Here is a 57671-nt window from a genome sequence, read left to right as displayed (position 1 = left end):
CTGATAGACGAGGGACCCGCGGCTGACGATCACGAGATTGTCGACGGTCTGCTCCACTTCGCGGAGGATGTGGCTCGAGATCAGCACGGTCCGGCCGGATGCGGCGAAGCCCTTGAGGAACTCGCGGAGCCAGGCGATGCCCTCGGGGTCGAGTCCGTTGGCCGGTTCGTCGAGGATCAGGATGCGCGGATCGCCCAGCAGCGCCGTCGCCAGCGACAGCCGCTGACGCATGCCGAGTGAGAAGCCGCCCGCCTTGCGCCCGGCAACGTCCTCGAGCCCGACGAGCGCGAGCACCTGTTGTGCGCGTGCGTCCGGTACACGGATCGCGGACGCGTACACCTTCAGGTGGTCGAGTGCCGTCCGGTTGGGGTGCAGGCTCTGCGAGTCCAGGACGGCACCGATCGTGCGCGCGGGGTCGACGAGGAGGCGGATCGGGACACCGGCGACCGTGGAGGTGCCGGCCGTCGGCTTCACGAGACCGAGGATCATCCGCAATGTCGTGGTTTTACCCGACCCGTTGGGCCCGAGGAATCCGGTGATCGATCCCTGCGGCACGGTGAAGCTGAGGTCCGTGACCGCGTCCACGTTCTTGAAACGCTTCGACAGCCCCCGCACCTCGATCGGCGCCGTGAAACTTCCCGGGATTGGTGTGGTCAACCCGTCCTCCCCTGCCACAATCGAATGGAACTGTTTCGACCCTACTGGGCTGCCGTGCCGAGATTCACCAACTGACGTACAGGGCGTCTGCGACGGCGCATGCTGAAACCACTTGATTGGGGACGCACATGAGCAAGCACCACCACCATCACCATCGCGACGTCATTTCCCCCGCGTACACGGGGCGCCTCTCGATCGATCCGTTTCCGGCGCTGCGGCTGCCGGACGAGGAAACCGATCCCGAGGCCGCCTATCGGTTCATCCACGACGAGTTGATGCTCGACGGCAGTTCGCGGCTGAATCTGGCCACGTTCGTCACCACGTGGATGGATCCCGAGGCCGACAAACTGATGGCCGAGACGTTCGACAAGAACATGATCGACAAGGACGAGTATCCCGCGACCGCGGCGATCGAGTCCCGCTGCGTGTCGATGGTGGCCGATCTGTTCCACGCTCCCGACCTGTCGACCACCGACCCGTCCAGCGCCACCGGCGTCTCGACGATCGGTTCGAGCGAGGCGGTCATGCTCGGTGGTCTCGCGCTCAAGTGGCTGTGGCGGGCGAAGCGGGAGGCGGCCGGGAAGGACACTGCGCGACCGAATCTGGTACTCGGCAGCAACGTCCAGGTGGTGTGGGAGAAGTTCTGCCGCTACTTCGACGTGGAGCCGAAGTACCTGCCGATGGAGAAGGGCCGCTACGTCATCACGCCGGAGCAGGTGCGGGAGGCGGTCGACGAGAACACGATCGGAGCGGTCGTGATCGTGGGCACCACCTATACGGGGGAGCTCGAGCCGGTGGCCGCGATCGCGGACGCTCTCGACGAACTCGCCGCGTCCGGCGGCCCGGACGTCCCGATCCACGTGGACGCGGCGAGCGGTGGCTTCGTCGTTCCCTTCCTGCAACCGGAGTTGTTGTGGGACTTCCGGGTTCCGCGCGTGGCCTCGATCAACGTGAGTGGTCACAAGTACGGGTTGACGTATCCGGGGATCGGGTTCGTGGTGTGGCGTGACCGTGAGCATCTTCCCGAGGGGCTGGTGTTCCGGGTCAACTACCTGGGCGGCGACATGCCGACGTTCACCCTGAACTTCTCGCGGCCCGGCAATCAGGTGGTGGGTCAGTACTACAACTTCCTGCGACTCGGGCGGGCCGGCTACCGGTCGATCATGGAGACGCTGCGCGACACCGCAGTTCGCGTGGGCAGACGCATCGCCGAGATCGACGGCTTCACCCTGATCACGGACGGCACCGACATTCCGGTGGTGGCGTTCGAACTCGCCGGCGACCCCGGGTTCACGGTCTTCGACGTGTCACACGAATTGCGGGCGCGGGGGTGGCAGGTGCCCGCCTACACGATGCCCGCCGATGCGGAGGACGTGGCGGTCCTGCGCATCGTCGTACGCGAGGGCTTCAGCGCCGATCTCGGATCCCTCGTCGCCGAGGCGATTGAGGAAGTGTGCGCCGAACTCCGCGAGAAGGGTGGCGGGCGTTCGACGGAACAGCACTTCGCCCACTAGGTCACGCTTCGATCGCGCGGAGTTCGTCCGGCCAGTGGGCCGGGGCGGGCCCGAACGCTTCGCGCGCGTTCTTGACGACGCCCTTGCCGATGGCCCGGTTGCCTGCGCCGCCGATGGCCGCGCCGATGCCTGCGGGCACGAGTTTGCCGAGGATCAGCGCGCTGCGGCGGGCGGCGTACTTGGTGATGAACTTGCGGACCAGGGTGCTGTTCATGCCCTTCATGGTGGGGCCGGGGATGCGGCTCGTGATGGCGCTCGCCCAGTTCTTCGCCGTCACGCCCGTCGCCTTCTGGACGATCTCCATGCCCGATTCGCCGAGCGCCACCGACAGGACCAGCGCACGCCGCTGCTGGTGGTCGGCGGCGGAGATGCCGTGCACCGACGCGACCGCGAGAGTGAGCAGCGCCGCCGCTTCCAGGAAGAACGCCGATTCGGCGCCCACCGCGGCGATGGACGCGACGGTCCCGACCCCTGGAATGGCGGCGGTGGCCCCGACTGCGCTGCCGCTGCCCGTCACGGCCAGAAGGAACATCTTCTCCATCCGCTCGACGATCTGTGCGGGCGACTCACCGGGGTGCGAGCGCCGGACCCATTCGACGTACTTGGCCACCGCGGGAGCCTGGAGACGGCTTCCGTTGTCGAGGACCGAGACCAGTACCTTCTCCACCGGTCCACCATTGCCAGCCATCGGGGCTCCCGTCTCGCCGTGTGCTTCGAGTGTGCTGGCACCGACTGTATGTGAGTGAACGCTGTGGCCGGTGTCGGCGCCGTTGCCTAGGCTGGTTTCGTGAGCGTCGCAGACAGCGATACCGCGGTGTCGTCCGGGGCCTCCCGGCGCCCGGCGGAACCGTTGCGCGCGCTGGTCACGGGATACGACGGCTACCGGCTGGCCGGATTCGAGCCCGGGATCCACCTCGGTCTGCCGTCGCCGTGCCTCACGGTGATCGTGACGATCGACGAGCCGCTCGACATCGCCGCCCAGGCGACGCCCGAGCAGGCGCCCGGTCGTTTCGACACTCTGGCCAGCGGCATCGCGACGGCGCCGGTAACGATCCGGCACGACGGCAACCAGCACGGCGTCCAGCTGGCGCTCAGTCCCCTCGGCGCCCGGTCGCTGCTGGGGGTGCCCACCGCCGCCCTCGGCGCCTGGGTCGTCGGACTCGAGGAACTGCTCGGTCCCGACGCGGGGGAACTGACCGAACGGCTGTCGCGCGAACCCGGCTGGGACGAGCGGTTCGCGATCCTCAACGAGGTCCTGACGCGCCGCGCGGAGCCGGCGGAGATCGACCCGCACCTCACCCGCGCCTGGCATCTGCTCGTCGCCGACGGCGGTATCCGGGTCGGCGAGGTCGCGCGCGAGGTCGGCTGGAGCCGAAGGCATCTGGTGAACAAGTTCGTCGCGGAGTACGGCGTGACGCCCAAGGACGTGGTGCGGTTGTCCCGGTTTCATCGTTCGCACCGGATGCTCAAGGGTGCCGCCGGGGCGACGCTCGCCGACGTGTCCGTGGTGTGCGGGTACTACGACCAGGCCCACATGGCGCGGGACTGGCGCGACCTCGCGGGCGTCGCACCGTCGCGGTGGCGCGAGATCGACCCGTTCTCATTCGTCCAAGACCCCTACCACGACGACGGCGCAGAGTGAGGACATGACTACTTCGACGCACACCACATGTGTATGGCCCACGCTCGTCTACCGCGACGCGCGCGCCGCGATTCGCTTCCTCGTCGACGCCTTCGGGTTCGCCGAGAACGCGGTGTACGGCGAGGGCGACCGGGTCGATCACGCAGAACTCGGCTGGCCGAAGGGCGGCGGGATCATGCTCGGTTCGCCCAGCGAGGACTCGGTCATCAGCGACCTGCCGCCGGGGACGGGCTCGGTGTACCTCGTCGTCGACGACCCCGACGCGCTCCACGAGCGCGCCGTGGCCGCCGGTGCCACGATCGTCCGCGGACTGCGGAACGAGGACTACGGATCGCGCGGCTTCACCTGCCGCGACCCCGAGGGTGTGTTCTGGAGTTTCGGCACCTACACCGGCGCGTAGACCGCCCGATCACGCCCCGTGCCCGGCCGAACCTCCTCGCCGGGCCTCGGCGGAGGTGGCGGCGTGCCGTCCCCGAACGGCCTGCCGCCGAGTTGTTCACGCCCGTGCGGCTCGAGCCAGCCGGACAGGTCGGGACCCTTCGGCACGATCCGGGTGGGATTGATGTCGGTGTGCACGATGTAGTAGTGCTGCTTGATCTGGGTGAAGTCGATGGTGTCGCCGAACCCGGGTGTCTGGAAGAGATCGCGGGCGTAGCTCCACAGCACGGGCATCTCGTCGAGTTTGTTCCGATTGCACTTGAAGTGTCCGTGATAGACCGCGTCGAACCGGGCCAGGGTGGTGAACAGTCGCACGTCGGCCTCGGTGATCGTGTCGCCGACGAGGAACCTGCGGTCGGCCAGACGGTCCTCGAGCCAGTCGAGGCGGGCGAACAGGCGGTCGTACGCGGATTCGTACGCCTCCTGGGACCCGGCGAAGCCGCACCGGTACACCCCGTTGTTGACGTCGCGGAACACGAGATCGGCGACCTCGTCGATCTCGTCGCGCAGCGGCTCGGGGTAGAGGTCGGGCGCGCCCTCGCGGTGGTATCGCGTCCATTCCGAGGACAGATCGAGGGTGATCTGCGGGTAGTCGTTGGTGACCACCTGCCCGGTCGGGACGTCGACGATCGCGGGCACGGTGATGCCGCGGGGGTAGTCCGGGAAACGTGCGAAGTACGCGTCCTGCAGGCGCGGGATCTTCAGCACGGGGTCGAGCCCGTCCGGATCGAGATCGAAAGTCCAGCTGCGCTTGTCGTGGGTGGGGCCGCACAGCCCCATCGACAACACGTCCTCGAGTCCGAGCAGTCGCCGGACGATGATCGCGCGGTTGGCCCACGGGCACGCCCGGGCGGCGACGAGGCGGTAGCGGCCCGGTTCGACCGGATAGCCGTCACGGCCGTCGGCCGTGATGCGGGTGGGGATGTAGTGGGTGTCGCGCGTGAACTCGGCGCCGGATTCGACGTAGGCGCCTTCCGTGCTGTGCGGTTCTGCCGTTCGGTCTGTCATGGTCGACTCGTCCCCGTCTTTCGATGTCTCTCAGAGCGTACTTCGGGAGATCGTGACCGCGGCATACGTTCCCAGTTCCCGGTACCCGGCTCGGGCAGCGAGCGCGCGCGAGGCCAGATTGTCGCGGGGTGAACGGCATTGGGCGATCAGGCCGCTGTCGAGTGCGTCGTCGGTGGCGATCCCGGCGACCGCGGCGCCCAGCCCCCGGCGCCGGAACGCCGGAGCGGTCAGGACACCGACATCGGCGAGGAAACCCTGGAACTCGGCGTACCCGGCGGAGCTGACCGGTTGCTCCGCGTCGTCGAGAATCGTGAACCATCGGTCGCGGTCACCCAGATGGGCCTCGGTGACGTCGTCCGGGGGACACGCCTCCTCGACCTGCCGGACGTGGTCGTGTTCGTGGGAGACGAGCGGTGGCTGCCCGGTCGCGGGTTCCTGGTAGTCGGTGCCGAACGCGAGCACCACGGGACCGGCGCACCGTCCGGACCGATCCTGGGTGAGGGCGAGCAGGGTCGCGGATTCGGTCAGTTCCCCCGATGTGTGCCCGTCGGCACGCTCGATCGCCCACCGCGGGCCGACGAGCGCGGACGTCTCGCCCAGGCGCAGGAATCGGATCGTGTCCGTGTCGTCGTCCACCCGGACCGCGCGGTCGTCGGCGTCCGGCCGGGTGGACAGTGCGTCGTCGGGCAATCCCAGTTCGCGTGACCAGGCGAGTCGAATGATGTCGAGGTGATGGGAGTCCACGGGACCCACGGTAACCGCTTGTTCCCCGTCAACCCGGACGGTATATTCCACGTGGAGTATTCGACTTGGAGTAGTGGAGGTGGTGACCGTGGCACTCACGCCGCTCGGTGTCACCATCCTCGGTCTGCTGTGTGAGCGGACGATGCATCCGTACGAGATGTACCAACTCGCCGCCGTCCGGCGTGGACGCGTCGTGAAGATCCGGCCGGGGTCGCTGTACCACACCGTGAGCAGGCTCGAAGGTGAAGGACTGGTGCGCACCACCGGTACCGACCGGGCGGGAAACCGGCCCGAACGCACCATGTACGAGGTCACGGATGCGGGTCGGGAAGCGCTCGTCCAACGGGTGAGCGACATGCTCGCCACCCCGGTGCACGAGTACCCGCAGTTTCCCCTCGCGCTGGCGGAGGCGCACAACGTCGACGCGCCCACCGTCGTGGAACTGCTCCGGGAACGGCTCGATCACCTCACCCGCGAGATCGACGAACTCGAGGCCGCCGCCGCCCTCGCCTGTTCCACCGAGACCCCCAGGATCTTCCTCCTCGGCAACGAATTTCTCGTCACCGTCGCCCGCGCGGAGCACGAATGGCTCAGCGCCCTGGTGGCCGACATCGACTCCGGAGCCCTCCCGTGGCTTTCGCCGGAACTTCTCGAACGACTCACACACTCACGCCGGATCCCATCCGGTTCAGCAAAGGATTGATGATGGACACCGAGCGCACCGCACCACCCACGTCGCCACCCGAGCACCGAAATCCCTGGCCGGCGCTGTGGGCCCTCGTCATCGGCTTCTTCATGATCCTCGTCGACAGCACCATCGTCGCGGTGGCCAACCCGGCGATCATGAACGACCTGCACACCGACATCAACAAGGTCGTCTGGGTCACCAGCGCGTACCTGCTGGCGTACGCGGTGCCGCTGCTGGTCACCGGTCGCCTCGGTGATCGGTTCGGGCCCAAGAACATCTACCTGATCGGGCTCGTCCTGTTCACCGGGGCGTCGCTGTGGTGCGGACTGTCCGGCACCATCACCATGCTCATCGTCGCCCGGGTCTTCCAAGGACTGGGCGCCGCACTGATGACGCCGCAGACGATGGCCGTCATCACCCGCACGTTCCCGCCGGACCGCCGCGGCACCGCGATGGGTCTGTGGGGCGCCGTCGCCGGGGTCGCCACCCTGGTGGGACCGCTCGCGGGCGGTGTGCTCGTGGACAATCTCGGCTGGGAGTGGATCTTCATCGTCAACGTCCCCGTCGGCGTGATCGCGTTCGTGCTGGCCTGGCGACTGGTGCCGTCGCTCGAGACCCACGAGCACAAGTTCGACATCCCCGGGGTGGTCCTCAGCGCGCTCGGCATGTTCTTCCTCGTGTTCGGAATCCAGGAAGGCAGCTCCTACGACTGGTCGGAGACCGTGCTGGCATCGATCGGCGCCGGCCTCGTCCTGCTCGGTGTCTTCGTCTGGTACCAGTCCTGGAACAAGAACGAGCCGCTCCTGCCGCTGGGCCTGTTCAAGGACCGCAACTTCTCGCTCGCCAACGTGGCGATCACCTCGATGGGATTCGCGATCACCGCGATGGTCCTGCCGCTGATGTTCTACACTCAGGCGGTGCGGGGTCTGTCGCCCACACGGTCGGCCCTGCTGCTCGTGCCCATGGCCGTCCTCACCGGCGTGTTCGCTCCGTTCATCGGCAAGCTCGTGGACCGCACCCACCCGCGGTACATCGCGGGCGCCGGATTCCTGCTGTTCTCGGTCGCACTCGGCTGGCTGTCCATGGTCATGTCACCGGACGTGGCGATCTGGAAGCTGCTGCTGCCCATCGGACTGATCGGCCTCGCCAACGCGTGTATCTGGTCGCCGCTCGCCGCCACGGCCACGCACAACCTTCCACCCCATCAGGCGGGCGCCGGAGCAGGCGTCTACAACACCACCCGCCAGGTCGGCGCCGTGCTCGGCAGCGCCGCGATCGGCGCACTCATCACGGCCCGCCTGTCCGCGCAGGGACTGAACGCCGACAGCCAGGAGGCCGGTGTGGGGGAGATGCCCGAGTTCGTGAAGGAACCGTTCGCGACGGCGATGTCGCAGTCGATCTGGCTGCCCGCCGCCGTCCTGCTTGTCGGGTTCGTCGCCTCGGTGTGCTTCGCGCGACCGTTGCGCGAGAAGAAGCCCGGAGTCAGTGCGGGCGACGCAGCCAGTCGGGAAACATCACTGCAGGGTTGAGGTAGTCCGCGGGATCCAACGCCTGCTTGATCGTCCACATCGCGGTGATGTCCTCGCGGCTGAGGGCGAGGTCCAGATAGTTGCGCTTGTGTGCGCCGACGCCGTGCTCGGAGGCGATGTTGCCGCCGTGATCGCGGATCAGTTCCGTGACCGGCCGGTACAGCACGGACTCGTCGGGGCAGCGCAGGACGTTGAGGTGGACGTTGCCGTCGGCGACGTGCCCGAAGAACACCGGGATCGCGTCGGGTTCCCGGCTCGTCACCATTGCGACCGCGTCGGCGACGAATGCGGCGAGGGTGTCCAGCGGGAGGGCGGCGTCGAACTTCAGCGGGGGTCCGAACAGTCCGACCACGTCCGCGAACGCGTCCCGCGCCGACCACACCCGGGCGCGGCCTGCGGGATCGATCCCGACGGCGGGTTCGTCGTCGGGAGCGCACTGCTCCAGCGCCTCCGCCAGCTCGTCGGTGAGGTCGCGGTGGCCGGCCAGCTCGACGAGGAGATACCACGGTAGGCCCGTGGGAACTGCGAAACCCAGCCGCGAGGAGGCCAATTCGAGCCCGCGGCCGTCGAGCATCTCCACGGCGTCCACCCCCTCGAGCCGCCGGACGACGCGAGCCGCGTCGATCAACCCGGGCAGTTGTGTGAAGCCGGCGAGGGCCGTCACGCGGAACTCCGATACGGGGCGGAGCGCGAGATCGACGGTCGTGACCACGCCGAGAGTGCCCTCGCTGCCGACCCACAGCGCGGGCAGATCGTATCCGCAGTTCTCGGCGCCCACCCGCATGCTGCGCCGCACGATCGCCCCGTCGGGGAGCACCACCTCCAGGCCCAGCACCTGCGCGGACATGTGGCCGTACCGCACGGTGTGCAGCCCACCGGCATTGGTCGACACCATGCCGCCGATCGTCGCGGTATCGCGGGAGGCGATGTCGACGCCGAACAGCAGTCCCGCGTCGGACGCGGCGTGCCGGAGCGTCGCGAGGGTGACCCCGGCGCCGACGGTGACACGCAGGTTCTCGCGGTCGACGGCGCCGACCGCGGTCAGCCGTTCCGTCGACAGCAGCACGTCGTCGTACTCGGGAACCGTGCCCGCTTCGAGTCCGGTCCGGCCACCCTGCACGGTGACCTTCACACCCGCTCGGCGGCAGATGCCCAGCACGGCCGAGACTTCCGCGGCATCCGCGGGCCGGGCGAGTGCGCTCGCCCGCCCGCTGTAGCGTCCCGTGTGGTCGGTGGCGCGGGCTGCGAGCACGTCCGCGTCCACGGTCACGAACCGTTCTCCGACGGCGTCGGCCAGCGCCGCGCGCAGCGAGTCCACACCCCGATCGTAGGCGGAACGCGTGTGGCAGTCTGGCGGCATGACTGAGCCTGCCGCTGCGGCGCATCCCACCCGACTCGAGCGTGTCCGTACCGACGCCGGCGCCGAGATCGCGATCCTGACGTTCGCCCACGGCGCGCTGAACCTCTTCGATCAGGCGATGTTCGACGCCGTGCAGGCCGACGTCGCGGCGCTCGCCGAGAATCCGCCGCGCGCGGTGCTGCTGCGCGCCGAGGGCAAGGTGGTCTCCGCGGGGGTGGACGTCCACGTGTTCGACGGGCTCACCGCGGAACAGGGCGCGGATCTGTGGCAGGAGCTGTTCGCCGAGATCTGCCATCCGCTCGAGGCGCTGCCGTGCCCTGTCGTGTACTCGGCGCACGGACTGACGCTGACCGCGGCCTTCGAGATCGCGCTCGCCTGCGACATCATCCTCGCCGCACCGAAGGCGAAGTTCGGACTGGTCGAGACCGTGGTGGGGCTGACCCCGTCGATGGGCGGTCCGCAGCGGCTGGCCGAGCGGGCGGGGTCCGGCCGCGCCCGGGAGCTGGTAATGACCGGCGACCTGTACGACGCCGCGACGCTGCGCGACTGGGGTGTGGTCAACGCCGTCCACGAGGATGTCGACGCGGAGGCACGCGCCCTCGTCGCACGCCTGGCGGACGGGCCGACGCGCGCACACGACGCCACGAAGCAGATCATCTCCGCGTGGCGGTCGGGTGGAATCGCGCACGCCGACTCGATCACGCCCGACGTGTCGGGTGCGCTGTTCGAGACCGAAGACCTCCGGGGTGCGGTCCGCAGCTTCCTCGACGTCGGACCGGGCAAGGCGACGTACCGCGGACAGTAGGCGTCGGCGATCCGCTCCCCGCAACTGTGACGGGCGTCATATAGTCGTGGCAACGTCCCGGTCGCGCAGCAGTGTCGTCAGCGGAGGTGCAGATGCCGTCGTCCCTCGTCGAGTACCCGAGTAGTGGTCCCTTCTTCCACGACGACCGGGTGGTCCGTGGTCGCGACGGCCTGCTCCGGTACGGCGGGCTCAACCCGTCGCTCACCGAGCTGCTCGACATCTCGGTACACCGCTACGCGGGCCGGGTCGCCGTCGAGGAGGACGGTGGCCGGTCGCTCACGTTCTCGCAACTGTGGACGTCCGCGGCGCGGGTGGCCGGCGGGCTGAAGTCGAAGGGCGTCGAGATCGGCGACCGGGTCGCCGTCCGGCAGCCCATGGGGGTCCGCTGGGTCGAGGCCTTCCTCGGGGTGTTGCTGGCCGGCGGCGTTCCGGTCGGGGTGAGCCCGGCACTCGACGACGCGCGGACCGGCGAGGTGCTCGCCGACAGCGAGTCGGTGCTGATCCTCGACGGCGAACTGCCGGAAGGAATCTCGTTCATCGACGACGGCGCGAGCCCCGACGAGCTGGTGCTGCTGTCGTACACGCCCGGACCGTCGGAGTCCCCGAAGGGCGTGGAGCTGAGCAACGAGAACGTCCTCTCGACCATCGAATCCGTGCTCCACGCGCGCGGGTTCAGCTCCGAGGGACTGCGGAATCTGCTCGTCGAACCCGAACTGCATACCGTGGGTTCGCTCGTCGAATTGCTCTCGACGCTGGTGGTGGGCGGAACGGTCCTGTTGACCGGGAGCACCGACGCGGCGTCGTGGCGCGGCACCGGCGCCGACGTGCTCACCGCGGCGCCCGCCGTCCTCCTGCGGGCCGTGGAGAACTCGCGGGTGACGAGTTTCGGCCGGCGGGCGGTGCGCTGGATCGACTACAGCGGCTCCGGCCTGTCCCTGGAGCAGTCACAACTCCTCCGGCGGACGTTTCCTGCGGCCAGGCACTTCCTCGGGTGGGGGATGACCGAGACGTGCGGGGCGGGCCTGGCGCTACCCGACGAGTGCGCTTTGACACACGCGGGCAGCGTGGGCGTCGCGTTCGGCGGGATGGAGGTGGCCCTCCTCGGTCCCGACGCCGGCCGCGGTGTCGGCGAATTGCTGTGTCGCGGTCCGGGAGTCAGTCGCGGCTACTGGAATCGGCCCGAGGTCACCGCGAAGACCTTCACGGGTGGCTGGTTTCACACCGGCGACACCGCGAATATCGACGGCGACGGCTTCGTCCGTATCGTCGACCGCGACACCGCTGCCTAGGTGGTGCGAAAGGCAGGTATCCACCCGTGAGCTCTCCCGTCGCCGAGCTGCACATGCACATCGAGGGTTCCCTCGAACCCGAGCTGATCTTCGCGCTGGCCGAACGGAATTCCGTGCAGCTGCCGTACGCGGACCTCGACGATCTCCGATCGCGGTACGAGTTCACCGATCTGCAATCGTTTCTCGACCTGTACTTCGCCAACATGCAGGTGCTGCGGACGGCGCAGGATTTCGCGGACCTCACCCGTGCCTATTTCGCGCGGGCGTCGGCGGGCGGTGTCGCGCACGTGGAGTTCTTCTTCAACCCGCAGGCCCACATCAATCGTGGTGTCCCGCTGCACGAGGTGCTCGACGGGATCATGGACGCGGTGGCAACCAGTGAGCGGGAGTTCGGCCTCAGCAGTGCCGCGATCGCCGCGATCCTGCGAGACCGTCCCGTGCACGAGGCGGAGGAGGTGTTCTCGGAGATCATCCGATTGCAGACGCCGATCGTCGGGCTCGGGTTGGACTCGGCCGAGGTGGGAAACCCGCCGTCGCTGTTCGAGGACGTGTTCGCCCGCGCCCGGTCGGAGGGACTGCACGTGGTCGCCCACGCAGGGGAGGAAGGCCCGCCGGAGTACGTCTGGCAGGCGCTCGACCTCCTCGGCGCCGAGCGCATCGACCACGGGGTGCGGGCGCTCGAGGACCCGGCACTCGTGGCGCGTCTGGTGGACGAGGAAGTGCCGCTGACCGTGTGCCCGCTGTCGAACGTGCGACTGTGCGTCGTCGACTCGCTGTCCGAGCACCCGCTGCGGACCATGCTGGAGGCGGGTCTGCTCGTCACCGTGAACTCCGACGACCCCGCGTACTTCGGCGGGTACGTCGACGACAACTTCGCCCAGCTGCGGGATCAGCTCGGCCTCACGGATGCCGAGCGCGAAACCCTCGCGCGCAACTCGATCAAGGCGTCGTTCGCGAGCGACGCGCGCAAGGCACAACTGCTCCGGGGCTGACGGTTTCGCGGCCGGCCTTTCCGGCGGTCAGTCGATCAGCCCCGTGTCGCCGAGGCTCGCGACGACGGCCAGGACGTCGCGGTCGCGGCCGTACGGGCCGACCAGGCAGAGGCCGACGGGAACTCCGTCGTCGGTGCGCAACGGCACGGTCGCGTTGGGCAGGCCGGAGATGGTTGCGAGGCACGTGAGCATGCCGGTGGCGCGCATCGTGTTCCGGAACCGGTCACCGCTCGGGTAGCTCGTCCGCTCGGGGGCCGTGGACGAGGTCGCCGGGAGCAGGAGCAGGCTGTCGCCCACGTACGCGGTGATCGTCTGCGACGCCTCGCCGAGCTTGATCAGCTTCCGGCCGTACGTGGATTCCCAGATGCGGCTCGCGTCGGCGAAATTGCGGCCGGGTTCGTCGCCGAGCGACGTCATCGCCCCGCTCACCCAATCGCCGTGCAGCCGCCACGCCTCGTAGCCCTGCACGGCGACGACGGCGTCGTACCAGTCGGGAAGCCGGCCGATGTCCGTGTCGGTCCACGTCAGCCGGGGGAGGGAACTCTTCTCCCACGCGGTGAGGGCGCGCCGCACCGCGCCGAGCGCTCCCGCCTCGGCGACGGCGTTGATGCCGTCCGAGGTGAGCGCGCTACGGAACGGGGTCTCCGCCGTGAGCGGGAGAAGCGCGCCGGAGACCGCGACGAGGGTGTCGAGGTCGCCGCAGACCCACGCCGGGGTGTCGAATGTGGGCGACAGCGGGAACAGCCCGTCGGTGGAGACGGCGCCCCGGGACGGCGCGAAGCCGTACAGGCCCTGATACGAGGCGGGGATGCGGACGGAACCGGTGGTGTCGATACCCAATCCGATGTCGGCGGAACCCTGCGCGACCGCGCTCGCGGCGCCCGACGTCGCGCCGCCGGGCAGGCAATCCTCGGCGCGGGGGTTGGGCGGTGTGCCGAATTGCTGGTTGATGCCGGAATGCCCGTACCCGAGGTCGTCGGTCTGCGCCAGGCCCACGACGCGGGCGCCCTGACCGAGGAGGCGCGCCACCACTGCGGCGGTCCCCGTCTCGACGGGTGCCTCGGCGAGCCGCCGTCCGCTGCCCGCACCGATCTGCTGTCCCGCAACGGCATACAGGTCGGTGACCGCGAGTCGCATGCCGGCGAGTGGCCCGTCACCGGTCGGCGCGACCAGCGGATCCCCCTGCACGCGCCACGTCGCCTTGTCGACCGGCACGGTTTCGGACACCGCTCCGCCACCCGGAACGGACAGGCCGTCGGGAAGCGGCGGAACCTCCGGATCGTGCAGGCGTTCCCCGCACGCGCCGAGCATCACGGCACCGAGCGCCGCCGCCCCGGACGCACCCGCGGCGCGAAGGAAGTCGCGACGGTCGAAAGATCGACTGGGGGCCACCTAGCCCACGTTAGCGACCGAGGACCTGCTGGAGGTACGCGTTGCCGAACATTCGCTCGGGGTCGTACTTGTCGCGCACGGCGACGAACTCGTCGAAGTTCGGATACGCGGGCCGCAAGTCGTCGGCGGTGCGGCCGTGCAGCTTGCCCCAGTGCGGTCGCCCGTTCACTTCCCGGGCGATGGCCTCGACCGCGGAGAAGTACGGCTCGTGATCGCGGCGATGGTACTGGTGCACCGCGATGTACGCCGTGTCCCGGCCGTTCGCGGTCGACAGCCACACGTCGTCGCCCGCGGCGAAGCGGACCTCGACGGGGAACGCGACCGTGAAACCGGATTTCTCCACCCACGAATCGATCGCCGCGAGAGTGTCGGGGAGGGCCTCGGTGGGAACCGCGTATTCCATCTCCCGGAACTTGACCCGGCGCTCCGACGCGAAGACGCGGTAGCTGCGGTCGGTGAACTCGCGTGCGCTCAGCATGCGCGACGACAGCCGGTTGATCTTCGGGATCGCTTTCGGCGCGAGGCCTGCGACCCTGTTGATGCCCTCGAACAGGACGTTGGCGAGCAGTTCGTCGTCGACGTAGGCGCGCACCGGGTGGAGCGGAGAGGCCGGAGTGTCACCGGGTAGCCGGGTGTTGCGTTTCGTCAGGACGCGGCGGGTGTGTGGAAACCAGTAGAACTCGAAGTGGTCGATCGTGGTGCGGTCGTGGTCGAGCCGGTCGAGGGTGGCGTCCAGTGACTCGGGCTTCTCGACGGCGTGCATCACATAGTTCGGCACGCACTGGATCGTGACCTTCGAGATGATGCCCACGGCGCCGAGCCCCAGGCGTGCCGCCTCGAACAGTTCGGGGTTCTCGGTGGGGGAGCAGTCGGCCACCGAGCCGTCCGCCAGCACCACCTGCAGGGCGCGGACCTGAGTGGCGAGACCTCCGAAACGCGCTCCGGTGCCGTGTGTTCCGGTGGACAGCGCACCCGCGATGGACTGCACGTCGATGTCGCCGAGGTTGATCATCGCCAGGCCACGGTGCCAGAGTTGCTCGCTCAGGTCGTGCAGCCGCGTGCCGGCGAGGACGGTGACGAGGGCGCCCGCCGGTTCGTCGAGCGTGACGGATTCGATCCCGGTGAGGGCGTCGAGGCTGACGAGGATCCCGTCGGTGACGGCGACCCCGGTGAAGGAGTGGCCCGACCCCACGGCCTTGACCCGCTGCCCGTGCTCCGCGGCACCGCAGACGAGCGCGCTGAGCTCCTCTACCGAGCGCGGAGTCGCGAAGCGCAGCGGGTTCGCCGTCTCGGTGCCCGCCCAGTTGCGCCATGTGTCCTGTGCCATTCGCCCATCATGAACCTGGACGCTCGTCCAGGCAAATGGCGGGTTGGTCGGGCGTCCGTGTTGGTCACGGGCGAGGCCCTCGCAGGTTCTACGATCAGAGGATGCTGAACAGGCTTCCTGCGGATGAACGTCGTGCCCAACTCGTCGAGTCGGCGCTGGCCATCGCGGAGCAGCGCGGCGTCGCGTCGGTCACGGTGCGTGCCGTGGCGGAGGAGGCGGGCGTCTCGCTCGGTGTGGTGCACTACTGCTTCGAGAGCAAGGAGGAGCTCCTCGCGGCGATGGGTGAGAGTCTTGTTCTGCAGCTCAGCGCGTCGATGCGGCTGGCGTTCGGTCAGGTGCGGCACGCGCCGGACCTCCGTGGGATCGACGGTCTGCGCGAGCTCCTCCACATCGGGATCAGCGGAATGTGGCCGATCATCGAGGCCACCCCGGACCGCCAGTTGCTGACGTACGAGATCACCGCGCAGGCGTTGCGTCACCGGGCCTCCGGGAGCGAGCGGGCCGGCGACATCGCCGGTCAGCAATACCGGACCATGGACGAGGAGGCGATCGAGTTCCTCGCCGAGTGCGCCCGCATCGCCGAAGTCGGCTGGGCCACCCCGGTCGAGGCGATCGCGCGATTCGGGCTGGCCATCCTGGATGGGCTCGTGCTGCGGTGGCTGGTGGACCGCGACAGCGAGGCGATGATCGCGGCGCTGGACGACATGGTGCACGTGATCGCGTCGAAGGCGGTCGAGCGGGTCTGAGCGGGTCCGATTTGATCTGGACAATCGTCCAACTCGGTGGTTGACTGGCGTCGCAGACCGATGGACAAGATTGGACGAACTGTGACGCCCACGCTCGACCGTCTCATCGCCTCGACAACCGAGGTCGACCCGCCGTTGGCCGCGCTCGACCTGACCACGCTGCGCGCCAACGCCGCCGACCTGGTGCTGCGCGCGGGCGGCATCCCCGTCCGCGTCGCCAGCAAATCCGTTCGCTGCCGCGCGGTACTCCAGGTCGCCCTCGGGGAGAATCTCACCGGGGCCGGCGGGTTCCGCGGGATCATGGCGTATTCGCTGCGCGAGGCGATCTGGCTCGCCCGCCGCGGCGCGGACGACATCCTCATGGGCTACCCGACGGCCGACCGCGGCGCCCTCGCCGAACTCGCGGCCGATCCCGAACTGCTGAACCGGATCACGTTGATGGTCGACAGCGACGACCACCTCGACTTCGTTCTCGCCGCGGCAGGCACCACGTCGCTCCGGGCCCGGCTGTGCATCGACGTGGACGCCTCGCTGCGGCTCGGGCCCGTCCACATCGGGGTCCGCCGTTCCCCGCTGCGCGAACCGTCCGCCGTCGCCGCGTTCGCGAAGCGTGCCGCGGGGCGGGGGTTCGCCGTCGTCGGCGTCATGTTCTACGAAGCGCAGATCGCGGGTCTGCCCGACTCCAGTCCGCCGATCGGCTGGATGAAGCGGGCATCCGCGAAAGAACTCGCGACCCGTCGCGGTGCCGTGGTGAACGCCGTGCAGTCGGAGGTCGGGGTGCTCGAGATCGTCAACAGCGGGGGCACCGGCTCGCTCGAGGTGAGCTCCGCGGACCCGGTCGTGACGGAGGTGACGGCCGGTTCCGGTCTGTACGTCCCGACGCTGTTCGACGGATACCGCGCGTTCCGCCCGCACCCGTCGCTGTACTTCGCCCTGTCGACGGTCCGGCGGCCGAGTCCCGGCATCGCGACGCTGTTCGGCGGCGGCTACATCGCCTCCGGTCCCGCCGGGGCCGCTCGCGTGCCCAAGCCGGTGTGGCCGCCGCGGCTGAAGCTACTGCGCAACGAGGGCGCCGGGGAGGTCCAGACCCCGGTGACCGGAAAGGCGGCAACGGATCTCGGCATCGGGGACCGGGTGTGGTTCCGGCACGCGAAGGCCGGCGAGTTGTGCGAGCGGTTCACCGACGTGCACCTCGTCGAGTCGGACGGCTCCCGCACCGTGGTGCCCACTTACCGCGGCGAAGGTCAGTGCTTCGGCTGACCGGTGAGCCGCATGAAGGCACCCAGCTCGGTCAGACCCTCCGGGGTGCTCGGCATGTACTGCGTCAACGATTCCGACCGGATGATGATCGCAGCCCACTTGCCGCGGGATACCGCGACGTTCATCCGGTTCCGCGACAGCAGGAACGACATGCCGCGCGGCACGTCCTCGATCGCGGACGCGGTCATCGACACGATGGCGACGGCCGCCTCCCGCCCCTGGAACTTGTCGACCGTGCCCACCTCGACCTTGTCGAGGCCGACCGCGGCCAGATCGCGTTCGATCAACCCGACCTGCGCGTTGTACGGCGCCACCACCAGGATGTCGGACTCGTCGAGTGGGCGGGTGCCCTCGAACTCGCTGGGGTCGGTCCAGCCGGAACCGAGCAGCTTCGTGATCCGGTTGACCACCTCCCGCGATTCCTCGGGGGATTGGGTGGCGTTGCCCTGGTGGTCGACGAAGACGGTGTGCACACCCGGTTCCATGCCGTCGAGTCGGCGTGCGGCACTCGCCGATTCCTGCGAACGCAGCTTGCCGTCGTAGGACAGTGTCGACACGGGTGCGCACAGTTCCGGGTGCATCCGCCACGTGCGTTCGAGGAAATAACCCCGGCTCGCGGGCAGCGCCCCGTGCCCCTCGGCGAGCCACCCGAGTGCCGACGCGTCCACCGGTTCCGGATGGGTGCCCTGGCTGACCTGCGGAAGCTGCTGGGGGTCGCCGAGCAGCAGGAGATTGCGTGCCGCACCGCCCACCGCGATGGTATTGGCGAGAGCGAACTGCCCGGCCTCGTCGATGACCAGCAGATCGAGGCTGCCGGGCGGCACGCGGTCGGTGTTTGCGAAATCCCAGGCGGTCCCACCGATCACGCAGCCCGTTTCCTCGGCCTGGTCGATGAAGCCGGGGTAGTCGTTGGAGCTGATGTCGGTCCATGTCGCGGCGCGATGCCGCCCGTCCTTCTTTGCGACGAGCTCGGCGGGGAGCCCGGCCTTCACGACGCCGCCGAGCATGTTCTCGATCACCGAATGCGACTGTGCGACCACGCCGATCCGCCAGTGGTGCTGCTCGACGAGCGCCTTGATCACCCGGGCCCCGGTGTACGTCTTGCCGGTGCCGGGAGGTCCCTGCACCGCGACGTACGAGTCTTCGAGGTCGAGTAGTGCCGCGGTGATCGCGCCCGCGTAGTCCGTGCCGTCGACGGGTGGGAGCGGATGTCCGCTCCGGGTGCGAGGGTCGGACCGACGGAGAATGTCCACCGACGCGCACAGCGGGAGTTCCGGCAGCGGTGAGCACATGGCGTCCGCCGCCACCGCGATGGACGATTCGATTCGGTCGGTCGTGATCGGGGGCCCGGGGGTGATCGCCGTCGGAAGTTGCACGTACTCCTCGCCGTTGAGAAGTTCCTCGACGATCACCACGTCGCGGCGCCGGCCGTCCTTCCCGACGTCGAGAACGTTGACCGTGCACGTTCCCCGCTGCTGCGGATTGTCGCCCGCGACCGCCTCGGGTGCGGGAGTGTCGTAGAGCGCATACATCGTAGTCTTGGGCCCCACCGTGCTCCCTGTCCCGAAACGGCCGGTGAGCTGCAGGCGCCGGCGCAGCTTGCGCTGCCGCGGGCTGCTCTTGTGCCAGTTCTCCTCGACGACCGCGGACGACACCACCAGAACGTCCCGGATGTCCGACAATTCGTCGTGCGGCACGACCAGCCGATCGAAATGCGCCCACCAGAACGGTTTCCGCTCGCGGCGGTGATAGCCGACCGCCGCCGCCATGAGCGCGGCGGCCTGCTGGTCGTGTCCCCGGTGCTCGCTCGGCCCGTGCCCGGCGAACTCGCGCAACGCCGCCTCCGCGGGGGTGCACTCCTCGGTGACTGCGGTGGGCCCGTCGCCGGGCGGCCGGAGGGCGACACCGTGCGTCTCCGCCTGCCCGATCAGCCAGTCGCGCAGCCGCAGCGTGGAATCGCAGTCGTACTCGTTGTAGTCGGCGATTCCCTGCAGCAGCGCGCGCGCCTCGTCCTCGCGGCCGTTGTCGCGGTGATCGCAGTAGTCGGCGTACGCGACCACCGACGCCGCGGCGTTGGTGACGTCGCCGTCGCGCGGTTGCTCCGGCATGTACAGCGGTTCGAGTTTCTTGATGCTGTAGGACCGTTCGCCGATGCGCAGGCACCCGCGCACCACCGGATACAGATCGACGAGGACGTTGTCGCGCAACAGGGTGTCGACGGTCTCCTCGCCGACGCCGTGCCGTCCCGCCAGCCGCAGCAGTGCCGACTTCTCGTACGCGGCGTAGTGGTAGATGTGCATGTTCGGGTACTGCTGACGACGCGCGCTCACGTAGTCGAGGAAGTCGACGAGCGCCTGCCGCTCCTCGGTGCGGTCGTGTGCCCAGAACGGCCGGAACACGGCGGCGTCGGCGGGACCCTCGACCACGCCGAAGAGGTATTCGAGACCCCAGTCCGTGGAACCGTTCTCGGCCCAGAGCGGGTCGCCCTCGAAGTCGAAGAAGATGTCGCCGTCGTCCGGTTCGGGCAGACCGCCCAGAGCCTGCGGGGCGTACACCTGGAACTCGGGGGTCCCCGAGGACTCCTGCCGCAACTGCAGGGCGGCCTGCGCGCGAAGCGATTCCAGGGTGCGCTCGGGCAGTCCCTCGACACTGCCCGCGTGCGCGGCGAGGGCGTCGAGGGTGCCGATCCCGGCCGCGATCAGCCGGCTGCGCTGCGTCGAGCGCATTCCGGCGACGAGCAGGAGGTCGCGGTGCTGCTCCACCTCCGGGGTGCACGTGTCGCACCGGCCGCACGCCGTGTACCGGGGGTCGCCCCACTCCGCGAGGGACTGCTCGTCGCGGTGCTCGTCGAGAATTCGTTCGAGCGAGGACCGTCGCGCAGAGTACACGGGAACGATGTCGCCGAGCGAGTGCGCCGAGTCGCTGTCGTCGCCGAGCAGCAGGTGGACGTCCGGGGACGTCGGGATCCCGTTGTCGGCCAGCGCTTCCGCGTACGCGGCGAGCTGGAGCAGGGCCGACACCTTCGCGTGCCGTGACAGTTTGGTGTCGTAGACGGCGTACGTGTCGCCGTCGCGGACGAGGAAATCGCAGAAACCCAGGAATCGGCCGTCGAAGAACGTGCCCTGGTACACCACGTCGGCGCCGCCGCGGATCGCCTCCACGGTGGCCAGGTTCGCGTCGAAGAGACCCACCGCGGTGTACTCGGGACGGTCCATCGTGACCACCCCGTCGCCGTACTCGGCACGGAACTGCTCGAGCCGGCGGTGTTCGTGAGCATCGCCCAGGCTCGAGGTCCGTCGCAGCATCGGGTCGTCGTCGACGGACGTGGCGGCGGACCCGGCGCCGGCGAGTCCGAGCGTGGCGTCCAACCGGCGTAGCAACGCGAACTCGCAGGTGGCGGCCGCGGAGAGGTCGCTGGCGCTGTAGACGATGGTGTCGTCGAGGAGGAACACAGCTACGTCCCCAGTTCTGCCGGTGAGTTCACCCGGCCGATTGTGCCATCGGGGTGCGACAGGCCCAGAATGGCAGCCATGCCTTTCTTCGACGGCCACTCCGGACGAGTCCACTACCGGCACTGGAGCGCGGTGGGAGGTCCCGTCGCCCAGGTGGTGTTTCTCCACGGTATGGGGCAGCACACGGGTCACTACCACCGGTTCGCGCGCGGACTGACGCCTGCCGGAATAGGGGTGTGGGGAATCGACCAGGCCGGTCACGGATTGTCCGAAGGCGACAATCCGGGATCCGTGGCGGACCTGGCGGAGGACGCCGCGCTTCTCACCGGTCTCGCAGGCAGACACGCGCCGGATGTTCCGCTCGTGCTCATGGGGCATTCGCTCGGTGCCGCGGTCTCGATGGAACTTCTCGTGTCCGGTGACCCCGGCTTCCGGTGCGCGATTCTGTGCGGGACACCGAAGACCGCCGCCGTGCAGCAGACGGCGGACGCGCTGGGGTCACTCGGGATACCGCTGCTCGCGGTTCACGGTGTCGACGACCGCATCGCACCGATCGACCCCGTGCGGGACTGGGCGGCAGGGATCGCAGGACTCGAATTCCGGGAGTTCGACGACGCCGGACACGACCTGCTTCACGAGAAGGTCCACGCCACCGTGACCGCGGTGGTCCGCGACTTCATCCTGGGCGCTGCGCACCCGTGAGTGTTCGAGGAGTCTCTGCACTCCCCGAACACTCACGGGCGGCGGAGCCGCTTACGCGTAGATGGCCTCGATGGCCGCGCCGTGCTCCTTGTGGATGACGTTCCGCTTGAGCTTCAGCGTGGGGGTGAGCTCACCGGTCTCCTGCGTGAAGTCGACTTCGAGGATGCGGTACTTCTTGATCCGCTCCGGGTTGGACACCTTCTTGTTGCCCTCGGCCACCGCCTCGTCGATCTCGGCGACCAGGTCGGGGTTCTTCACCAGTTCGGACACCGGGGTGTCGGCGGCCAGCCCGTGACGTTCCTTCCAGCCCGGGAGGGTTTCGGAGTCGAGGGTGATGAGCGCGCCGATGAACGGCTTGCCGTCGCCGACCACGAGGCACTGGCTGATCAGCGGGTGCGCGCGGAGTGCGTCCTCAAGGACCGCAGGCGCGACGTTCTTGCCGCCCGCGGTGACGATGATTTCCTTCTTGCGGCCGGTGATCGAGATGTAGCCCTCTTCGTCGATCGAGCCGAGGTCGCCGGTGTGGAACCAGCCGTCCCGGATCGAATCCGCGGTGGCCTGCTCGTTGTGCCAGTAACCGCCGAACACGACGGGACCCTTCAGGAGCAGTTCGCCGTCCTCGCCGATCTTGGCGGCGTGGCCGTCGATCGGCTTGCCGACGGTGCCGACCTTCTGTGCGCGGGTGGTGTTCACGGAGATGGCGGCGCTCGTCTCCGTGAGGCCGTAGCCCTCGTACACCGGAACGCCGATGCCGCGGAAGAAGTGACCGAGGCGTGCACCGAGCGCGGCGCCACCGGAGACGGCGCGGTCGCACTCGCCGCCGAGGGCGGTGCGCAGCTTCGAGTAGACGAGCTTGTCGAACAAGGCGTGCTTGAGCTTGAGACCGAGCCCGGCGCCGCCGTTGTCCTGTGCCTCGCTGTACGCAATGGCCGTGGCGGACGCCTTCTCGAAGATGCTGCCCTTGCCGCCGTCGTACGCCTTCTGCTTGGCGGAGTTGTAGACCTTCTCGAACACGCGCGGCACCGACAGGATGAAGTGCGGCTGGAACGCGGCGAACTGGTCGAGCAGCGTCGTGAGGTCGGCGGTGTGCGCGACGGTGACCTTGGCGTCGAACGCGCCGAAGGAGATGGCGCGGGCGAAGACGTGCGCGAGGGGTAGGAACATCAGGGTGCGCCTGCCCGCGTACATCGCGTCGCTGAGCGCGAGCTTCACGGCGGCGGACTCCGCGTAGAAGTTGGAGTGCGTCAGCTGCACGCCCTTGGGGCGGCCGGTGGTGCCCGACGTGTAGATGAGGGTGGCGGGGGAGGACGCGCGCACCTGGTGACGACGCTCGTGCAACTGCTCGTCGGTGACGCCTTCGCCGCGCTTCGACAGTTCGTCGATCGCGCCGCCCTCGATCTGCAGGACCTCACGCAGGTCCGGCGCGGCGTCGGTGACGACCTTCAGCGCGTCGGCCTGCTTGGCGTTCTCGACGACCAGCAGCGACGTGCCGGAGTCTTCGAGGATCCACTTCGCCTGATCGGGTGCGGACGTTTCGTAGATGGCGACGGTGCACCCGCCTGCCGTCCAGATCGCGTAGTCGATGACGACCCACTCGTACCTGGTCGCCGACAGGATCGCGACGCGGTCGCCGAGCTCGACGCCGGAAGCGATGAGCCCCTTCGCGACGGCGGACACCTGCTCCGCGAACTCGGCGGCGGTGACGTCTACCCACCCACCGTTGCCGGGGCGCTTGAACGGAACGAACTTCGGGTCTTCCTCGGCATGACGGAAGACCGTGTCCGCCATGGAGGCGTCCTCCGGAATTGAGAACGACTGCGGTACCGAGAATTCACGCACTATGACCCCTCCACTGAAACGACATGACGGATGTGCATTCGATCACATTTGTCCCAGTTTCGCACCAGGGTCGATGTCCGTTATGTGTATTTCCGTTCTGACCAGCGGAGATAAGTGTAACTCGGCGTAAACTGATAACTCAGGCGGCCTCTTCCAAACGGCGCGAGTTCGCCGACAGCCAGCGCCGGATCGCATAGTTCAACTGATCCGGATCGACACCGAGTTCGGTCGCCGTCGCCTCGAGGATCTCCTCGGCAAGGCCGTCGTCGGTGGCTTCCGAAATGCCGAGCGCGCCGCTGATGAACACGTCCGCCACCCGATTCGGCCGGACACCCGGGATCCCGGCGAGCATCAGGAAGTGCGCCCACGTGACGTCGCTGCTCTCCCCGCACACCTCGATCCACGCGTCGTGGATCTGCTCCAGGGCAGCTTCGTCCCGGGCGGCCTCGAGAAGGTCGTCGATGCTGTTGATCCGGAGCTGGTGTAGTCGCTCCGCCGCCAGCTGGATGTGACGCGCCTCGATCGGCACACCGGTCGCGGAGTACCGCCGTTTGTACGAACCGACCTTGCCCGCCCACTGATCCGAGCTGCCCGCCTCCTCGAACGTGCGGAGAAGGTCGCGGGCGCCGTCGGTGAGGGGCTGATCGGGGTGCGCCCGCCGGTACGCCAGGTAGCGGTCCACGACGGCGACCTCGCTGTGCCCGGCGCTCGACTGCACCGATTCGATGATGCAGAGGGCGAGACTGTGCCGGTAGGCATCGGAGGTGACCCAGCCGGACGGGTCGCCCAATCGGTCGCGGCAGGCGGTGACGACGGTTTCGACGGTATCGGCAGAGACGGTCACGAGATCCTCCAAAGGCAGTCTGTTCTGTGCTCTGTCCGGTGTATCGACAGGGCCTCCGGGAACGTTGCACTGGAGCTGAAGATTCCTCGAGAACTACCGTCAGTGGTGGGTCAGCAGGTCTGTGACCTCGGTGTCCGAGAGTTGATGGAAATCGTCGTACGCGTTGCCGACGCCACCGAGATCGGCCGGGGTGTACAGGCAGACCACCTCGTCGGCGGTCACGCGCAAGCGGCCGACGGCCTCGGGTGCCGCCACCGGAACCGCGACGATCACGCGTGCCGCGCCCAGTTTCTTCACCGATTGGCAGGCCACCGCCGCGGTCGCGCCCGTGGCCATACCGTCGTCGACGAGGACGGCGGTGCGCCCCTTCAGTGACGCTCGCGGCTTGCCGCCGCGCAGCACCCGCGCCCTCCGTTCGAGCTCGCGGCGCTCCTTCGCCTCGACCATGGCGAGCGCGGTCTTGCTGATCCGGGCGATGCGCAGAACGTCGTCGTTGATCACCCGGGATTCACCCTCGCCGATGGCGCCCATGGCGAGTTCCGGCTGCCACGGGACACCCAGTTTGCGGACGAGGACGACGTCGAGGGGCGCCGACAGGGCGGCAGCGATCTCGAACGCGACGGGGACGCCGCCGCGCGGCAAGCCGAGCACCACCAGATCGGTGCCGCGCAGGTGCTCCAGTGCGGCCGCCAGTCTGCGACCGGCGTCGGCGCGACTGGTGTACAACATCGAACGCTCCGTGATCGGGGAGAACGGATCGTCTCCGACGCTACTCCCGATCGGGCCGTTCAGATCTCGCTGACGGTGAATCGGCGCAGGGCGAGGGCGGGATTCTTCTCCCGCACCTCGGTGATCCGCTCCGCGCTCACCGCGGCGACCGCGGTGCCCACCCGCTCACCGAGCGACGCGAGGGTCACACCCATCGGATCGACGATCATGCTGTTCCCGGCCCCGGTGCGCGCGCTCTGGTCGGCGGCGGCCACGTACACGGTGTTCTCGATGGCGCGCGCCCGCACGAGAGTGGACCAGTGGTCCTCCTTCAACGGTCCGGGCACCCACTGTGCGGGCAGCAGCAGCACGTCGGCGCCCGCGTCGACGATGCGGCGGGTGACCTCGGGGAACCGGAGGTCGTAGCACGTCTGCATGCCGAACGTGAGGCCGTCGACGGCGAAGGTCTCCGGGACGCCGATCTCACCGGCGCGGATGACGTCGGATTCCTTGTAGCCGAACGCGTCGTACAGATGGAGTTTGCGGTAGGTGGCGACGATGTCGCCGCCCGGTCCGAGCGCGACGAGGGTGTTCGAGATGCGATCGTCTCCGGGCAGCTGCTCGTTGACCCCTGCCACCAGATGGACGTCGAGTTCCTTCGCCGTCGCGGCCAGCCCGCTGACGAACTCGCCGTCCAGGCCCTCGGCCGACTCGACGATCCGCTCGTCCGTTCTCGGCGCCGTGAACATCGCATACTCCGGCGCCACCACCACCTTCGCACCGCGGCCCGCGGCCTCGGCGGCGAGCGTGCGGAGGGTGCGCAGATTCTCCTGCTTGTCCTGACCGGGAGCGAACTGAATGAGAGCGACATCGACCATGCCGTCCACGCTAGGCGACGAGGTGCGGCAGGTGTCTCCCGTCCCGGTCGCCGCGTATTTCCGCGGCGTGGCGATGCGCGGTGGACTCGTGCACTAAACTGCTGGTCAATGAGTGATATCGAGCGTGACCCCGAACCCCCCACTTTTGCCGACCTCGACATCGATGATCGGGTCTTGAAGGCACTGTCCGATGTGGGCTACGAGTCGCCCTCGCCGATCCAGGCAGCCACCATCCCGCCCCTCCTCGCCGGCAACGACGTCGTCGGCCTGGCGCAGACCGGCACCGGCAAGACCGCTGCGTTCGCGGTACCGATCCTCTCGAAGATCGACCTGACGCAGAAGTCGCCGCAGGCATTGGTCCTCGCGCCGACGAGGGAGCTGGCGCTGCAGGTCGCGGAGGCGTTCGGCAAGTACTCCGCCCATATTCCGGGCCTGCACGTTCTGCCCATTTACGGCGGTCAGAGCTACGGCGTCCAGTTGTCGGGACTGCGGCGCGGCGCACACGTCGTGGTGGGCACGCCCGGTCGCGTGATCGACCACCTGGAGAAGGGCACGCTCGACCTGTCCAAGCTCTCCTACCTCGTCCTGGACGAGGCCGACGAGATGCTGAAGATGGGATTCCAGGAGGACGTCGAGCGCATCCTCGCCGACACCCCGGAGTACAAGCAGGTGGCGCTGTTCTCGGCCACGATGCCAGGGGCCATCCGCAAGATCTCGAAGCAGTACATGCACGACCCCGTCGAGATCACGATGAAGTCGAAGACGTCGACCGCGTCCAACATCTCGCAGCGGTACGTCCAGGTGGCGCATCAGCGCAAGCTCGACGCCCTGACGCGTGTCCTCGAGGTCGAGGACTTCGAGGCGATGATCATCTTCGTGCGCACCAAGCAGGCCACCGAGGACCTCGCCGAAAAATTGCGGTCTCGTGGCTTCTCCGCGTCGGCCATCAACGGCGACATCGTGCAGGCTCAGCGTGAGCGGACCATCGGCCAGCTCAAGAGCGGCGCCCTCGACATCCTCGTCGCCACCGACGTGGCCGCGCGTGGCCTGGACGTCGACCGCATCTCCCACGTCGTCAACTACGACATCCCGCACGACACGGAGTCGTACGTCCACCGGATCGGCCGCACCGGTCGCGCCGGGCGCGCGGGCGAGGCGTTGCTGTTCGTGGCACCGCGCGAGCGGCACCTGCTCAAGGCCATCGAGAAGGCGACCCGTCAGCCGCTGGCCGAGATGCAGCTGCCCAGCGTCGACGACGTCAACGCGCAGCGCGTGTCCAAGTTCGGCGACTCGATCACCGAGAGCCTCACGTCCGACAACCTGGCGTTGTTCCGCAAGATGATCGAGGACTACGAGCAGGAGCACGACGTCCCGCTCGCCGACATCGCCGCCGCGCTCGCGGTGCAGTCGCGCGACGGTGAGGCGTTCCTCATGGCACCCGAACCGCCGCCCGCGCCCCGCCGCGAGCGTGAGCCCCGCGAACGCCCCGCGCGCCGGTTCGACGACGGCCCCCCGACGCGGTCGCGTGGACCGGAGGGCCAGGAGCTCGCAACGTACCGCATCGCGGTCGGCAAGCGGCACCGTGTCGTGCCGGGTGCGATCGTCGGTGCCATCGCGAACGAGGGTGGGCTGCGACGCAGCGACTTCGGGCACATCAGCATCCGCCCGGACCACAGCCTGGTGGAGTTGCCCGCCGACCTGTCCAGCGAGACTCTGGAAGCCCTGCGCCGCACCCGCATTTCCGGTGTGCTGATCCAGCTGCAGCCCGATTCGGGTCCGCCGTCGGGCCGACCGCGCGGTGGCCGCGACGATCGGGCAGGCGGGAAGTTCCAACGCGACCGGGACAGCAGGAAAAGGCCGCGCGAGTAGTCCTCGCGCGGCCCTTCGGAACGGGATCCCCGGCGGTTACGCCGGGGGAGCGGGAGCCGGGGCGGGCTGTGCCGCCTCGGCGGGCAGCGGGCCCTCCTCGGGAACGAAGAACGAGCCGACCGTCGGCAGCACGTAGCAGGTCGCGTTGGTGTACCCGACGGTGCCGAAGATCGATGCGACGACGGTGCCCGCACCGGTCGTCACGACCTTGTTCAGCGCCGGGTAGCCGCCTTCGGTGACGCCGTCGAGGGGCAGGATTCCGCTGGCGCCGGTGCTGGTGTTGATCCACGCGACGTTGAGGCCCGACGACTTCACGACACCGGGGTACGCGGACAGGGCCTGGAAGCTGATCTCGTTGGCCTTCACCTCGGCGGTGGGCCCCGTGGTGCCCGATGCCAGCGTCAGCGTGACCGGTGCGACGGTGCCGCAGCCCACGGTCGGCGCGGTGTAGAGGAACGGCGTGTACGCGCCCGCGACATCACGCAGCACAGTCGACGTGGCCAGTGCCTCGACCGCGGCCTTCTCCTCGGGCTTGTCGGCCTGGGTGCGCAGTTCGGCGAGTCCGGGGACGTCGTCGGGGGTGGCCGGTTCCGCCGCTGCCGTGCCCGAGAGACCGAAAGTCGCCGCGATACCGACCGTTGCCGCCGCGATCGTGCGTCGCATCACGCTCATACCGTCCACCTGAACTCCTCGTTGTCTCGTCGGGCGGCTCTGCAGCGCCGCCCGGACGGAGAATTTACCCGAGAGAACGGAATCAGTCAGGACCAGCTGCCGCCGCCGGCCAGCGTATCGGCGCGCGCGCCGTCGAGGGACTGCCGGATGATGTCGGCGTGACCGGCGTGCCGGGCCAGTTCCTCGATCTGGTGCAGCAGCATGTAGCGGACCGTGAAGACGACTCCCGACGCCATCCACTGCGCCACGTCGGCGGGCAGGTTGACGTCGCGATCCAGATCGGTTTCGGCGGCGACCGCGGCCTCGGTGGCGCGCCGTGCGTCGTCGAAGCGGGCGAGGAGGGCGTCGACGGTCTCGTCCTCGGTGACGTTCCATGCGGCCATCCACGCGGCCACCGGGTCGTCGCCGACACCGCGCGGGGCGCCGGTGATGCGGGAGGTCATCGCCTCTTCGCCGTCGATCACGTGTTTGAGCAGGGAAGCCAGGCTCATCTCGCTGGCGCTGGGCACACTGCGGGCCTGCTCCTCCGTCAGCCCGGACAACGCGTTGCGGAAGGCGGTGCGCTGGTTGTCCAGCATGAGGAGTAGGAGTCCGCGCTCGTCGGAGATGGGGTTCTGGGTTCTGGGTGTCTCGGTCATGCATTCAGTGTTGCGCGGATAGCGGACACCTATTGTCCTCGATCAGCGACTTTGCGAGCTCATTGGCGGGACGTCGCGACCCTCGCCACCTCCGCCGGGTCGATCAGATGGGAGTGGTCGTCGTCGCCGACGTCGATCTGCACGACGTCGATTCGCCCGTTGAACTTGGTTTCTCCCACGTAGTGGGCGCTGACCGGCATCCCGTAGTCGTCGCCGATGTCGGTCGTCTCGTCCGCGGAGAAGATCATCGGCTGCGTCTGTTCGACGCGGCCGGAGCCGACGCTGCGGCCGTCGTAATAGAGGGTGACGTTGCCGCCCTTCGCGAGACCGCCACCGTCGTAGGCGAACTCCGCTCGAATCTGACGACTGCCTGCGGGCAGGTCTTCGGTGGCCTCGGTCGTGAACTCCTTCATGCCGAGGAGGTTGTAGACGAACGCAGCCCGCCCCTCCTTGACGTAGAGGGCCCATCCGCCGAAGCGGCCGCCCTGCGCGATGACGACACCGTTGGTGGTGGCGTTCTTCGCCGTCTCGACGGCCGCGGTCACCGAGAACGACCGGTTCTTGATGTCGATGACACTGTGCTCGCTGAGCCGCTTCATCCCGGGAAACAGCACTTGCCTGCTGCCGGACACCAGTTGGGGCCGGCCGGCGATCGTCGGGTTGAGGCGTTCGAACCGGCGGTCGTCGATGGGCAGCACGTTGTATTTCACCGCTTCGATCAGCCACAGGCGCTGCAACGCCGCGAGCTTCTCGGGCATCTCCGCGGCCAGGTCGTGGGCCTGCGTCCAGTCGGTGGTCCCGTCGTAGAGCTCCCACACGTCGTCGTCGAGCGCGGGCAGCACCTCGTTCGATAGCCACGGAGTGCTGTGCCGGGTGACGGCGCTCCAGCCCTTGTAGTAGATGCCGCGGTTGCCTGCCATCTCGAAGTACTGCAGGTCGTGGCGTTCCGGGGCGTCCGCCTCGTCGAAGCTGTACACCATGCTGGTGCCCTCGATCGGGGCCTGTTGCACCCCGTTCACGAACGTGGGTTCCGGCAGTCCGGCGGCTTCGAGCACCGTCGCCGCGACGTCGATGACGTGGGTGAACTGAGACCGGGTCTCGCCTCTGCTGCCGATGCCGGCGGGCCAGTGCACGATCGTGCCGTTGCGGGTGCCACCCCAGTGCGAGGCCACCTGCTTGGTCCACTGGAACGGCGCGCACATCGCCCACGCCCAGCCCACCGAGTAGTGGTTGTAGGCGTCCGTGGTCCCGAGTTTGTCCTTGACTTCCGCCATGAACTCCGGCGTCTCGATCGCGGCGAGGCCGTTGAAGTTCGCCATTTCGTTGAATGCACCGTTGAGCGTGCCTTCGGCGGAGGCACCGTTGTCGCCGATGATGTAGTACACGAGCGTGTTGTCGAGAGCGCCGATCGCGTCGATCGCGTCGATCACGCGGCCGACGTGGAAATCGGTGTGCTCGAGGAAACCTGCATACACCTCCATCTGACGTTCCAGCACCGGCTTCAGCGCATCGTCCATCTCGTCCCACGCCGGGATCGCATCCGGGCGCGCGGTCAATTCGGCGTCGGCGGGCACGACCCCGCGCTGCTTCTGCTGTTCGAGGATCGACTCACGCTGCGCGTCCCAGCCGCCCGCGAACCGGCCGGCGTACTTGTCCGCCCACTCCGGCGGCACGTGGTGCGGTGCGTGGGTGGCGCCCGGGGCGAAGTAGACGAAGAACGGCTTGTCCGGGGCGAGCGCCTTCTGGGTGCGCACCCAGTCGATCGCGTGGTCGGCGAGGTCCTCGGTGAGGTGGTAGCCCTCCTCTGGTGTCTTGTCGGGCTCGACGGGGGCGAAGCCCTCGTAGAGCGCCGGGTAATACTGGTTGTTCTCGCCCCCGATGAACCCGTAGAAGTACTCGAACCCGCCGCCACCGGACGGCCACGCGTCGAACGGTCCGACCGGCGAGGTCTGCCACGGTGGCACCTCGTGGCACTTGCCGAACTGTGCCGTCGAATAGCCGTTGAGTTTCAATGTCATCGGCAATGCTGCCTTGGTGTTCGGACGGAGCCCGGACGAACCGGGCGCCGACGTCGCTGTCTCGGTGATCATGCCCATTCCGACCGAGTGATGATTGCGGCCGCTGAGCAGGGCCGCACGGGTCGGTGCGCACAAGGCGGTGGTGTGGAATCGGGTGTATGTGAGCCCCCCGGCCTGCAGTCGCTCGGCGGTCGGTGTCTGCGCGGGCCCGCCGAACGCGCTGCTGGCGCCGAATCCCACGTCGTCCAGGAGGACCACGAGCACATTCGGGGCTCCCTCGGGTGGCAGCAGCGGCTCGATGGGCGGGAACGAGGTGTCCGGATCCTTCGCGTCGTAGGTCGTCAGGCCGAGATGCTGCCGATCGGGAATCGGTAGAACCTCGCGACGCTCGCCCGTTCGATCCACCATGGCTACTCATTCCGTTGTCTCACATCGGAACGCCCGACGGCGCCTGCCGAAATCAGAATAGTCGCAGGCTGCAGCGCCCCGAGTGCGTTTGGACCGGATGGACAGGACGCGGCCCCGCCCACCGAAACCTGGGGAGGCTGCGCGCGTTTCCAGCGGTTCGGGCAGGACCGACCTACGATCGAGGCACGTGTCCGGGGAACGCCCCCGTTCCTGTGATCGAGTCGCGAACCGAGGTGCTTATGGCCCTGGAAGATTCGTCGTCGGCCTTCGCCGACCCGTCCCGGGAGGGCGCGGCCCCACCGGAACACGACCTCGAAGGCCACATCATCGAGGCCCGGTCCGAGGACTTCTTCCACGCCAGAGAACTGCAAGTGGACAACGAGTGGTTCAAGACCGCGGTGTTCTACGAGGTTCTGGTTCGCGCGTTCTTCGATTCCTCGGGCGACGGAACGGGCGATCTCCGGGGGCTGACGTCCAAGCTCGACTACCTGTCCTGGCTCGGCGTCGATTGCCTGTGGCTGCCGCCGTTCTACGATTCACCGCTCCGCGACGGCGGATACGACATCCGCGACTTCCGTGCGGTGCTCCCGGAGTTCGGGACGGTCGAGGATTTCGTCCAGCTCTTCGATCAGGCGCACCGCCGCGGGATCAGAGTCATCACGGACCTGGTCATGAACCACACGTCCGATACGCACGCATGGTTCCAGGAGTCGCGCACCGACCCCGAGGGTCCGTACGGCGACTTCTACGTGTGGTCGGACCGCGACGCGGGGTATCCGGACGCGCGCGTCATCTTCGTCGACACCGAGACGTCCAACTGGACGTGGGATCCGGTGCGCAAGCAGTACTATTGGCATCGCTTCTTCTCCCATCAGCCGGACCTGAACTACGACAATCCCGACGTCCAGGACGCGATGATCGACGTGCTGCGGTTCTGGCTGGACCTCGGAATCGACGGCTTCCGGCTCGACGCCGTGCCCTATCTGTTCGAGCGGGAGGGCACCAACTGCGAGAACCTGCCCGAGACCCATGCGTTTCTCAAGAAGTGCAGGGCCGTCATGGACGCAGAGTACCCGGGGCGGGCGCTTCTCGCCGAAGCCAACCAGTGGCCGTCGGACGTCGTGGAGTACTTCGGCGAGCCGGACGTGGGCGACGAGTGCCACATGGCGTTCCACTTCCCGCTGATGCCCCGCATCTTCATGGCCGTGCGGCGGCAGAACCGGTTCCCGATCTCCGAGATCCTCGCGCAGACCCCGCCGATTCCGAGCTCGTGCCAGTGGGGAATCTTCCTCCGGAACCACGACGAGCTGACACTCGAAATGGTGTCGGACGAGGAGCGGGACTACATGTATTCCGAGTACGCGCAGGATCCGCGGATGAAGGCGAACATCGGCATCCGGCGACGTCTCGCGCCGTTGCTCGAGAACGATCGGAACCAGCTCGAGCTGTTCACCGCGCTGCTGCTGAGCCTGCCGGGTTCGCCCGTCCTCTACTACGGTGACGAGATCGGCATGGGCGACAATATCTGGCTCGGCGATCGGGACTCGGTGCGGACACCGATGCAGTGGACTCCCGACCGCAACGCCGGATTCTCCCGTGCCGATCCGGCCCGAATGTATTTGCCGGTCATCATGGATCCCACGTACGGCTACCAGTCGGTGAACGTCGAGGCGCAGATGAACTCGACCAACTCGTTGCTGCACTGGACTCGCCGCCTGATCCAGGTTCGCAAACAGCATCCGGCGTTCGGAACGGCCTCGTTCACCGAACTCGGCAGTGCGAACCCGGCCGTCCTGTCGTATGTGCGGGAGACGCCGCCGAGCCAGGATCGGCCGTACAGCGACGTCATTCTGTGCGTCAACAACCTGTCCAGGTTCCCGCAGGCGGTGATCCTGGACCTCACCCAGTTCGCCGGCCGAATCCCCGTGGAGCTCACCGGTTCCGTTCCCTTCCCCTCCATCGGGGACGACGGGTACATGATCACACTCCCCGGTCACGGATTCTTCTGGTTTGCGCTGCAACCGGATCCGAAATCCGACGGCGCCGTGAGCGGACACCCGGTCAGCAGCGAAGCGGAACAGGCGGTGCAGCAGTGAACGAACCCAGCAGTGAACGCATTCCCGACGAGACCCTCGAGCGGCAACTCGTCCGGTGGCTGCCGGACCGGCGGTGGTTCGCCGCCAAGGGCACCACCATCTTGGGGGTGCGGATCCTGCTGCGCCACGAGCTGATGTCGGTCTTCGGGTTCTCCGCCGAGCATCTCCTGGTGTCGGTGGAGTTCGAGGCAGGGCAGCCGCAGGTGTACCAGATACCGCTGGGGTTCCGCAGTCATCTGCCCGAGGACCTCGAGCCGTGGGCGCTGCCGGACGGCGACGGGAACATCATGATCGCGTACGACGGCCTGCACGATGCCGAGATCATCACCCTGTACGCCGACCTGCTGTCCGAGGCCGAGGGGACCGGGCCGGTGCAGTTGAAGACCGTGCCGGGCACCGTGATCGAACCGGGACTCCGCGGGCGGACGCTCGGCGCGGAGCAGTCGAACACGTCGGTGGTGCTGGGGGAGAAGCTCCTGATGAAGATCTTCCGTCTGGTCACGCCGGGCGTGAACCCCGACGTCGAACTGCACCTCGCGCTCGCCGAAGCGGGCAGCGAATACGTGGCGACGCTGCGGGCGTGGATGGAGACGGACGTGGCCGGGATTCTGACCACCCTCGCCATGGTGCAGGATTTCGAGGCCAACTCGGCGGACGGGTGGAGTATGGCGCTCGGCAGCGTCCGCGACCTCCTGATCGAAGCGGATCTCCACGCCGCGGAGTTGGGGACGGACTTCGCCGGTGAGTCCTACCGGATGGGCGCCGCGGTCGCCGAGGTGCACGCGACCCTGGCGCGTGCGCTCGGTGCGGAGGAACGACAGGTTGCGTCGACGACCGTGGAGGCGATGACGCGCAGGCTGGACGCCGCCACCTCGATCGTGCCCGAACTGGGAGAGGTGGCTGCCGCCGTTCGGGACAAGTTCGCCGAGGCGGAAGCGCTGGGCGCCACCACCGTCCAGCGGATTCACGGCGACCTCCACCTCGGTCAGGTGCTGCGGACGCCGGAGCGGTGGCTGCTCATCGACTTCGAGGGGGAGCCCGCCAAGACGCTCGACGAGCGCCGGGAACGGGACAGTCCGTTGCGGGACGTCGCGGGAATGCTGCGTTCCTTCGACTACGCCGCTCATCATCTGCTGGCCGATTCGGTGCCGATGGGAGCGATGGGCGCGGCGTCGCAGCGGGACTTCCGGGCGAGGGAGTGGGCCCAGCGCAACGCCGACGCCTTCTGTGAGGGCTATGCCTCCGTGTCGGGCACCGACCCACGCAAGGCGGCGGCGTTGCTCCGGGCCTACGAACTCGACAAGGCGGTGTACGAGACCGTGTACGAGGCGAGGAACCGCCCGAATTGGATCGGCCTGCCCCTCTCCGCCATTCGCAGACTCACCTCAGCACCTCGGTGAGGGTCGGGGACGAGATCGTGCCCGTGTCGAACTGAGTGCGGTACAGCTCCTCGTACCGGCCGCCCGCGGCGAGCAGTTCGGAGTGGGTGCCGCGTTCGACGATGCGCCCGGCCTCGACCACGAGGATCAGATCGGCAGCGCGGACGGTCGACAACCGGTGCGCGATCACGACGGCGGTCCGGCCGGCGAGGGCCTCGCCCAGCGCCTCCTGGACGGCGGCCTCGGACGTGGAGTCGAGGTGCGCCGTCGCCTCGTCGAGGATGACGACCCGCGGATGCGCGAGCAGCAGGCGCGCGATGGTCAGCCGCTGGCGTTCGCCTCCCGACAGCCGGTAGCCGCGCTCGCCGACGACGGTGTCGAGGCCGTCGGGCAGTGCGGCGACGAGGTCGGTGAGCCGCGCCCGTTCCAGCACCTCCGCGAGTTCGGCCGGCGTGGCGCCCGGGCGGGCGAGCAGCAGGTTGGCCCGCACGGTGTCGTGGAAGAGGTGCCCGTCCTGAGTCACCATGCCGACGGTGGCCCGCACGGAGTCGGCGGTCAGATCGCGCACGTCCACCCCACCGAGTTTCACCGAGCCCGCGTCCGCGTCGTAGAGGCGGGGAACCAGTTGGGCGATGGTGGACTTGCCTGCTCCGGACGATCCCACCAGCGCGACCATCTGCCCGGGTTCGGCACGGAACGACAACCGGTGCAGCACGTCGACGCCGCCGCGGGTGTCGAGGGTCGCGACCTCCTCGAGCGACGCCAGCGACACCTTGTCGGCCGAGGGATACGCGAACTCCACGGAGTCGAACTCCACCGACACCGGGCCGTCGGGCACCGCGACCGCGTCGGGCTTCTCTGCGATCAGCGGCTTCAGGTCGAGGACCTCGAAGACGCGCTCGAAGCTCACCAGCGCGCTCATCACGTCCATGCGCGCGCTGGCCAGTGCGGTGAGGGGGGAGTACAACCGGGTCAGCAGCATCGCCATCGCGACGACGGCTCCCGCGTCGAGTTGTCCGCGCAGTGCGTAGAACCCGCCCAGTCCGTAGACGAGCGCGAGTGCGAGCGCCGACACGAGCGTGAGTGCGGTGACGAACACCGACTGCAGCATCGCCGTGCGGACACCGATGTTCCGCACCCGCCGGGCACGGACCGCGAACTCGGCGGACTCCTCCGACGGGCGGCCGAACAGCTTGACGAGCGTGGCACCGGGCGCCGAGAACCGCTCGGTCATCTGCGTGCTCATCACCGAATTGTGGTTCGCCGCCTCACGATTGAGTTGCGCCAGCCGCGCGCCCATCCTGCGGGCGGGCAGGACGAAGATCGGCAACAGCAACAGCGCGCACAGCGTGATCTGCCAGGAGATCCCGATCATCACGATGAGCGTGATGCCGAGCGTCACGAGGTTGGACACCACGCCCGACAGTGTGTCGCTGAACGCGCGCTGTGCACCGATCACGTCGTTGTTGAGGCGGCTGACCAGCGCGCCGGTGCGAGTGCGGGTGAAGAAGGCGATCGGCATCCTCTGCACGTGGTCGAACACGGCTGTCCGCAGATCGAAGATCAGGTTCTCACCGATGCTCGCCGACAGCCACCGCGTCCACAGGGCCAGCGCGGATTCGAGTACTGCGATGACCGCGATGAGTGCCGCGAGGCGCACGACGACGGACACCGCGTCGCCCCCGACGATGGCGTTGACGACACGGCCCGCCAGCACCGGGGTGGCCACGGCCAGCGCGGCCGTGACGACGCTGAGCAGCAGATACCACCCGAGGCTGCGACGGTGCGGCAGGGCGAATCGGGCTATCCGCCGCAACGTCGTGCGGGAGAAGGGTCGACGATCCTCTTGGGCGTGCATCGCGTTGTACATCGCGTTCCACGCCGTGACTTCCATGCTCATGCCAGCGGCCTCCTGTCGCTATCCCCCCACGGTAGAGCCGGGGTATGACACGACGGTAGAACCTCAACTTTACTCGAGGTCAAGCCGCGGGCGTGAAGCGCTACTTCGCGACGTCCACGACCACCCGCGTCGGATCGGACAGGGCCGACACCGTGAAGGGACGGTCCGGTTGCGTCACGCCGATGAACGACTGCGTGACGCCTTCGAACACGAGCGCGCCGTTGACCTCGGTCACCGTGCCGCCGGGAACACCGGGCACCGGGTTGGGGCCCGAGTATCCCTCCACATCACTGTCGAACGGGTACGCCGAGCCGTCGATCTGTACCTGCAGGATGCCGTTTCCCGACACCGGGATCGTCTTGCCGCTGCCGTCCTGCACCGCCTCGTCCACGTACGCGACCCGCCAGCCCGGCGTGCCCTTGCCGCCGAGTTCGTACACCACGCGGTCGAATCCCTCGTGCTCGCCGACGCGGACGTCGGTGACCGTGAGCTTCGCGGACTCGGACGCCGCGGACGATTTCGGTGACGCGTCGGTCGGGATCGGCGCCGACTCGGATTCGAGGGCGCTACTGGTGGTGGCGGCCGCGGCCGGTGACGTCGCCGCCACACTGCTGGCGGAGTTCGACTCCGAGCATCCGGTGAGCGTCAGCGTCAGGGCGCAGGCGGCGAGCGCGGCGAAGGGACCGATCCGGTGGTTGATCATGATCCGATCGTAAGCCGGGTGAGATCAGACTCGAGGGAGCCCCTGGCGTGGCGTCGCGATCGCGTCCAGGTACAGCCAATTGCCGTCCTCACGGACGAATCGGCTGTTCTCGTGCAGCGATTCGCGGTGGCCGTCCAGGACGTAGTGCGCGCGGAACTCGACGGTGCCGGTGGTGTCGAGCAGTCCGCCGCCGCTCGTGCCCAGGATGTCGAGGCGGGTCCAGCGCTGCTCCGGATCGAGGTCCAGGGTCCCGGGCCGGGTGCTCGGATGCCAGGTCGCGAGCAGGTAGTCGGCATCCAGGACGGCGAACGCGCTGAACCGGGATCGCATGAGGCGCTCGGCCGTGGGCGCCTTCGTCTCGCCGCGGTGATACCTCCCGCAGCACTCGTCGTACGGTTCACCGAGCAGGCAGGGGCATCGAACGGTCACGGCTCCAGTATGGACGGCGGTCACACGAGCTTGTGGGTGCGGTCCTTCCAGTACGGCGCGCGGAGTTCCCGCTTGAGAATCTTGCCGGTGGGGTTGCGGGGCAGCAGGTCGACGACGTCGACCGTCGTCGGGCACTTGAACTTCGCCAGACGCTGGCGGGTGTAGTGGATCAGCTCGTCCGGTTCGATATTCGTCCCGGTCACCGGCACGACGACGGCCTTGACCGTCTCACCCCAGTGATCGTCGGGCACTCCGATCACCGCTACCTCCGCCACGGCCGGGTGTTCGACGAGCACCCGTTCGATCTCGGGGGAGTACACGTTCTCCCCGCCGGTGATGATCATGTCCTTGAGCCGGTCCTCGATGAACACGAAACCGTCGGCGTCCGCACGGCCCATGTCGCCGCTGCGCAACCACCCGTCGGCGGTGATGGCCTCCGCCGTCGCCTCGGGCTTGCCGAGATACCCGGGCGTGCGTTGTTCCGAACGCCACCACAGTTCCCCCGTCTCGCCGGGGGCGACGTCCTCGGCGGTGGCCGGGTCCACGATGCGCATCTCCACACCGGGAATGGGCTGTCCCGCCGAGGCCATCCTCTCCTCCTGCGCCTCGTCGCGATGCACCTCGGGTAGCAGAGCGGTGACGACACCCGCGCATTCGGTCATCCCGTACACCTGGACGAACTCCGCCTCCGGCCAGGCGGCGAGCGCGCTGCGCAGCAACGGCAGCGGCATCGGCGCCGCGCCGTACGTGATGCGATGCAGCGCACCGAACGCGGCCACGGCCTGCTCGCCCGCGGCGAGCACTCCGGCGATCACCGGCGGCACGAGGAACGCGATGTTCGCGCCCGCCGCGAGCGCGCCGAACAGGGACGGGGCGTCGGCCTCCCTGGTGAAGTGGCAGCGGGCGCCGGCGTGCACGCCCATGATCGCGTAGCAACTCCCGCCGACGTGGAACAGCGGCATGGCGACGAGCAGGCAGTCGTCGTGCCGCGCGGGCAGGATCTCGAGCACCGCGGTGCTGTGGGCGATCAGGTTGCGGTGGGTCAGCTGAACTCCCTTCGGCCTGCCGGTGGTTCCCGAGCTGTACAGGATCAGTGCGGTGGCATCCGCGGCGACATCCGGCGCCGACTTCAGCACGGACGCCTCGCCGAGCCACGGCTCGAACTCGTCGTGTTCTCCGCCGACGGTGACGATCTGCTCGATGCCGGTCAGCCGGTCGCGGAGCGCCATGACCTGTTGGAGAAACTCGTTGCCCACGAACAGGATCCGCGCCCCGGAGTCGTTGATCACGTAGTCGAGTTCCTCACCGGCCAGTCGCCAGTTGGGAACTGCGGCGGCCGCGCCGAGGAGTGAGGCGGCGTAGGTGACCTCGAGGCAGGACAGATGGTTCTTGTCGACGAACGCGACCGTGTCACCGGCCCCGATTCCGCCCTCCGCCAAGGCTCCCGCGATGTGCAGGATCCGGTCGTGCCATCCGGACCACGTGTATTCGGTGCCCTGGAACTGCACGGCGACGTCGTCCGGACGGACCTGCGCCCAGTGCGCGAGTCGGTCGAAGATGATCTCGTTGTCGGCGTCCGACATGCGCCCACCTCTCGTCTGTGACGTCAGTCACATCAGGCTAGTAGCCGGTGATCCGATCAGTGACGTTTTGCCTCACGCGGCCGAACTGCTTCGGCTCTGTGCGTCCGCGCGTCGCAGCGCGGCGGTGCCGATGGCGCCGACCACGATCAGGGTGATGCCCAGCCAGTCGGGGTCGTTGTCGGTGACGAGCATGGCGATCCCCACGCCGACCACGAACGGCGGCAGGAAGTCGAACAGTTTGACGAGGGGCGGTGCCACCTCTTCCGGTTCTCCGGGCTCCCGCGGCGCCTGCGCGCTCGCCACGTCCGGATACCACTCGGTGAAGGACAGCGCGAACAGCAACGCCCCGATCGGGATGATCCAGCCCGTCCAGAAATTGTCCGGCTGATCGAGGACCAGGTCGCCGTACAGTCCCGCCGCCGCCGACACCGTGAAGGACAGCGCCCACACCAGCGTGATGAGCTGGTTGACCTTGAGGAACAGCGGCGAGGTCCAATACTCCTCGGGTGTGGTCTCTTTCGCGTACGGCAGGGTGAACGGATTGCGCAGCAGCAACGACCCGAACGCGAATGCGACCAGCGCCAGGCTCGACATTTCGCCCGACCACTTCTCCAGCCACGTGATCAGGTCGTCGGAGGCGAACAGTCCGATCGCGGCGAGGCCGCCGAAGTAGAGGATGTCGAACACTTCGAGGGGTTTGAGGGTTCCGTCCCGGCGGTGGCCGAGGAACAGGAACAGGATCGACAACCCGAGAGCGGTGGCGACCGATTCCTCGAACCGCCCGGGGCCGGACAGCAGTGACATCAGGATCCACGGCGCCAGCCCGGCAAACGGTGACTGCAGGAACGCGTCGAGGAACCGCGATCCCGCCCGGGGTTTGGGGGATTCGATGGCCATGAGGCTCTCCTTCGCGCCGGCGATACCGGAATTCTCCCAGGTCGGTACTTCCGTTGTGGGCGTTTCCGTGCGGGTCTCCGTGTCCGAGATCACGTCCGCGAGGATCGAAGATCAGGGTGGTCCCTGATGGCGGGCCGCCGCGGGTGTCGACAAGATGGAGGAGTGCGCCGCGCGTGCACCGTCCCGGCCCGTCACCACGGGGCCGGACCGCCACAAGAGGAATGACGAAAGGCGATCATGAGCACGCATGCCCCCGCTGTCGCTGCCCGTGCTGTCGAGCTGTCCAAGACGTACGGCACCGGCGACACCCAGGTCCACGCGCTCAGCGTGGTATCCGCGGAGTTCGCCCGTGGTGAGTTCACTGCGATCATGGGACCGTCCGGTTCCGGTAAGTCGACGCTGATGCACTGCCTGGCCGGTCTCGACGCGGCCAGTTCGGGTTCCGTCCTCATCGGCGACACCGAGTTGACGACGCTGACGGACAAGCAGATGACGCAGCTGCGACGCGACCGGATCGGCTTCGTGTTCCAGGCGTTCAACCTGGTGCCGACGCTGACGGCACTGGAGAACATCACGCTTCCGCTGGACATCGCGGGCCGCAAGCCGGACGCCGCGTGGCTCGAGAACGTGCTCACCAAGCTCGGACTGCAGGACCGTCTCGAGCATCGCCCCGGCGAATTGTCCGGAGGTCAGCAGCAGCGCGTCGCGTGTGCCCGTGCCCTGGCCGGGCAGCCGGAGATCATCTTCGGCGACGAGCCCACCGGCAATCTCGACTCGAAGTCCTCGGGTGAGGTGCTGTCGATCCTGCGGGCCGCGGTGGACGAGTTCCACCAGACCGTCGTCATCGTCACGCACGATCCCCGCGCGGCGGCCTACGCCGACCGGGTGGTCTTCCTCGCCGACGGCAAGATCGTCGACGAACTGCGTGATCCGACGGCCGATTCGGTACTCGACACGATGAAGCGACTCGACGAGCCCGCCCACGCCCTCGCGTCCGACGCGGCGGTCTGACCGCATGGCGTCCACATCCAGCGCTCCGATGCGCAAGGTGTCGCTGCGCAACCTGGCGGCGCACAAGGTCAGGCTGGCACTGACGGTGCTGTCCGTGGTGCTCGGCACCGCCTTCGTCGCAGGCTCCTTCGTCTTCACCGACACGCTCCAGAAGACGTTCGACTCGATCTTCGAGAACACCGCGCAAGGGGTCGACGTCCGGGTGTCGAGCGAGGAGCGCAACTCCAGCGGAGTGCCCCTCGCCGACCTCGACACCATCACCGCGCTCGGCGGAGTGCGCGCGGTCGCACCTGCCGTCAGCGGGCAGATCGTCCTGATCGACTCCGACGGCGCCGCCGTCCAGACGGGTGGTGCGCCGAGCATCGGCGAGTCCTACCTGCCGCCGGGTCAGGCGCTCGGTGAACCCGACGAATACGTTCAGGGCGGGCCGCCTGCCCAGGTCGGCCAGATGGCCGTCAACGCCAGTGCCGCCGACCGTGCGCAACTGGCGGTCGGCGACACCACCAAAGTTCTCGTGCCCGCTCGTGGCATGGTCGACGTCACCGTCTCGGGCATCTACGACACCGGCAACGAGACCGGCGGATTCATCGGCGCGACGTTCGTCGACTCGCAGGCCCGCGAACTCTTCACCGACGGCAAGCACGTCGAGTACATCGACGTCGCCGGGACGGGTCTGTCCCAGACCGAACTGCGCGACGAGATCGCCGCGGCCCTTCCCGACGCGAAGGTCCAGACCGGCGACGAGGTGCGCGAGGAGACCAAGGCGCAGGTGACGGAGGCGCTGAGTTTCATCAACTACTTCCTCCTCGCGTTCGGTGCGATCGCCCTGCTTGTCGGCACATTCATCATCTACAACACGTTCTCGATGATCGTGGCCCAGCGTCTGCGGGAGCTGGCGCTGCTCCGCGCGATCGGTGCCAGCCGCAAGCAGGTGGGACGTTCCGTGGTCTTCGAGGCCCTCGTGGTCGGCGTGATCGGCAGTGCGATCGGGATCGCCGCCGGCGTCGGCCTGGCCTACGGCCTGCGCGGACTGCTGAACGCGTTCGACGTCGGTCTGCCCGAAGGTCCCCTGCAGGTGGGGCCGCGCACGATTCTCATCGCCCTCGTGGTCGGGGTGCTCGTGACGACGATCAGCGCGTACGCACCCGCCCGGCGCGCGTCCAAGGTGCCGCCGGTCGCGGCGATGCGGGAGGAATTCGCGTCCACCGGTGACTCGCTGCACGTGCGCACCATCGCCGGTGCCGTCCTCGGTGTCCTCGGCGTCGTGGGACTCGTCATCGGATCGCGGGGCACGGGTGGAGGCGCCGCCGCCGTCGTCGGTGCCGGAGCGCTCGGTCTGATCCTGGCCGTGCTGTTCGCCGCCCCCGCGTTGTCCCGGCCGATTGTCGGGGCCCTCGGAGCGGTGCTGGCCAAGCCGTTCGGCCCGGTCGGGCGCCTGGCCCGCACCAACGCCGTGCGGAATCCGCGCCGCACCGCCGCCACCGCGTTCGCGCTGACGCTCGGTCTGATGCTCGTGTCCGTGATCGGTGTGTTCGGCGCGTCCGCGAAGGCCAGCGTCAACCAGCTCGTCGACTCGGGGGTGTCCGCCGACTACGTGCTCACCGGACCCAACCAGATCGGTGTGCCCAGCGGCGCGGCGAGGGCCGTGCGGAACCTCGACGACGTCCAGAGCGCCGCCGCCCTGCATCCGGTGTCCGTCAAGGTCGACGACGAGCAGCAGCAGGGCGCGTCGCTGGACGGCCCGCTCGAGGGCGTCCTCGACTACAAGCTCGTCGAGGGCGGCGCCGATCTGACGGGCAACCACCTCGTCGTGTCCCAGACGACGGCCGCGCAGAAGGGCTGGACGCTGGGGACGACGGTCCCGATGACGAGCGCCGACGGGAAGGTCGTCGACGCCGAGGTCACCGGCGTCTTCGAGGACAACCAGCTGGTCGGCGACTGGCTCGTCTCGGACGACGTGTACCGCCAGGTGATGCCCGCGGCGACCATTCCCGACCTGGCGGTCCTCGTCGACGCGAAGCCGGGTGCGGATCTGACGCAGCTGCGCGCCGACCTCGAATCCGCGACCAAGCAGTTCGTCGTCGTTCAGGTGCAGGACCGGGAACAGTTCAAGGGAACACAGGGGCAGCAGATCGACACTCTCCTCGCCATCCTGTACGGACTGCTCGCGCTCGCCGTCGTGATCGCGATCCTCGGCATCATCAACACACTCGCGCTGTCGGTGGTCGAGCGCAGGCGGGAGATCGGCATGCTTCGCGCGGTCGGAATGCAGCGGTCCCAGATGCGTCGCACGATCTACCTGGAGTCGATGCTGATCGCCGTGTTCGGTGCGGCCGTCGGCGTACTGCTCGGCATCGCGTTCGGCTGGGGCTTCGTGAGCACCCTGAAGGATCAGGGTCTCGACCAGGTGACCGTGCCGTGGGGGCAGGTGGTCGCGATGCTGCTCGGATCGGGCGTGGTCGGCGTGCTCGCAGCACTGTGGCCGGCGAGTCGCGCCGCCCGCACCCGGCCTCTCGAGGCCATCGCCGATCTCTGACCCGTGAGTACTTGTTAACCGCCCGCGGTTTGTTGAGTCTGGGGACATGTGAGACAGATGATGTCTACCCAGATGTGAGACACGCTGCCGTCGACGAGGTGTGAGGCACCTGACTGGTCGTGAACTTGGTTCATGACCGGAACGGATGCCGTCATGGACCTGCTACACGCCCTGCTGGTGCTCGCCCACGCCACCGGCGCCGACATGTTCGACGGGAACTTCGCCCGCTGGTGCGCCGACCACGGGATCTCCCGCGCCACCGCCTACCGACACAAGAAACGGATCGAGGAGGAGGGCCGGTGGACCACCCGGTCCCGCCGGCCCACCTCCTGCCCACACGCCACCCCACTACCGGTCGAGATCGAAATCGTGCGGCTTCGCCTGAACCTGCCCCACCACGAGCGCGGCGCCGACACCATCGCCTACCACCTGCAGGCCGTCGCCGACAAACACCACTGGGCCGCCGAGGGCTGGACCATCCCGTCCCGGGCCACGATCAACACGATCCTCTCCCGCTACGACCTGGTGATCCCGGAACCGAAGAAACGCCCGAAATCGTCGTACCGCCGGTTCTGCTACCGCAACCCCCGCGACTGCTACCAGATCGACGCCACCCAGGTCCGGTTGGCCACCGGCGAGAAGGTCGTCGTCTTCGAGGTCCTCGACGACTGCACCCGCACCCTGGTCGCCACCCGGGTCGCGGACGCCGAAACCGCCGCCGGGGCGATCGCGGCGATCACCGCCGCGTTCACCGGCTTCGGGATCCCGGCGTTGGTGCTCGCCGACAACGGCAGCGCGTTCACCTCCCGCCGCACCAAGGGCGGCATCTCCGGCTTCACCCGGGTCGTGGAGCAGGCCGGGGCCCGGCTGATCCACTCCACCCCGTATCACCCGCAGACCTGCGGGAAGGTCGAACGCCACCACCGCACCTTCAAGCAATGGTTGGCCGCACGGCCCACCACCGCGGCCACCACCGCCGAACTGCAGCAACTGTGCGAGACCTACCAGCGGTTCTACAACACCGAACGCCCGCACAGCGCCGTCAAGATGCCACCGCTGCAGGCCTGGCGGAATGCGGCGATCCACGGTGGGCCACAGCACCTTCCGATCCAACACGACGCCACCGTGCACGCCCTGGTCGTCTCCTCCACCGGCACCGTGTGCGTCGACTCCCGCGCCCGCCTGAGCGTCGGCCGAAAGATGGCCGGGCAGACCGTCACCCTGCTGCGCGACGACGACCACGTCACCGCCTACACCACCGACGGCGACGTGATCGGCCACCTACACCTCGACCACACCAAGCGCTACCAAGGCAAACTCCGCCCCGCCTAAAATCTGTCTCACATCTACGTAGACACCCGTGTCTCACATCTACGTAGACAGCACAAACCGCCCGCGGTTAATAAGTACTCACGGGCGCGGAGCGCATAATGTGGTCGCGTGCAGAGAATTGTGATCGTGGGAGCGGGCCTGGCAGGTCTGCGGACAGCCGAGGAACTCCGGCGGGCCGGATACGAGGGTGACCTGGTTCTTCTCGGCGGTGAACCGCACCTTCCGTACGACCGCCCACCGCTGTCGAAGGAAGTGATGCGCGGGGAGAAGAGCGACACCACGCTCAAGCCGCGGGAGTTCTTCGACGAGAAGAACATCGACTTGCGTCTGGGGGTCGAGGCGGCCTCGGTGGACACCGGATCCCGCATCCTGAGACTCGCCGACGAGACCGAACTCGGCTACGACGAACTGGTGATCGCCACCGGCCTCGTGCCGCGGCGCATCCCGGGGCTGCCGGACCTCGCGGGCGTCCACGTTCTCCGTTCCATCGACGAGAGCCTGGCGTTGCGCGCGGACCTCGCCGAGGGCAAGCGCGCACTGATCGTCGGTGCGGGGTTCATCGGCTGCGAGCTGGCGGCGAGCATGCGGGTCGGTGGTCTCGACGTGGTGCTGGTGGAGCCGCAGCCGACGCCGCTCGCGTCCGTGCTCGGCGAGAAGATCGGCGGATTCGTCGCCCGGCTGCACACCGGCGAGGGGGTCGATCTGCGGGCTGGTGTCGGGCTCACGTCGCTGGTGGGGTCGGACCGGGTTACCGGAGCCGTCCTCGGCGACGGAACCGAGGTGGACGTCGACGTCGTGGCGATCGGGGTCGGCTCGGTGCCGGTCACCGCGTGGCTCGACGGCTCGGGTGTCGAACTGGCCAACGGTGTGGTGTGCGACGGCGTCGGACGCACGGCGGTCCCGCACGTGTGGGCGGTCGGCGACGTGGCCGCGTGGCAGCTGCGGGTGGGCGGCCGCAAGCGCGTCGAGCACTGGAGCAATGCCGGTGAGCAGGCCAAGATCCTCGCTGGGGCGTTGACCGGGACCGGCGACGAGAACGCCGCCGCTCAGGTGCCGTACTTCTGGAGCGACCAGTACGACATCAAGATCCAGGCACTGGGCACGGTAGCGGCCACCGACGAGGTGCACGTGATCAAGGACGACGGCCGCAAGTTCCTCGCCTACTACGAGCGGGATGGCATCCTGGCCGGTGTCGTCGGCGGTGGAATGGCGGGCGGCGTGATGAAGATGCGGGGCAAGATCGCGGCGGGAACTCCGATCGGCGAGGTCCTCGAGGCCGCGTCGGCGTAGGCGGCCGGGCGGGGGCGCGATAGATTCTCGGGGTGATTGTTGCGCTCATCGACTCGGGTCTCGGCATGCTGCCGACGTCGGCGTGGCTGCGCAAGTTGCGACCCGAACTGGATCTGATCCTCGCTCTGGATCCGGACGGGGCTCCGTGGGGTCCCAAGCCGGAACAGTGGGTGATCGACCGCGTTCTCGCGACCGCGCAGCGCTGCCTCGACCGCGGGGCCGAGGTGATCGTGCTGCCGTGCAACACGGCGAGCGTCACCGCGCTCGACCACGTCCGGGAGTTCGTCGGACCGGCTGTTCCGGTCGTCGGCACGGTTCCGGCGATCAAGCCGGCGGCTGCCGCATGTGAGTCGGTGGCCGTCTGGGCGACCGCGGCGACGACGGCGAGCCGGTATCAGGCCGATCTGATCGAGAAGTTCGGGAACGGGAGTTCCGTGGTGGGTGTCGCGTGCCACGGTCTCGCCGAGGCGATCGACCGCGGCGAGCGGGACGCGGCCACCGCAGCCATCGCCTCCGCCGTGGAGCGCACACCCGACGATGTGGGCGGGGTGGTGCTGGGATGCACCCACTATCCGTTGATGGCCGACGAGATCGCGGCTCAGCTCCCCGCCGGGGTGCGGTTGTTCGACAGCGCCGAGGCGGTGGCGACGCAGACTCTCCGCCGCATCGATGCGTTGAACCGTCCGAGCGCGGGGGAGGGCACCGTCGAGGTCTTCCTCAGCGGCAGGCCCGGACGTCTACCCGCGAGCGCCGAGGCGTTCCCCGCCGGTCAGCTGTTGTCGGCGGGGCGTTCTCAGCCGAGCTGAACCATCCCGGCCGCCACGACGCGTGCGACGTTGTCGAGTTCCTCGCCGTGCCGTCGCGGCAGGTCGTCGAGGTCGTGGAGGCGGTCGCTGCCCGCGACGGAGAACATCGCGGCTACCCACGCCGTCGCACAGGCCCGGAGCGTCCCGGGTTGCACGGGGTAGGGCGAACTGGCCTGCAGGAGACGCTCGGTGATGTCGCTGAGGTAGTCGCGGAACCGGCGCAGGTGCGCACGGACGTCCGGGTGGGTCTCGGCCTCGCGCCAGATGATCACGCGCATCACCGACGAGTGGTGATCGCGCAGATTCAGCGCGTTGTCGAGGTTGACGAGGCTGGCGGCGGGGTCGCCCGGCGTCACCAGGGGGCCCACGTCGCCGAAGGGTTCGGTGGGCAGTCTCTCGGACAGCAGCGCCAGCAGGATGTCGGTCTTGGAGGGGAAGTAGTAGAACACCAGTCCTTTCGGGACGTGCGCGGCAGAGGCGATCGATGCGGTGGACGTGGCATCGAATCCGTGTACGGCGATGAGGGATTCGGCGGCGTCGAGAATCAGTTCCCGGGCGTCGCCGTCGATCTTCGCGCTGCGCCGCCGCCGGCCTTTCCGCGGTTGGGGGCCACCGGGCTTACCGAGATGGGGTGTTGGCATGGGCCTTTCCGGACGTGAACGGCGGGGCACAGGCCGTAAGCCTGTGCCCCGCCCCAATCGATGTTCTCGGTGCTGTGGTTGACGGATCAGTGATGTGTCGCCAGCCCTCCGTGTCCGTGCATCCGGGAACTCATCATCGGCAACCCGGTGACAGCCACGACGACTGCCAGGACACCGACGACCCATGCGGTCCACGACGCGCCCGTGAATGCGTCGAAGTTCATCACCCACGGGGAGAGGAACAACAGCACTCCGAAGACGGCCATCGCGTACTCGGCCACAGTCATCTCCGGGCGGCTCATATGGACGAGACCGGAGAGGGCCACGAGTACACCGAGCACGATGAGTGACCACATCGCGGCGTTGTTGGTGTCGAGCCACAACGGCGAGAGCGCCGCGAAGGCTCCGATCACGATCGCCACCACATCTTGCATACGACTCCACGATCTCATGTCCAGCCTCCTCGAAATGGATTGTGTCCACCTCGAGTACACGCCTGATTGACCGACCGATCAATACCTGGCTCGTTGCAGTCGGATAACGCGAACTGCAGGTCAGCGCATGTTTTGTGACCTTTGTTCTCGCGGTCGGGCGACTGTCGGTGTCCTGTGGGACAGTGTCTTCGTGACGTCCACCGCAGACGACGTGAAGCGCGCACTCGGCGAGTTGTCGAAGAAGGCCGACGCCATCAATCTGGCACGGTTCTTCAAGACCGGTCCGGGGGAGTATGGGGAGGGCGACGTCTTCATCGGCGTGCGGGTTCCCGCGACGCGCAGCGTGGTTCGTGCTCACGCCGATCTGGACCTTCCGGAAGTGACGGTGCTGCTCGACAGTCCGGTGCACGAGCATCGACTGGCAGGGCTGCTGGTACTCGCGACGCAGTTCGACCGGGCGGCGAAGGCAGGCGACGACGCCCTGCGTGAGAAGATCGCGTCTTTCTACCTCGACCTGGTGATGCGGGGACGGGTGAACAACTGGGATCTGGTGGATTCGTCCGCCGACCGGATCCTGGGTGCGTGGCTGTACGACCGGCCGCGCGACCCGGTGTTCGCGCTGGCCGCGGACGACGACCTCTGGCGGCGCCGCGTCGCGCTGCTCAGTACGTTCGGTTTCATCCGCCGGGGCGACGCCTCCACGACGCTCGAGGTCGCGGAGTCCGTCCTCGGTGATCGCCGCGACCTCACGCAGAAGGCGACGGGGTGGATGTTGCGCGAGGTCGGCAAGCGCGTCGATCGCGACCTGCTCACCGGTTTCCTCGACCGGCACGCCGCGGCGATGGGCCGCACCGCCCTGACGTACGCGTGCGAGCATCTGACCGCCGAGGAGCGCGCGGGCTACCGCGCGATGCGGTGACCGGATACCCGCTACATTCGGTGGCATGACTGCTACCGCGCCCACTCGGCGCCGCCGACGTGCCGGGCTGATCCTCGGCACCGTCGTCGCCGTGATGGCCGTCGTGGCGGGTGGTGTGTTGTGGCTGGCGCCGGACCGCTACCTGCCGTGGGACACCGCAGAGTTCCCTGCCGTCGACACGTCCGCGTTGTCGCCGCAGCAGGCACGGATCGTCGGGCTGCTCGAGGCCGAGCACGGCGGGCAGCGGCCGGGCACGTTCTACGCCGAAGGGGTCGAGGAGCCCTGGTGCGCGGACTTCGTCAGCTGGATCATGCGGGAAGCAGGCCGGCCGCTGTCGAATCCGAATTCCGGGCACTGGCGGATCCCCGGGGTCTACACGTTGCAGGAGTACTACGAGTCGCAGGCGCGCTTCGAGGAGGTCGGTGGCGGATACCGCCCGAACGCCGGGGACGTCGTGCTCTACGACAACAGCAGCTGGGTCGGCCAGCACACCAACATCGTCGTCGCCGTCGACGGGGACACCGCTACGACGGTCGGCGGCAACGAGTTCGGCCGTATCCGCGTGCACACCGTGGACTGGTCGAGCGACTCCGCCGTCGTCGGCTTCGGCCGGCTCGGGTGAGGGGCGTCAGAATTCGATCTTGAGGTGATCGGTGACCGGCCGGGCCTGGCAGCCCAGAATGTAGCCGCTCTCGATGTCCTCGGGGTCGAGGATTTCGCTGTTCTCCATCTCGACCTTGCCCTCGAGTACGGTGCACGCACAGGACCCGCACTCGCCCTCCTGGCAGGAGTACGGCACGTCGATTCCCTTGGCCAGCATGATGTCGACGAGGGTCTGCTTGCGGGGCCAACTCAGGTTGTGGATCTCGCCGTCGAGTTCCACCTCCACGGTGGCGGCGTCGGCGGCCTCGTCCTCGGTGACCTCCACGACGTCGGCGTCACGGAACGGGTCGCCGGCCAGCGAGTTGAACACTTCGGCGTGCACCTGGGTGCGCGGCATCCCGGCGTCCGCGAGGGCCTTGTGGATCGTGTCCATGAACGGCGCCGGTCCGCACATGAATGCTTCGTGCCCGAGGTAGGGCGCGACGGCGGAGGCGAGCTGATCGACGCCGGGCAGTCCCTGGACCGTCTCCAGCCAGTGAATGGACACGAGCCGTGAGGGGTACCGGCCGGCGAGCGTGCGGAGTTCCTCCGCGAAGATGACCGACTTCTCGTCGCGGTTGGCGTAGAAGAGCACGACCTTTCCGGACCCCTCGGTGAGGGCGGACTTGAGGATCGAGATCACCGGAGTGATGCCACTGCCTGCCGCGAACAGCAGGAAGTCGTGGTCCAGTGACTTGGGGGTGAAGACTCCCGACGGGGGGAGGACTTCGAGGGTGTCTCCGACGGCGACGTTGTCGCAGAGCCAGTTGGACCCGTAACCCTCTGCCGTCCGCTTGACGGTCACCTTGGGGGCGTCGTCGGTGAACGGCGAGCTGGCCAGCGAGTAGCACCGGGCGACCGATCCCGTGCGGTCGCTGGGGATGCGCAGGGTGAGGAACTGGCCCGGCTTGTAGGCGAACTTGTCGGCGAGGTCTGCCGGCACGTCGAAGACCAGTGACAGGGAGTCGGGGGTTTCCTCGACCACGCCCGACACGGTGAGCACCACCGATCGTGAGCTGTGCGGCACCTCGACAGTCGTCATCGTGTGTGCAGTCCTTCCGTACTTCGCAGCGCCGGAACGCTCGCTTGCCTGCTCCAAATATAGAACAGGTTCTAGTTTTTGCCTAGCGGGTGTGCTCCGCGTGAAGTGGACAGCCTATCGAGTGCCGCCCCCTCCGGCTCCGCCCGGCCGCACCTGCCCGTTCGGGCAGTTTGTGCGCCGCGGTCGGACGGTTCGGCCCCGCAGGCCTGTATCCGGGGTCCGAACTAGGTCACAGTGGGTTCCAGGTGAGACGCCGATCACATCACTTGCGTCCCCTTCCACAACGCTTCAGATCCGACATCGACTAATCGAGGAGACGGCCATGGCCATCGAGCTCAACCAGATCTGGGACTTCCCCATCAAGGAATTCCACCCGTTCCCGCGGGCACTGATGGGAGTGGGCGCCCACGACATCATCGGCGTCGAGGCGAAGAACCTCGGATTCAAGAGGACCCTGCTCATGACCACGGGCCTGCGCGGCTCGGGCATCATCGAGGAACTGGTCGGCAAGATCGAGTACCAGGGCGTCGAGGTCGTGCTCTTCGACAAGGTCGAGTCCAACCCCAAGGACTACAACGTCATGGAGGCGGCCGCGCTCTACCAGAAGGAGAAGTGCGACTCGATCATCTCCGTCGGCGGCGGCTCGAGTCACGACGCCGCCAAGGGCGCCCGTGTGGTAGTCGCGCACGACGGCCGCAACATCAACGAGTTCGAGGGATTCGCGAAGTCCACCAACAAGGAGAACCCGCCGCATATCGCCGTATCCACCACGGCCGGTACGGGTTCGGAGACGTCGTGGGCGTATGTCATCACCGATACGTCGGACATGAACAACCCGCACAAGTGGGTGGGATTCGACGAGGCGACCATCGTGACCCTCGCGATCGACGACCCGCTGCTGTATTACACCTGCCCCCAGCACTTCACGGCGTACTGCGGATTCGACGTCCTCGCGCACGGCAGTGAGCCGTACGTGTCGCGTCTCGACTTCGCGCCGTCGCTCGGCAATGCGATCTACTCGGTGGAACTGGTCGCGAAGAACCTGCGGGAGGCCGTGTTCGAGCCGCGCAACCTGAAGGCCCGCGAGGGAATGATGAACGCGCAGTACATCGCCGGCCAGGCATTCAACTCCGGCGGCCTCGGCATCGTGCACTCCATCTCGCACGCCGTCAGCGCGTTCTTCGACAGCCACCACGGGCTCAACAACGCCATCGCCCTGCCCCGTGTCTGGGAATACAACCTGCCGTCACGGTACGAGCGCTACGCCCAGTTGGCGGGCGCCCTGGGGGTCGACACCCGAAACCTCACCACGGTGCAGGCCGCGGACGCGGCGGTCGAGGCGGCCATCCGCCTGGCGAAGGACGTCGGCATTCCGGACAACTTCGGTCAGGTGCGCACCGACTCGTACGACAAGAACCAGATGAACACCAAGAAGTACGAGGGTCGCGGTGACACCATCCGGGGCGACGAGAAGACCGTGCGGGCCATCTCCGAGCACATCCAGGGCGACTGGTGCACGCCGGGCAATCCGCGCGAGGTGACGGTCGAGTCGATGATCCCCGTGGTCGATCACGCGATCAACAGCGCGTACTGACCGATCACAGAAACTCGCGTCCGGGGCGGGAGCCTCACCCCAGCCCGGCCCCGCCCCGGATGCGTTCCCACCACCACACCGCTGACGAAGGACGGACGCCCCGATCATGACTGCACCGCACACAGCCCCGGAACCGGAGGACATCCGCTTCGCCGACGGCGCGGAACTGAAGGAGGCGTTGCGCGAGGTCGACTACATCGCCGACGACGAGTTCGCGGTCGTCGTCCACCTGGCGACCGCGCTCGAACGCCCGCTGCTGCTGGAGGGGCCTGCCGGCGTCGGCAAGACGGAGCTGGCGAAGTCGCTGGCCGCGGCGTCGGGGCGAAAGCTCGTCCGGCTGCAGTGCTACGAAGGTCTCGACGACAACCGGGCCCTGTACGAGTGGGACTACGCGAAACAGCTTCTGCACGTGCAGATGTTGCGCGACCGCATCGGTGAGAAGATGGCCGCGTTCGACGACGTCGCCGAGGCGTCGCAGTTCCTGGCCGCGCAGGATTTCGGGTTGTATTCGGAGAAGTTCCTGTCGGTCCGTCCGCTGCTCGAGGCGATCCTGTCGCCGGACCCGGTGGTGCTGCTCGTCGACGAGGTGGACCGCACCGAGGAGTCGATGGAGGCGTTGCTCCTCGAAGTTCTCGCGGAGGGGCAGGTCACCATTCCTGAAGTGGGGACGTTCACCGCGCGGTCGGCGCCGTGGGTGATCCTGACGTCCAACGACACTCGCGAACTGTCACCCGCTCTCAAGCGTCGCTGCCTGCACTACCACCTCGGCTACCCGACGCCGCAGCGTGAGCGGGACATCGTGACGGCCAAGGCCCCCGAGGTCGAGGACACCGTCGCGGCGGAGGTGGTGGATCTGGCTCGCACGTTGCGGCAGTTGCCGCTCCGCAAGAGTCCGTCCATCGCGGAGGTCATCGACGCGGCGCGGGCGGCGGTGGTCCTGAAGTCGACGGGGGTGGCCGTGAGTTCGCAGGCCGCGGTCCGAGACATCCTGCTCACCGCCCTGCTCAAGTACACCAGCGACGTCGAACTGGTCCGCACCCGGCTGTCCGGCGATCAGCCTTTCCCGGCGGAGGTCGAGGAGACCGCTCCGGCCGGGCCGGTGGAGCGGGTGACGGTCGCATCGCGGCCGGCCAACACCACCACGGCAGTATTCCGCGGGCACGGTGGCCGCGACCGTGGCGGCATCGGCGCGGGCCGGCAGGGCAGGCGCTGACGATGCTCCGCCCGCAGCCCGACCCCTCCCCGTCCCTTCCCGCGCAACTCCTCGACGTTCTCGCGGCGTCCTTCGGAAAGGTGTTGCGCCGCTACGGCGTCGCCGCGTCGCCCGCCGAGGTCATCGAGGTTCGCCGGGTGTTCGGCTTGGTCGGCGGCCGGGACCTGCCCACACTGAGGGCGTCGTTGCGCGCGGTGTGCGCGAAGTACACGTACGAGCAGGCTGGATTCGACCGCGCCTTCGACGTGTTCTTCGCATCGGTCCGCGACGCGGCACCGGACGCGCGTCCCCCGTCCCGGACCGAGTTCGCGGAGGGCCGGCCCTCCGCGCTGGAGGTGGCGGACAACGCGGAGACCGCCCCGTACGCGGAATACAACGAGCGCGCCGCCGAGGTGGGCGACCACTTCGACACCCCCGAGGCGCAGAAAGGTTTCAACCCCCACAAGGACGACGACGATGTCAGCATGACGTCGAGCGACGCGGATCTGTCCGTCGATTCGGAAGCCGAATCCGGACGACGCGGCGTCACGTACACGGTGGAGGTCGAGCGGGCGGCGAGCGCCGCCGTCGGTGACCTGGCGTCGTCGACGAGCGGTGCCGTCGTCGGATCGTTGTCCTGGGATGATCCGGAGTCGATTCTCGCGTGGCTCGACGCCTACGACCCGAGCAAGGTCTACGCCGATTCCGATGGGGTCGAGCCTCTCACCGCGGCCCAGTTGAACCGGCTGGCGGAGGCGGTGGAGGCCTTCGTCGGCGCGCTGGCGGACGCCCGGGACCTGACCGCCGGACCTGCGAAAGGACCGGAGACTGCGAGCGGCACGGTGGCGGCCACGACCCGCGCCGAAGTGAATCAGGCGTGCTACGAGGTGCTTCGGCGGATGCGCGGGCCTTCGCGTCCCCGCCCGCGCGAACTGGCGCGGGGCCGGCTCGACATGCGCCGGACCGTGCGCGCGAGCCTGCGGACCGACGGCATACCCTTCCACCTCATGGTGAAGGCGCCCCGCCCGGACCGGGTGCGGGTGCTGATCCTCGCGGACGTGTCGCTGTCGGTACGACCCGTCACCGCCTTCACCCTCCGGCTGGCACAGGCCATGCACCGCCGGGCGAGCCGCTGCCAGGTCCTGGCGTTCGTCGACCGGCCCGTCGACGTCACGGACACCCTCCTCGCCGGGACCGACGACGACGCGCTCGCATCGGTGCTCGCCGACCCGCGCATCGATCTGGAGGCGAGCAGCGACTACGGCAAGGTTTTCTCCGAGGTGCTGACCGAGTTCGGCACCGACGTGAACTCCCGCACCTCGGTGGTGGTCGTCGGCGACGGGCGGTGCAACGGCCTGCCCCCGGGTGTGGACGAGTTCGCCGAACTGCGTCGCAAGGTACACCGGCTGGCCTGGATCACCCCGGAACCCGAGCGGTACTGGAATCAGGCGTCGTGCGCGATGCCGGAGTACGCAGAGATCTGCGACCGTGTCGTCGTCGCGCGAGATGCCGCCCAGCTGATGTCCCGCGCCGCCGAACTGGGACACGCGCTGCGGTGAGATCCGTCCACCTACCCGATCGGGTAGGTACCGTGCCTGTCCTTCGGTGGGTGTGGGAGCTCGTCCCGGACCGTAAGGTCTAGGTCAGGGTCTTGTAATCTGGATCACATGCACGCAGGTGTCGGGAGGAGTGTCGACTTGTCCGTGTCCTATCCGTCCACCCGCACCACCGCCCCGGGCCGGCTGGTGAAATTCCATGCACCCGAGATCGTGTTCGGTATCGGGTCGATGGTCGAGGCCGCGCACGCGGTACTCCGGCTCGGCGGGGCCAGGCCGATGCTCGTCACCGATCCCGGTCTGATCGACGCCGGCTGGGCGGCCGAACTTCAGGATCAGCTGCGCGAGCAGGGCCTCACCCCCGTCGTGTGGAGCGCGTTGACGCCCAACCCCAAGGACCACGAGATCGCGGCCGGGCACGACGCGTATCGCGAGGGCGAGTGCGATGTCCTCGTCGCCCTGGGCGGCGGCTCGGTCATCGACGCGACGAAGGGCATCGCGGTGCTCGCCGCGAACGGGGGCAACATCCTCGACTACGAGGGAGTCGACCAGGCCACCAGTCCGATCCCGCCGCTGGTGATGGTGCCGTCCACGTCGGGTACGGGCGCCGACGTGTCGCAGTTCTGCATCGTCACGGACACGAGGCGGGGAACCAAGATCACCATCATCGGCCGCGCGCTCGTGCCGGACGTGACCGTGATCGACCCCAGGCTGCTGACCACCATGCCGGAGTGGCTCAATGCGGCGACCGGCCTGGACGCCCTCACTCACGGCATCGAGGCGTTCGTGTCGCTGGCCCACAACCCGCTCACCGACCACCATGCGCTCCGCGCGGTCGGGCTGGTCACCGACACCCTCGTCCGCACCATCGAGGAGCCGATGGAGATGGAATCGCGCGCCGTCATGGCGCAGGCGAGTCTCGAAGCCGGCCTCGCGTTCACCAATGCGATTCTCGGTGCCGCGCACGCGATGAGCCATCAGGTCGGGGGACTGCTCGACCTGCCGCACGGAGTCATCAACGGCATTCTCCTTCCGCACGTGATCCGTTTCAACGCCACCGACGACGCCACCCCCTTCGTCGCCATCGCCGCCGCTCTCGGTCTCGAGGAGCGCCGAGGAACACCCGAGGAGGCTGCTCTGGCGGTCGCGGACCGGGTAGAACGCCTCGCCCGCGAGGTCGGAGTTCCGAAAGGTCTGGGGCAGTTGGGCGTTCGCGAAGCCGATCTGTCACGCCTGGCCGAGTTCGCGCTCCGCGACGCGTGTATGTCGACCAACCCGCGCACAGCCACCCAGGAGCAGATGGTGGCGCTGTTCCGGACTGCGCTGTGAGCGCATGAACGCCCCGGACCTGTCGACGCTCACCGGACTGCGGTCCGGCAAGCCGACGTTCTACCCCCAATATCGTGGCGCCGCGGAACGTCTCGAACGTGTCGTCCATGCTCTGGAACTCATCTCGCGGGCCCTCGTCCGCACAGTGGAGGGCCCCGAGACCCTCATCTGCGCGGTCGCCGAGGCGGCACGGGCGCACCTGGACGCGCGCTGGGTCGCGTTCGCCCTCGCCGACGGCATGCTGCCCGACGCCGGCCCGCGCCGGCTCGTCCTGGGGCCGGATGCGACGCCGTTCCTCGTCGACAACGTCGAGGGCCCACCGCTGCCGGACGAGGTCGTGACGTGTCTGGCCGACATCCGGTCGGCGCGCACCGGGGGCGCTCCCGTCATCGACGCGCACCACGCCTTCGTGCCGATCGTCCTCGAGGGTGGCGTCGTGGGAGCCTTCGCGGCCTGGACGGCCGAGCACCGCACGCTCGATACCACCGACGGCGCAGTTCTCAGCATCCTGGCGAGTCAGACCGCCGTGGCACTGCAGAATTCGGCGCTCTACCAGCGGGGTCAACTGCTGCTCGAGCGGGCCGAGCACGCGTACTCGGAGGCGCGCCGCAATGCCTCCGATCTGGCGGTGCGCAATGCAGAACTCGAATCCACCCAGCGTCAACTCGGAGCGGCCCACCGGCACCAGGTGCTCGACGAGGAACGGCACCGGATCGCCCGCGAACTCCACGACAGCGTCACGCAGGCGGTGCTGTCGGCGGGCATGCAGATCGAGGTGTGCCGTAGCGGTGTCCCGGACGACGAACGCAGTGATAGGCTCGATCTTGCAAAGGAATTGACGCGTCGCGCCGTGGAGCAGTTGCGCTCGGCGATCTACGCGCTCAATCACTCCGGCGGCTCCGACCGGACGTCCCTGCCCGAGATGCTCGAGCAACTCGGGG

At 68.3% G+C, this 57671-nt stretch carries 49 protein-coding genes (2 of these 49 only partly in view); 26 read left to right on the top strand and 23 right to left on the bottom strand.

The annotated features are described in order from the left end of the window. Positions 1–657, bottom strand: partial view of an ABC transporter ATP-binding protein gene (locus WKC72_RS30380; RefSeq protein ID WP_112302255.1) — the 5' portion only. The gene continues 456 nt to the left of window position 1, outside the view; only the first 657 of its 1113 coding nucleotides appear in the window; the start codon lies at positions 655–657; its stop codon lies beyond the left edge, outside the window. 128 nt (positions 658–785) lie between these two features. Here WKC72_RS30380 and WKC72_RS30375 point away from each other — a divergent pair, with 128 nt between their 5' ends. Further along, positions 786–2171, top strand: a complete 1386-nt coding sequence (locus tag WKC72_RS30375; protein ID WP_112302149.1) for a glutamate decarboxylase — start codon at positions 786–788, stop codon at positions 2169–2171. Between the two features lies 1 nt (position 2172). Here the strand turns inward: WKC72_RS30375 and WKC72_RS30370 are convergent, their stop codons facing one another. Next, positions 2173–2859: a hypothetical protein gene (locus WKC72_RS30370; protein WP_112302150.1), complete on the bottom strand. Its 687-nt coding sequence runs from the start codon at positions 2857–2859 to the stop codon at positions 2173–2175. A 99-nt stretch (positions 2860–2958) separates the two neighbouring features. On the opposite strand from WKC72_RS30370, the gene WKC72_RS30365 reads away from it, so the two are divergent. After that, the gene (locus WKC72_RS30365) at positions 2959–3813 is read left to right on the top strand and encodes a helix-turn-helix domain-containing protein (RefSeq protein WP_370180640.1); all 855 of its coding nucleotides are present in this window, start codon (positions 2959–2961) and stop codon (positions 3811–3813) included. Positions 3814–3817: 4 nt separating this feature from the next. After that, positions 3818–4213, top strand: coding sequence for a VOC family protein (locus tag WKC72_RS30360; protein ID WP_370180639.1), 396 nt, complete (start codon positions 3818–3820; stop codon positions 4211–4213). Here WKC72_RS30360 and WKC72_RS30355 read toward each other — a convergent pair. Together WKC72_RS30355 and WKC72_RS30350 are read right to left on the bottom strand one after the other, a co-directional pair. Continuing rightward, entirely contained in the window at positions 4198–5259 is a 1062-nt protein-coding gene (locus WKC72_RS30355; RefSeq protein WP_370180638.1) for a glutathione S-transferase family protein, read from the bottom strand. The two genes, WKC72_RS30360 and WKC72_RS30355, sit on opposite strands and share 16 nt — an antisense overlap. Before the next feature lie 30 nt (positions 5260–5289). Next, complete coding sequence (locus WKC72_RS30350) at positions 5290–6012, bottom strand: GNAT family N-acetyltransferase (RefSeq protein ID WP_370180637.1); 723 nt, start codon at positions 6010–6012, stop codon at positions 5290–5292. 70 nt (positions 6013–6082) lie between these two features. On the opposite strand from WKC72_RS30350, the gene WKC72_RS30345 reads away from it, so the two are divergent. Both WKC72_RS30345 and WKC72_RS30340 read left to right on the top strand, forming a co-directional pair. Then, positions 6083–6706 (top strand): PadR family transcriptional regulator, encoded by a 624-nt coding sequence (locus WKC72_RS30345; protein ID WP_370180636.1) that lies wholly within the window; start codon positions 6083–6085, stop codon positions 6704–6706. Between the two features lie 2 nt (positions 6707–6708). Continuing rightward, complete coding sequence (locus tag WKC72_RS30340) at positions 6709–8220, top strand: MFS transporter (RefSeq protein ID WP_370180635.1); 1512 nt, start codon at positions 6709–6711, stop codon at positions 8218–8220. Here WKC72_RS30340 and WKC72_RS30335 read toward each other — a convergent pair. Beyond that, positions 8174–9580: an FAD-binding oxidoreductase gene (locus tag WKC72_RS30335; RefSeq protein ID WP_370180634.1), complete on the bottom strand. Its 1407-nt coding sequence runs from the start codon at positions 9578–9580 to the stop codon at positions 8174–8176. The two genes, WKC72_RS30340 and WKC72_RS30335, sit on opposite strands and share 47 nt — an antisense overlap. Here WKC72_RS30335 and WKC72_RS30330 point away from each other — a divergent pair. The 3 genes from WKC72_RS30330 to WKC72_RS30320 all read left to right on the top strand — a co-directional run bounded on the left by WKC72_RS30330 (position 9579) and on the right by WKC72_RS30320 (position 12666). Next, a complete protein-coding gene (locus tag WKC72_RS30330) occupies positions 9579–10385 on the top strand; it encodes an enoyl-CoA hydratase/isomerase family protein (protein WP_037244441.1) in 807 nt (268 codons plus the stop codon). The genes WKC72_RS30335 and WKC72_RS30330 overlap by 2 nt on opposite strands. 92 nt (positions 10386–10477) lie before the next feature. Continuing rightward, complete coding sequence (locus WKC72_RS30325; RefSeq protein ID WP_112302154.1) at positions 10478–11674, top strand: class I adenylate-forming enzyme family protein; 1197 nt, start codon at positions 10478–10480, stop codon at positions 11672–11674. A 26-nt stretch (positions 11675–11700) separates the two neighbouring features. Then, a complete protein-coding gene (locus WKC72_RS30320; RefSeq protein ID WP_370180633.1) occupies positions 11701–12666 on the top strand; it encodes an adenosine deaminase in 966 nt (321 codons plus the stop codon). A gap of 27 nt (positions 12667–12693) precedes the next feature. Here WKC72_RS30320 and WKC72_RS30315 read toward each other — a convergent pair whose 3' ends face one another. Continuing rightward, positions 12694–14058: an amidase family protein gene (locus WKC72_RS30315; protein WP_037244451.1), complete on the bottom strand. Its 1365-nt coding sequence runs from the start codon at positions 14056–14058 to the stop codon at positions 12694–12696. Between the two features lie 10 nt (positions 14059–14068). Then, the gene (locus WKC72_RS30310) at positions 14069–15385 is read right to left on the bottom strand and encodes a D-arabinono-1,4-lactone oxidase (protein ID WP_037244454.1); all 1317 of its coding nucleotides are present in this window, start codon (positions 15383–15385) and stop codon (positions 14069–14071) included. A gap of 101 nt (positions 15386–15486) precedes the next feature. On the opposite strand from WKC72_RS30310, the gene WKC72_RS30305 reads away from it, so the two are divergent. Then, a complete protein-coding gene (locus WKC72_RS30305) occupies positions 15487–16131 on the top strand; it encodes a TetR/AcrR family transcriptional regulator (protein ID WP_037244456.1) in 645 nt (214 codons plus the stop codon). A gap of 60 nt (positions 16132–16191) precedes the next feature. Beyond that, complete coding sequence (locus tag WKC72_RS30300) at positions 16192–17391, top strand: amino acid deaminase/aldolase (RefSeq protein WP_370180632.1); 1200 nt, start codon at positions 16192–16194, stop codon at positions 17389–17391. Here the strand turns inward: WKC72_RS30300 and WKC72_RS30295 are convergent. Further along, complete coding sequence (locus WKC72_RS30295; RefSeq protein ID WP_370180631.1) at positions 17376–20843, bottom strand: TM0106 family RecB-like putative nuclease; 3468 nt, start codon at positions 20841–20843, stop codon at positions 17376–17378. The two genes, WKC72_RS30300 and WKC72_RS30295, sit on opposite strands and share 16 nt — an antisense overlap. 78 nt (positions 20844–20921) lie before the next feature. On the opposite strand from WKC72_RS30295, the gene WKC72_RS30290 reads away from it, so the two are divergent. Next, a complete protein-coding gene (locus tag WKC72_RS30290) occupies positions 20922–21545 on the top strand; it encodes an alpha/beta hydrolase (protein ID WP_052033808.1) in 624 nt (207 codons plus the stop codon). 51 nt (positions 21546–21596) lie between these two features. On the opposite strand, the gene WKC72_RS30285 is transcribed toward WKC72_RS30290, so the two are convergent. The 4 genes from WKC72_RS30285 to WKC72_RS30270 all read right to left on the bottom strand — a co-directional run bounded on the left by WKC72_RS30285 (position 21597) and on the right by WKC72_RS30270 (position 25814). Then, positions 21597–23384 carry a long-chain fatty acid--CoA ligase gene (locus WKC72_RS30285; RefSeq protein WP_128639174.1) on the bottom strand — a complete coding sequence of 596 codons (1788 nt, stop codon included), beginning with the start codon at positions 23382–23384 and terminating at the stop codon, positions 21597–21599. 139 nt (positions 23385–23523) lie between these two features. Beyond that, positions 23524–24228: a hypothetical protein gene (locus tag WKC72_RS30280; protein WP_007295739.1), complete on the bottom strand. Its 705-nt coding sequence runs from the start codon at positions 24226–24228 to the stop codon at positions 23524–23526. A gap of 99 nt (positions 24229–24327) precedes the next feature. Further along, complete coding sequence (locus tag WKC72_RS30275; protein ID WP_037244469.1) at positions 24328–24957, bottom strand: phosphoribosyltransferase; 630 nt, start codon at positions 24955–24957, stop codon at positions 24328–24330. 59 nt (positions 24958–25016) lie between these two features. Continuing rightward, a complete protein-coding gene (locus tag WKC72_RS30270; protein ID WP_370180630.1) occupies positions 25017–25814 on the bottom strand; it encodes a carbon-nitrogen hydrolase family protein in 798 nt (265 codons plus the stop codon). 108 nt (positions 25815–25922) lie between these two features. Here WKC72_RS30270 and WKC72_RS30265 point away from each other — a divergent pair, with 108 nt between their 5' ends. Continuing rightward, the gene (locus WKC72_RS30265; RefSeq protein ID WP_037244475.1) at positions 25923–27683 is read left to right on the top strand and encodes a DEAD/DEAH box helicase; all 1761 of its coding nucleotides are present in this window, start codon (positions 25923–25925) and stop codon (positions 27681–27683) included. A 36-nt stretch (positions 27684–27719) separates the two neighbouring features. On the opposite strand, the gene WKC72_RS30260 is transcribed toward WKC72_RS30265, so the two are convergent. The 3 genes from WKC72_RS30260 to WKC72_RS30250 all read right to left on the bottom strand — a co-directional run bounded on the left by WKC72_RS30260 (position 27720) and on the right by WKC72_RS30250 (position 31419). Beyond that, a complete protein-coding gene (locus WKC72_RS30260) occupies positions 27720–28355 on the bottom strand; it encodes a hypothetical protein (protein ID WP_037244993.1) in 636 nt (211 codons plus the stop codon). 86 nt (positions 28356–28441) lie between these two features. Then, entirely contained in the window at positions 28442–28993 is a 552-nt protein-coding gene (locus tag WKC72_RS30255) for a DinB family protein (protein WP_128639172.1), read from the bottom strand. Between the two features lie 59 nt (positions 28994–29052). Beyond that, the gene (locus WKC72_RS30250) at positions 29053–31419 is read right to left on the bottom strand and encodes an arylsulfatase (protein ID WP_037244481.1); all 2367 of its coding nucleotides are present in this window, start codon (positions 31417–31419) and stop codon (positions 29053–29055) included. A 239-nt stretch (positions 31420–31658) separates the two neighbouring features. Here WKC72_RS30250 and treS point away from each other — a divergent pair, with 239 nt between their 5' ends. Both treS and WKC72_RS30240 read left to right on the top strand, forming a co-directional pair. Next, the gene (gene treS, locus WKC72_RS30245; RefSeq protein WP_128642163.1) at positions 31659–33515 is read left to right on the top strand and encodes a maltose alpha-D-glucosyltransferase; all 1857 of its coding nucleotides are present in this window, start codon (positions 31659–31661) and stop codon (positions 33513–33515) included. After that, positions 33512–34915 carry a phosphotransferase gene (locus WKC72_RS30240; RefSeq protein ID WP_112302161.1) on the top strand — a complete coding sequence of 468 codons (1404 nt, stop codon included), beginning with the start codon at positions 33512–33514 and terminating at the stop codon, positions 34913–34915. Before treS ends, WKC72_RS30240 begins: the two co-directional genes overlap by 4 nt. On the opposite strand, the gene WKC72_RS30235 is transcribed toward WKC72_RS30240, so the two are convergent. The 5 genes from WKC72_RS30235 to WKC72_RS30215 form a co-directional block, all read right to left on the bottom strand. Further along, on the bottom strand, positions 34896–36794 hold the full coding sequence (locus WKC72_RS30235; protein ID WP_370180629.1) for an ABC transporter ATP-binding protein: 1899 nt from the start codon (positions 36792–36794) through the stop codon (positions 34896–34898). The genes WKC72_RS30240 and WKC72_RS30235 overlap by 20 nt on opposite strands. Positions 36795–36894: 100 nt before the next feature. Next, the gene (locus tag WKC72_RS30230; RefSeq protein ID WP_037244487.1) at positions 36895–37497 is read right to left on the bottom strand and encodes a hypothetical protein; all 603 of its coding nucleotides are present in this window, start codon (positions 37495–37497) and stop codon (positions 36895–36897) included. Between the two features lie 24 nt (positions 37498–37521). Continuing rightward, a complete protein-coding gene (locus tag WKC72_RS30225; RefSeq protein WP_037244489.1) occupies positions 37522–37950 on the bottom strand; it encodes a YchJ family protein in 429 nt (142 codons plus the stop codon). Next, positions 37947–39509 (bottom strand): long-chain-fatty-acid--CoA ligase, encoded by a 1563-nt coding sequence (locus tag WKC72_RS30220; RefSeq protein ID WP_112302163.1) that lies wholly within the window; start codon positions 39507–39509, stop codon positions 37947–37949. Before WKC72_RS30220 ends, WKC72_RS30225 begins: the two co-directional genes overlap by 4 nt. Positions 39510–39581: 72 nt before the next feature. Then, complete coding sequence (locus WKC72_RS30215) at positions 39582–40499, bottom strand: hypothetical protein (protein ID WP_370180628.1); 918 nt, start codon at positions 40497–40499, stop codon at positions 39582–39584. Positions 40500–40643: 144 nt separating this feature from the next. On the opposite strand from WKC72_RS30215, the gene WKC72_RS30210 reads away from it, so the two are divergent. The 5 genes from WKC72_RS30210 to WKC72_RS30190 all read left to right on the top strand — a co-directional run bounded on the left by WKC72_RS30210 (position 40644) and on the right by WKC72_RS30190 (position 47381). Further along, positions 40644–41417: an ABC transporter ATP-binding protein gene (locus WKC72_RS30210; protein WP_370180627.1), complete on the top strand. Its 774-nt coding sequence runs from the start codon at positions 40644–40646 to the stop codon at positions 41415–41417. Between the two features lie 4 nt (positions 41418–41421). After that, positions 41422–43953, top strand: a complete 2532-nt coding sequence (locus WKC72_RS30205) for an ABC transporter permease (protein ID WP_112302165.1) — start codon at positions 41422–41424, stop codon at positions 43951–43953. 132 nt (positions 43954–44085) lie between these two features. Then, positions 44086–45285 (top strand): DDE-type integrase/transposase/recombinase, encoded by a 1200-nt coding sequence (locus WKC72_RS30200; RefSeq protein ID WP_255221699.1) that lies wholly within the window; start codon positions 44086–44088, stop codon positions 45283–45285. Positions 45286–45393: 108 nt separating this feature from the next. Then, positions 45394–46575, top strand: coding sequence for an NAD(P)/FAD-dependent oxidoreductase (locus WKC72_RS30195; protein ID WP_370180626.1), 1182 nt, complete (start codon positions 45394–45396; stop codon positions 46573–46575). A 32-nt stretch (positions 46576–46607) separates the two neighbouring features. Next, positions 46608–47381 carry a glutamate racemase gene (locus tag WKC72_RS30190; RefSeq protein WP_037244503.1) on the top strand — a complete coding sequence of 258 codons (774 nt, stop codon included), beginning with the start codon at positions 46608–46610 and terminating at the stop codon, positions 47379–47381. Here the strand turns inward: WKC72_RS30190 and WKC72_RS30185 are convergent. Both WKC72_RS30185 and WKC72_RS30180 read right to left on the bottom strand, forming a co-directional pair. Continuing rightward, on the bottom strand, positions 47369–48022 hold the full coding sequence (locus WKC72_RS30185; RefSeq protein WP_009479291.1) for a TetR/AcrR family transcriptional regulator: 654 nt from the start codon (positions 48020–48022) through the stop codon (positions 47369–47371). The two genes, WKC72_RS30190 and WKC72_RS30185, sit on opposite strands and share 13 nt — an antisense overlap. Before the next feature lie 86 nt (positions 48023–48108). Beyond that, positions 48109–48474, bottom strand: coding sequence for an SPW repeat protein (locus tag WKC72_RS30180; RefSeq protein WP_025432213.1), 366 nt, complete (start codon positions 48472–48474; stop codon positions 48109–48111). A gap of 109 nt (positions 48475–48583) precedes the next feature. Between WKC72_RS30180 and WKC72_RS30175 the strand changes: the two genes are divergently transcribed. Together WKC72_RS30175 and WKC72_RS30170 are read left to right on the top strand one after the other, a co-directional pair. Further along, complete coding sequence (locus tag WKC72_RS30175) at positions 48584–49375, top strand: DNA alkylation repair protein (protein ID WP_370180625.1); 792 nt, start codon at positions 48584–48586, stop codon at positions 49373–49375. A 25-nt stretch (positions 49376–49400) separates the two neighbouring features. Beyond that, complete coding sequence (locus WKC72_RS30170; RefSeq protein WP_370180624.1) at positions 49401–49997, top strand: CHAP domain-containing protein; 597 nt, start codon at positions 49401–49403, stop codon at positions 49995–49997. A 6-nt stretch (positions 49998–50003) separates the two neighbouring features. Here the strand turns inward: WKC72_RS30170 and WKC72_RS30165 are convergent, their stop codons facing one another. Beyond that, positions 50004–51059: a ferredoxin--NADP reductase gene (locus tag WKC72_RS30165; RefSeq protein WP_037244515.1), complete on the bottom strand. Its 1056-nt coding sequence runs from the start codon at positions 51057–51059 to the stop codon at positions 50004–50006. Positions 51060–51381: 322 nt separating this feature from the next. Between WKC72_RS30165 and mdo the strand changes: the two genes are divergently transcribed. From mdo to WKC72_RS30140, 5 genes are all read left to right on the top strand, one after another. Further along, positions 51382–52653, top strand: coding sequence for an NDMA-dependent methanol dehydrogenase (mdo, locus tag WKC72_RS30160; RefSeq protein ID WP_037244517.1), 1272 nt, complete (start codon positions 51382–51384; stop codon positions 52651–52653). Between the two features lie 106 nt (positions 52654–52759). Continuing rightward, a complete protein-coding gene (locus WKC72_RS30155; RefSeq protein WP_370180623.1) occupies positions 52760–53866 on the top strand; it encodes an AAA family ATPase in 1107 nt (368 codons plus the stop codon). A 2-nt stretch (positions 53867–53868) separates the two neighbouring features. Beyond that, positions 53869–55404 (top strand): VWA domain-containing protein, encoded by a 1536-nt coding sequence (locus WKC72_RS30150; protein WP_370180622.1) that lies wholly within the window; start codon positions 53869–53871, stop codon positions 55402–55404. Between the two features lie 138 nt (positions 55405–55542). Further along, positions 55543–56730 carry an iron-containing alcohol dehydrogenase gene (locus WKC72_RS30145; RefSeq protein WP_304627234.1) on the top strand — a complete coding sequence of 396 codons (1188 nt, stop codon included), beginning with the start codon at positions 55543–55545 and terminating at the stop codon, positions 56728–56730. A gap of 4 nt (positions 56731–56734) precedes the next feature. Continuing rightward, positions 56735–57671, top strand: partial view of a histidine kinase gene (locus WKC72_RS30140; protein ID WP_370180621.1) — the 5' portion only. The gene runs 404 nt beyond the window's last position; the window shows 937 of its 1341 coding nt (coding positions 1–937); its start codon is at positions 56735–56737; its stop codon lies off the right edge, out of view.

It is taken from the genome of Rhodococcus wratislaviensis (genome assembly GCF_041228765.1).
Taxonomy (GTDB): domain Bacteria; phylum Actinomycetota; class Actinomycetes; order Mycobacteriales; family Mycobacteriaceae; genus Rhodococcus_F; species Rhodococcus_F wratislaviensis.
Note: the sequence above shows the minus strand (reverse complement) of the source record. Positions and strands in the feature narration are given on the sequence as shown.

Coding starts and splice junctions, on each gene's coding strand:
- WKC72_RS30375 (WP_112302149.1), top strand. CDS start 786: ATGAGCAAGCACCACCACCATCACCATCGCGACGTCATTTCCCCCGCG.
- WKC72_RS30370 (WP_112302150.1), bottom strand. CDS start 2,859: ATGGCTGGCAATGGTGGACCGGTGGAGAAGGTACTGGTCTCGGTCCTC.
- WKC72_RS30360 (WP_370180639.1), top strand. CDS start 3,818: ATGACTACTTCGACGCACACCACATGTGTATGGCCCACGCTCGTCTAC.
- WKC72_RS30355 (WP_370180638.1), bottom strand. CDS start 5,259: ATGACAGACCGAACGGCAGAACCGCACAGCACGGAAGGCGCCTACGTC.
- WKC72_RS30340 (WP_370180635.1), top strand. CDS start 6,709: ATGGACACCGAGCGCACCGCACCACCCACGTCGCCACCCGAGCACCGA.
- WKC72_RS30330 (WP_037244441.1), top strand. CDS start 9,579: ATGACTGAGCCTGCCGCTGCGGCGCATCCCACCCGACTCGAGCGTGTC.
- WKC72_RS30335 (WP_370180634.1), bottom strand. CDS start 9,580: ATGCCGCCAGACTGCCACACGCGTTCCGCCTACGATCGGGGTGTGGAC.
- WKC72_RS30325 (WP_112302154.1), top strand. CDS start 10,478: ATGCCGTCGTCCCTCGTCGAGTACCCGAGTAGTGGTCCCTTCTTCCAC.
- WKC72_RS30310 (WP_037244454.1), bottom strand. CDS start 15,385: ATGGCACAGGACACATGGCGCAACTGGGCGGGCACCGAGACGGCGAAC.
- WKC72_RS30305 (WP_037244456.1), top strand. CDS start 15,487: ATGCTGAACAGGCTTCCTGCGGATGAACGTCGTGCCCAACTCGTCGAG.
- WKC72_RS30300 (WP_370180632.1), top strand. CDS start 16,192: ATGGACAAGATTGGACGAACTGTGACGCCCACGCTCGACCGTCTCATC.
- WKC72_RS30290 (WP_052033808.1), top strand. CDS start 20,922: ATGCCTTTCTTCGACGGCCACTCCGGACGAGTCCACTACCGGCACTGG.
- WKC72_RS30275 (WP_037244469.1), bottom strand. CDS start 24,957: ATGTTGTACACCAGTCGCGCCGACGCCGGTCGCAGACTGGCGGCCGCA.
- WKC72_RS30270 (WP_370180630.1), bottom strand. CDS start 25,814: ATGGTCGATGTCGCTCTCATTCAGTTCGCTCCCGGTCAGGACAAGCAG.
- WKC72_RS30265 (WP_037244475.1), top strand. CDS start 25,923: ATGAGTGATATCGAGCGTGACCCCGAACCCCCCACTTTTGCCGACCTC.
- WKC72_RS30260 (WP_037244993.1), bottom strand. CDS start 28,355: ATGAGCGTGATGCGACGCACGATCGCGGCGGCAACGGTCGGTATCGCG.
- WKC72_RS30255 (WP_128639172.1), bottom strand. CDS start 28,993: ATGACCGAGACACCCAGAACCCAGAACCCCATCTCCGACGAGCGCGGA.
- WKC72_RS30250 (WP_037244481.1), bottom strand. CDS start 31,419: ATGGTGGATCGAACGGGCGAGCGTCGCGAGGTTCTACCGATTCCCGAT.
- treS (WP_128642163.1), top strand. CDS start 31,659: ATGGCCCTGGAAGATTCGTCGTCGGCCTTCGCCGACCCGTCCCGGGAG.
- WKC72_RS30235 (WP_370180629.1), bottom strand. CDS start 36,794: ATGAGCATGGAAGTCACGGCGTGGAACGCGATGTACAACGCGATGCAC.
- WKC72_RS30230 (WP_037244487.1), bottom strand. CDS start 37,497: ATGATCAACCACCGGATCGGTCCCTTCGCCGCGCTCGCCGCCTGCGCC.
- WKC72_RS30220 (WP_112302163.1), bottom strand. CDS start 39,509: ATGTCGGACGCCGACAACGAGATCATCTTCGACCGACTCGCGCACTGG.
- WKC72_RS30210 (WP_370180627.1), top strand. CDS start 40,644: ATGAGCACGCATGCCCCCGCTGTCGCTGCCCGTGCTGTCGAGCTGTCC.
- WKC72_RS30205 (WP_112302165.1), top strand. CDS start 41,422: ATGGCGTCCACATCCAGCGCTCCGATGCGCAAGGTGTCGCTGCGCAAC.
- WKC72_RS30200 (WP_255221699.1), top strand. CDS start 44,086: ATGACCGGAACGGATGCCGTCATGGACCTGCTACACGCCCTGCTGGTG.
- WKC72_RS30185 (WP_009479291.1), bottom strand. CDS start 48,022: ATGCCAACACCCCATCTCGGTAAGCCCGGTGGCCCCCAACCGCGGAAA.
- WKC72_RS30180 (WP_025432213.1), bottom strand. CDS start 48,474: ATGAGATCGTGGAGTCGTATGCAAGATGTGGTGGCGATCGTGATCGGA.
- WKC72_RS30175 (WP_370180625.1), top strand. CDS start 48,584: ATGTTTTGTGACCTTTGTTCTCGCGGTCGGGCGACTGTCGGTGTCCTG.
- WKC72_RS30170 (WP_370180624.1), top strand. CDS start 49,401: ATGACTGCTACCGCGCCCACTCGGCGCCGCCGACGTGCCGGGCTGATC.
- WKC72_RS30165 (WP_037244515.1), bottom strand. CDS start 51,059: ATGACGACTGTCGAGGTGCCGCACAGCTCACGATCGGTGGTGCTCACC.
- mdo (WP_037244517.1), top strand. CDS start 51,382: ATGGCCATCGAGCTCAACCAGATCTGGGACTTCCCCATCAAGGAATTC.
- WKC72_RS30155 (WP_370180623.1), top strand. CDS start 52,760: ATGACTGCACCGCACACAGCCCCGGAACCGGAGGACATCCGCTTCGCC.
- WKC72_RS30150 (WP_370180622.1), top strand. CDS start 53,869: ATGCTCCGCCCGCAGCCCGACCCCTCCCCGTCCCTTCCCGCGCAACTC.